Origin of the sequence: Streptomyces sp. NBC_00647, assembly GCF_045207245.1 — a bacterium.
Lineage (GTDB): Bacteria > Actinomycetota > Actinomycetes > Streptomycetales > Streptomycetaceae > Streptomyces.
The window spans coordinates 3,782,059-3,839,729 of record NZ_CP109040.1 but is presented as its reverse complement, the minus strand read 5'-3'; the positions used below and the strand labels follow the sequence as shown (position 1 = coordinate 3,839,729).

At 71.6% G+C, this 57,671-nt stretch carries 46 protein-coding genes and 1 pseudogene (2 of these 47 only partly in view); 31 read left to right on the top strand and 16 right to left on the bottom strand.

Annotation, left to right across the window (positions count from 1 at the left end; all coding sequences use genetic code 11):
• Nucleotides 1–365, top strand: the end of a protein-coding gene (gene holA, locus OG788_RS16845; protein ID WP_406371731.1) for a DNA polymerase III subunit delta. The gene continues 622 nt to the left of window position 1, outside the view; only the last 365 of its 987 coding nucleotides appear in the window; the start codon falls outside the window, past its left edge; the stop codon is at nucleotides 363–365.
• A gap of 560 nt (nucleotides 366–925) precedes the next feature.
• Here holA and rpsT read toward each other — a convergent pair.
• On the bottom strand, nucleotides 926–1,192 hold the full coding sequence (gene rpsT, locus OG788_RS16840; RefSeq protein WP_261702665.1) for a 30S ribosomal protein S20: 267 nt from the start codon (nucleotides 1,190–1,192) through the stop codon (nucleotides 926–928).
• A gap of 289 nt (nucleotides 1,193–1,481) precedes the next feature.
• Between rpsT and lepA the strand changes: the two genes are divergently transcribed.
• Both lepA and OG788_RS16830 read left to right on the top strand, forming a co-directional pair.
• A complete protein-coding gene (lepA, locus tag OG788_RS16835) occupies nucleotides 1,482–3,350 on the top strand; it encodes a translation elongation factor 4 (protein ID WP_351538610.1) in 1,869 nt (622 codons plus the stop codon).
• Between the two features lie 213 nt (nucleotides 3,351–3,563).
• Nucleotides 3,564–5,435 (top strand): AMP-dependent synthetase/ligase, encoded by a 1,872-nt coding sequence (locus OG788_RS16830; protein WP_406371730.1) that lies wholly within the window; start codon nucleotides 3,564–3,566, stop codon nucleotides 5,433–5,435.
• Nucleotides 5,436–5,636: 201 nt separating this feature from the next.
• Here OG788_RS16830 and OG788_RS16825 read toward each other — a convergent pair whose 3' ends face one another.
• Both OG788_RS16825 and OG788_RS16820 read right to left on the bottom strand, forming a co-directional pair.
• A complete protein-coding gene (locus OG788_RS16825) occupies nucleotides 5,637–6,221 on the bottom strand; it encodes a response regulator (RefSeq protein WP_351538604.1) in 585 nt (194 codons plus the stop codon).
• A 12-nt stretch (nucleotides 6,222–6,233) separates the two neighbouring features.
• Entirely contained in the window at nucleotides 6,234–10,358 is a 4,125-nt protein-coding gene (locus OG788_RS16820) for a HAMP domain-containing protein (protein ID WP_406376775.1), read from the bottom strand.
• 181 nt (nucleotides 10,359–10,539) lie between these two features.
• Between OG788_RS16820 and OG788_RS16815 the strand changes: the two genes are divergently transcribed.
• Nucleotides 10,540–12,684 carry a SpoIIE family protein phosphatase gene (locus OG788_RS16815; RefSeq protein ID WP_406371728.1) on the top strand — a complete coding sequence of 715 codons (2,145 nt, stop codon included), beginning with the start codon at nucleotides 10,540–10,542 and terminating at the stop codon, nucleotides 12,682–12,684.
• A 177-nt stretch (nucleotides 12,685–12,861) separates the two neighbouring features.
• Nucleotides 12,862–14,094, top strand: a complete 1,233-nt coding sequence (hemW, locus tag OG788_RS16810; protein WP_406371726.1) for a radical SAM family heme chaperone HemW — start codon at nucleotides 12,862–12,864, stop codon at nucleotides 14,092–14,094.
• 34 nt (nucleotides 14,095–14,128) lie between these two features.
• On the opposite strand, the gene OG788_RS16805 is transcribed toward hemW, so the two are convergent.
• The gene (locus tag OG788_RS16805) at nucleotides 14,129–14,938 is read right to left on the bottom strand and encodes a DUF3097 domain-containing protein (RefSeq protein WP_406371724.1); all 810 of its coding nucleotides are present in this window, start codon (nucleotides 14,936–14,938) and stop codon (nucleotides 14,129–14,131) included.
• 45 nt (nucleotides 14,939–14,983) lie between these two features.
• Entirely contained in the window at nucleotides 14,984–15,811 is an 828-nt protein-coding gene (locus OG788_RS16800; protein ID WP_406371722.1) for an MBL fold metallo-hydrolase, read from the bottom strand.
• 178 nt (nucleotides 15,812–15,989) lie between these two features.
• Here OG788_RS16800 and hrcA point away from each other — a divergent pair, with 178 nt between their 5' ends.
• The 10 genes from hrcA to OG788_RS16750 all read left to right on the top strand — a co-directional run bounded on the left by hrcA (nucleotide 15,990) and on the right by OG788_RS16750 (nucleotide 27,252).
• Entirely contained in the window at nucleotides 15,990–17,006 is a 1,017-nt protein-coding gene (hrcA, locus tag OG788_RS16795; RefSeq protein WP_351538584.1) for a heat-inducible transcriptional repressor HrcA, read from the top strand.
• Nucleotides 17,007–18,140, top strand: coding sequence for a molecular chaperone DnaJ (gene dnaJ, locus OG788_RS16790; protein ID WP_266758621.1), 1,134 nt, complete (start codon nucleotides 17,007–17,009; stop codon nucleotides 18,138–18,140).
• Between the two features lie 112 nt (nucleotides 18,141–18,252).
• Nucleotides 18,253–19,392, top strand: a complete 1,140-nt coding sequence (locus tag OG788_RS16785) for a nitronate monooxygenase (protein WP_406371720.1) — start codon at nucleotides 18,253–18,255, stop codon at nucleotides 19,390–19,392.
• Nucleotides 19,389–20,135 carry a 16S rRNA (uracil(1498)-N(3))-methyltransferase gene (locus OG788_RS16780; protein ID WP_406371718.1) on the top strand — a complete coding sequence of 249 codons (747 nt, stop codon included), beginning with the start codon at nucleotides 19,389–19,391 and terminating at the stop codon, nucleotides 20,133–20,135. Before OG788_RS16785 ends, OG788_RS16780 begins: the two co-directional genes overlap by 4 nt.
• Nucleotides 20,136–20,165: 30 nt before the next feature.
• Entirely contained in the window at nucleotides 20,166–20,558 is a 393-nt protein-coding gene (locus OG788_RS16775; protein ID WP_351538570.1) for a VOC family protein, read from the top strand.
• 113 nt (nucleotides 20,559–20,671) lie between these two features.
• Complete coding sequence (locus tag OG788_RS16770) at nucleotides 20,672–21,241, top strand: hypothetical protein (protein WP_406371716.1); 570 nt, start codon at nucleotides 20,672–20,674, stop codon at nucleotides 21,239–21,241.
• Nucleotides 21,242–21,314: 73 nt separating this feature from the next.
• Complete coding sequence (locus tag OG788_RS16765) at nucleotides 21,315–24,527, top strand: S41 family peptidase (protein WP_406371714.1); 3,213 nt, start codon at nucleotides 21,315–21,317, stop codon at nucleotides 24,525–24,527.
• 314 nt (nucleotides 24,528–24,841) lie between these two features.
• Nucleotides 24,842–25,219: a histidine triad nucleotide-binding protein gene (locus OG788_RS16760; RefSeq protein WP_351538564.1), complete on the top strand. Its 378-nt coding sequence runs from the start codon at nucleotides 24,842–24,844 to the stop codon at nucleotides 25,217–25,219.
• 6 nt (nucleotides 25,220–25,225) lie between these two features.
• The gene (locus OG788_RS16755; protein ID WP_406371712.1) at nucleotides 25,226–26,131 is read left to right on the top strand and encodes a ribonuclease Z; all 906 of its coding nucleotides are present in this window, start codon (nucleotides 25,226–25,228) and stop codon (nucleotides 26,129–26,131) included.
• Nucleotides 26,132–26,259: 128 nt separating this feature from the next.
• Nucleotides 26,260–27,252 (top strand): adenosine deaminase, encoded by a 993-nt coding sequence (locus OG788_RS16750; protein ID WP_406371710.1) that lies wholly within the window; start codon nucleotides 26,260–26,262, stop codon nucleotides 27,250–27,252.
• A 126-nt stretch (nucleotides 27,253–27,378) separates the two neighbouring features.
• Here OG788_RS16750 and OG788_RS16745 read toward each other — a convergent pair whose 3' ends face one another.
• Nucleotides 27,379–28,818 carry an MFS transporter gene (locus tag OG788_RS16745; RefSeq protein WP_406371708.1) on the bottom strand — a complete coding sequence of 480 codons (1,440 nt, stop codon included), beginning with the start codon at nucleotides 28,816–28,818 and terminating at the stop codon, nucleotides 27,379–27,381.
• A gap of 400 nt (nucleotides 28,819–29,218) precedes the next feature.
• Here OG788_RS16745 and OG788_RS16740 point away from each other — a divergent pair, with 400 nt between their 5' ends.
• The 5 genes from OG788_RS16740 (at nucleotide 29,219) to OG788_RS16720 (ending at nucleotide 33,721) form a co-directional block, all read left to right on the top strand.
• Nucleotides 29,219–30,328, top strand: a complete 1,110-nt coding sequence (locus tag OG788_RS16740; protein ID WP_351538551.1) for a PfkB family carbohydrate kinase — start codon at nucleotides 29,219–29,221, stop codon at nucleotides 30,326–30,328.
• Between the two features lie 167 nt (nucleotides 30,329–30,495).
• On the top strand, nucleotides 30,496–31,554 hold the full coding sequence (locus OG788_RS16735; protein WP_266758601.1) for a PhoH family protein: 1,059 nt from the start codon (nucleotides 30,496–30,498) through the stop codon (nucleotides 31,552–31,554).
• A 12-nt stretch (nucleotides 31,555–31,566) separates the two neighbouring features.
• Nucleotides 31,567–32,064, top strand: a complete 498-nt coding sequence (ybeY, locus tag OG788_RS16730; protein ID WP_266758599.1) for an rRNA maturation RNase YbeY — start codon at nucleotides 31,567–31,569, stop codon at nucleotides 32,062–32,064.
• Nucleotides 32,061–33,365 carry a hemolysin family protein gene (locus OG788_RS16725; protein WP_351538546.1) on the top strand — a complete coding sequence of 435 codons (1,305 nt, stop codon included), beginning with the start codon at nucleotides 32,061–32,063 and terminating at the stop codon, nucleotides 33,363–33,365. Before ybeY ends, OG788_RS16725 begins: the two co-directional genes overlap by 4 nt.
• Entirely contained in the window at nucleotides 33,362–33,721 is a 360-nt protein-coding gene (locus OG788_RS16720) for an MmcQ/YjbR family DNA-binding protein (RefSeq protein WP_406371706.1), read from the top strand. The genes OG788_RS16725 and OG788_RS16720 overlap by 4 nt, the downstream gene beginning before the upstream one ends.
• A gap of 3 nt (nucleotides 33,722–33,724) precedes the next feature.
• On the opposite strand, the gene OG788_RS16715 is transcribed toward OG788_RS16720, so the two are convergent.
• Nucleotides 33,725–35,275: an MFS transporter gene (locus OG788_RS16715; protein WP_406371704.1), complete on the bottom strand. Its 1,551-nt coding sequence runs from the start codon at nucleotides 35,273–35,275 to the stop codon at nucleotides 33,725–33,727.
• 143 nt (nucleotides 35,276–35,418) lie between these two features.
• On the opposite strand from OG788_RS16715, the gene OG788_RS16710 reads away from it, so the two are divergent.
• On the top strand, nucleotides 35,419–36,240 hold the full coding sequence (locus tag OG788_RS16710) for a helix-turn-helix transcriptional regulator (protein WP_351538711.1): 822 nt from the start codon (nucleotides 35,419–35,421) through the stop codon (nucleotides 36,238–36,240).
• Between the two features lie 60 nt (nucleotides 36,241–36,300).
• A complete protein-coding gene (locus OG788_RS16705; RefSeq protein WP_351538537.1) occupies nucleotides 36,301–36,654 on the top strand; it encodes a cytidine deaminase in 354 nt (117 codons plus the stop codon).
• Between the two features lie 91 nt (nucleotides 36,655–36,745).
• On the opposite strand, the gene era is transcribed toward OG788_RS16705, so the two are convergent.
• Nucleotides 36,746–37,738 carry a GTPase Era gene (era, locus tag OG788_RS16700; RefSeq protein WP_406371701.1) on the bottom strand — a complete coding sequence of 331 codons (993 nt, stop codon included), beginning with the start codon at nucleotides 37,736–37,738 and terminating at the stop codon, nucleotides 36,746–36,748.
• Between the two features lie 268 nt (nucleotides 37,739–38,006).
• Here era and OG788_RS16695 point away from each other — a divergent pair, with 268 nt between their 5' ends.
• Complete coding sequence (locus OG788_RS16695; RefSeq protein ID WP_406371700.1) at nucleotides 38,007–39,311, top strand: ammonium transporter; 1,305 nt, start codon at nucleotides 38,007–38,009, stop codon at nucleotides 39,309–39,311.
• The gene (locus OG788_RS16690) at nucleotides 39,308–39,646 is read left to right on the top strand and encodes a P-II family nitrogen regulator (protein ID WP_351538528.1); all 339 of its coding nucleotides are present in this window, start codon (nucleotides 39,308–39,310) and stop codon (nucleotides 39,644–39,646) included. Before OG788_RS16695 ends, OG788_RS16690 begins: the two co-directional genes overlap by 4 nt.
• Here the strand turns inward: OG788_RS16690 and OG788_RS16685 are convergent.
• The 4 genes and pseudogenes from OG788_RS16685 to OG788_RS16670 form a co-directional block, all read right to left on the bottom strand.
• A pseudogene (locus OG788_RS16685) lies at nucleotides 39,543–40,565 on the bottom strand (WxL protein peptidoglycan domain-containing protein); the annotation flags it as partial. The gene OG788_RS16690 and the pseudogene OG788_RS16685 sit on opposite strands and share 104 nt — an antisense overlap.
• A 100-nt stretch (nucleotides 40,566–40,665) precedes the next feature.
• Nucleotides 40,666–41,994, bottom strand: a complete 1,329-nt coding sequence (locus OG788_RS16680; protein ID WP_351538525.1) for a beta-xylosidase — start codon at nucleotides 41,992–41,994, stop codon at nucleotides 40,666–40,668.
• Between the two features lie 226 nt (nucleotides 41,995–42,220).
• Nucleotides 42,221–42,697, bottom strand: coding sequence for a hypothetical protein (locus OG788_RS16675; protein ID WP_406371697.1), 477 nt, complete (start codon nucleotides 42,695–42,697; stop codon nucleotides 42,221–42,223).
• Between the two features lie 290 nt (nucleotides 42,698–42,987).
• Nucleotides 42,988–43,830 (bottom strand): helix-turn-helix transcriptional regulator, encoded by an 843-nt coding sequence (locus OG788_RS16670; protein ID WP_406371695.1) that lies wholly within the window; start codon nucleotides 43,828–43,830, stop codon nucleotides 42,988–42,990.
• Nucleotides 43,831–43,949: 119 nt separating this feature from the next.
• Here OG788_RS16670 and OG788_RS16665 point away from each other — a divergent pair, with 119 nt between their 5' ends.
• A complete protein-coding gene (locus OG788_RS16665) occupies nucleotides 43,950–44,828 on the top strand; it encodes an NAD-dependent epimerase/dehydratase family protein (RefSeq protein WP_406371693.1) in 879 nt (292 codons plus the stop codon).
• A gap of 43 nt (nucleotides 44,829–44,871) precedes the next feature.
• Here OG788_RS16665 and OG788_RS16660 read toward each other — a convergent pair whose 3' ends face one another.
• The 4 genes from OG788_RS16660 to OG788_RS16645 all read right to left on the bottom strand — a co-directional run bounded on the left by OG788_RS16660 (nucleotide 44,872) and on the right by OG788_RS16645 (nucleotide 49,022).
• Nucleotides 44,872–46,134 carry an MFS transporter gene (locus OG788_RS16660; RefSeq protein WP_356757114.1) on the bottom strand — a complete coding sequence of 421 codons (1,263 nt, stop codon included), beginning with the start codon at nucleotides 46,132–46,134 and terminating at the stop codon, nucleotides 44,872–44,874.
• Nucleotides 46,131–47,447 (bottom strand): GH1 family beta-glucosidase, encoded by a 1,317-nt coding sequence (locus tag OG788_RS16655; protein ID WP_406371691.1) that lies wholly within the window; start codon nucleotides 47,445–47,447, stop codon nucleotides 46,131–46,133. The genes OG788_RS16660 and OG788_RS16655 overlap by 4 nt, the downstream gene beginning before the upstream one ends.
• Before the next feature lie 147 nt (nucleotides 47,448–47,594).
• Nucleotides 47,595–47,861, bottom strand: a complete 267-nt coding sequence (locus OG788_RS16650) for a protealysin inhibitor emfourin (protein ID WP_351538504.1) — start codon at nucleotides 47,859–47,861, stop codon at nucleotides 47,595–47,597.
• Nucleotides 47,862–47,951: 90 nt separating this feature from the next.
• Complete coding sequence (locus OG788_RS16645; RefSeq protein ID WP_351538501.1) at nucleotides 47,952–49,022, bottom strand: M4 family metallopeptidase; 1,071 nt, start codon at nucleotides 49,020–49,022, stop codon at nucleotides 47,952–47,954.
• A gap of 320 nt (nucleotides 49,023–49,342) precedes the next feature.
• Here OG788_RS16645 and leuA point away from each other — a divergent pair, with 320 nt between their 5' ends.
• The 6 genes from leuA to OG788_RS16615 form a co-directional block, all read left to right on the top strand.
• Nucleotides 49,343–51,094, top strand: coding sequence for a 2-isopropylmalate synthase (gene leuA / locus OG788_RS16640; protein WP_406371688.1), 1,752 nt, complete (start codon nucleotides 49,343–49,345; stop codon nucleotides 51,092–51,094).
• Nucleotides 51,095–51,279: 185 nt separating this feature from the next.
• Nucleotides 51,280–51,975, top strand: a complete 696-nt coding sequence (locus OG788_RS16635; protein ID WP_351538496.1) for a TerB family tellurite resistance protein — start codon at nucleotides 51,280–51,282, stop codon at nucleotides 51,973–51,975.
• A gap of 164 nt (nucleotides 51,976–52,139) precedes the next feature.
• Nucleotides 52,140–54,233: an MMPL family transporter gene (locus tag OG788_RS16630; protein ID WP_406371686.1), complete on the top strand. Its 2,094-nt coding sequence runs from the start codon at nucleotides 52,140–52,142 to the stop codon at nucleotides 54,231–54,233.
• Between the two features lie 149 nt (nucleotides 54,234–54,382).
• The gene (locus OG788_RS16625) at nucleotides 54,383–55,654 is read left to right on the top strand and encodes a sensor histidine kinase (protein ID WP_406376774.1); all 1,272 of its coding nucleotides are present in this window, start codon (nucleotides 54,383–54,385) and stop codon (nucleotides 55,652–55,654) included.
• Complete coding sequence (locus OG788_RS16620) at nucleotides 55,651–56,328, top strand: response regulator transcription factor (RefSeq protein WP_351538490.1); 678 nt, start codon at nucleotides 55,651–55,653, stop codon at nucleotides 56,326–56,328. The genes OG788_RS16625 and OG788_RS16620 overlap by 4 nt, the downstream gene beginning before the upstream one ends.
• Nucleotides 56,329–56,504: 176 nt before the next feature.
• Nucleotides 56,505–57,671, top strand: partial view of an exo-alpha-sialidase gene (locus OG788_RS16615; protein WP_406371684.1) — the 5' portion only. 45 nt of this gene lie beyond the right edge of the window; 1,167 of the gene's 1,212 nt are visible here — the first part of the coding sequence; the start codon lies at nucleotides 56,505–56,507; the stop codon falls past the right edge of the window.

Below are 57,671 nucleotides of genomic sequence, written 5' to 3'. Positions count from 1 at the left end.
CCGATCGGGCCGTGGAGGGGCGTGCCGCGGAGGCCTTGGAGGCGTTGCGCTGGTCGTTGTCGACCGGCGTGGCTCCCGTCCTGATCACCAGCGCGCTCGCGCAAGGGGTGCGGGCGATCGGGAAGCTGTCCTCCGCGCGGGGTGGCAGGCCCGCCGACCTGGCCCGTGAGCTGGGGATGCCGCCGTGGAAGATCGATCGGGTGCGGCAGCAGATGCGGGGATGGACGCCCGACGGGGTCGCCGCGGCCCTCACGGCCGTCGCGCAGGCGGACGCCGGGGTCAAGGGCGGCGGGGACGATCCCGAGTACGCCCTGGAGAAGGCGGTCGTCGCCGTCGCGCGGGCGGCTCGCTCCGGTCGGCGATAGCCGGTCTCCCCTGGTCGGCGCTAACGGGTCTGCCCCCGTCGGCGATAGCCGGTCCGTCCTCGTCGGCGTCAGCCGGTCTGTTCCGGTCGGCGATAGCCGGTCCGTCCTCGTCGGCGTCAGCCGGTCTGTTCCGGTCGGCGATAGCCGGTCCGTCCTCGTCGGCGTCAGCCGGTCTGTTCCGGTCGGCGATAGCCGGTCCGTCCTCGTCGGCGTCAGCCGGTCTGTTCCGGTCGGCGATAGCCGGTCCGTCCTCGTCGGCGTCAGCGGGTCTGTTCCGGTCGGCGATAGCCGGTCTGGTCCGGTTCGGATTTCTGCCTTGTGCCGCCGTCGGACGACAGGGGTACCGCATACCGAAGATCCCGCCATACCGAAGGCCCCGCTCGTTCTCCCGGGGAAGGGAGGCGGCGGGGCCTTCGGTTCAAGCTGGTGGATTCACGCCCGCGTGGCGAACGCAGATCGCGCGTGAATCCGGGGGTGTCGGGTGGGAGCGGAGAGAGAGGGCCCGCTCGGGTCCAGCCGACGGTCAAGTCAGGGGTTGAGTCCGGAAGGACTCAGCCGACTCAGCCCTTGAGGGCGGCGACCTTCGAAGCAAGCGCCGACTTCTTGTTGGCGGCCTGGTTCTTGTGGATGACGCCCTTCGAGACGGCCTTGTCGAGCGCGCGCGACGCAGCGCGCGTGTACTCGGTGGCCTTCTCGACGTCACCCGCGGCAGACGCCTCGCGGGCCTTGCGGATCGCGGTCTTCAGAGAGGACTTGACGGCCTTGTTGCGCAGCCGGGCCTTCTCGTTGGTCTTGATCCGCTTGATCTGGGACTTGATGTTCGCCACGAATGAGCCTTTACAGGTTCAGGCGCGCGAGACAGCACGTCTCACTCGCCGTTTGATTTTCTTGGGTGCGTCTCCTGCTGAGAGGGCACGAGACACAGCTACCCAGGCTACCAGCCCCCGTCCGAGCGGCCCAAACCGGCCGTCGGCCCTCTGTCCGCGGGCCCCGAACCGGTTGCGGATGCCCCGCTCAAGCGGCCCAAACCGGTCGCAGGTCCCCGCGCGTGGGACCATGGAACCTACGTATCGATCCGACCCGAGGCGACAGGCGCCTCAAGAGACAGGACCCTGCGTGCCCGCGACCCCTAACAATGTGCCTGAGCCGAGCCGTACCGCCCCGGCTCTGATCCGCAATTTCTGCATCATCGCGCACATCGACCACGGCAAGTCCACGCTCGCCGACCGCATGCTCCAGCTGACCGGGGTAGTCGATCAGCGGCAGATGCGTGCTCAGTACCTCGACCGTATGGACATCGAGCGCGAGCGTGGCATCACGATCAAGTCCCAGGCGGTCCGTCTGCCCTGGGCGCCGACCGAGGACCCGGGCAAGACCCACATCCTCAACATGATCGACACCCCCGGGCACGTCGACTTCACGTACGAGGTGTCGCGGTCCCTGGCGGCCTGTGAGGGCACGGTCCTGCTCGTCGACGCCGCCCAGGGGATCGAGGCCCAGACCCTCGCCAACCTCTACCTGGCGATGGAGAACGACCTCAAGATCATCCCCGTACTGAACAAGATCGACCTGCCGGCCGCCCAGCCGGAGAAGTTCTCCGAGGAGCTCGCCAACCTCATCGGCTGCGACCCCGAGGACGTTCTCAAGGTCTCCGCCAAGACGGGCCTGGGCGTCGAGGCGCTGCTCGACAAGGTCGTCGCCGAGATCCCCGCCCCGGTCGGCGTCCAGGACGCCCCCGCCCGCGCGATGATCTTCGACTCGGTCTATGACTCCTACCGTGGTGTCGTGACGTACGTACGTGTCATCGACGGACAGCTCAACAAGCGTGAGCGCATCAAGATGATGTCCACCGGCGCCACGCACGAGCTGCTGGAGATCGGCGTCTCGGCCCCCGAGATGAAGGCGGCCGACGGGCTCGGTGTCGGCGAGGTCGGGTATCTGATCACCGGCGTGAAGGACGTCCGCCAGTCCAAGGTCGGTGACACGATCACCACCCTGCACAAGGGCGCCACCGAGGCGCTCGGCGGGTACAAGGACCCCAAGCCCATGGTCTTCTCGGGCCTGTATCCGCTGGACGGGTCCGACTACCCCGAGCTGCGCGACGCCCTGGACAAGCTCCAGCTCAACGACGCCGCGCTGGTGTACGAGCCGGAGACCTCGGCGGCGCTGGGCTTCGGCTTCCGCGTCGGTTTCCTCGGTCTGCTGCACCTCGACGTGATCCGTGAGCGCCTGGAGCGCGAGTTCGGGCTCGACCTGATCGCGACCGCGCCGAACGTGGTCTACCGCGTCGAGATGGAGGACCGCAGCGAGCACATCGTCACCAACCCGAGCGAGTTCCCCGAGGGCAAGATCGACAAGGTGTACGAGCCTGTCGTGCGGGCGACCATCCTCGCGCCCTCGGAGTTCATCGGCTCGATCATGGAGCTGTGCCAGACCCGGCGCGGCACCCTGCTCGGCATGGACTACCTCTCCGAGGACCGGGTCGAGATCCGCTACACCCTGCCGCTCGCGGAGATCGTCTTCGACTTCTTCGACCAGCTGAAGTCCAAGACCCGCGGTTACGCCTCGCTGGACTACGAGCCCACCGGCGAGCAGACCTCCAGCCTGGTCAAGGTCGACATCCTGCTGCACGGCGACAAGGTCGACGCCTTCTCGGCGGTCACGCACAAGGACCAGGCGTACGCGTACGGGGTCCGGCTGGTCGCGAAGCTGCGCGAGCTGATCCCGCGGCAGGCCTTCGAGGTGCCCATCCAGGCGGCCATCGGCTCCCGTGTCATCGCCCGCGAGACCATCCGCGCCATCCGCAAGGACGTCCTCGCCAAGTGCTACGGCGGTGACATCTCCCGTAAGCGGAAGCTGCTGGAGAAGCAGAAGGAGGGCAAGAAGCGGATGAAGATGGTGGGCTCTGTGGAGGTTCCGCAGGAGGCCTTCATCGCCGTGCTGTCCAGCGACGACAGCGGTGGCTCGGCCAAGGGCAAGAAGTAGTCACGCCGAATGCCGTAATTCAGGGCCCGTCGCGCTTCGGCGCGGCGGGCTCTGTGCTTGTCTCCGGAGTATGTCCTGGAGGAAGTGACGACCCGCCGCCTCTTACGCACCGGCCGGACGCGCTCTAGTCTGATCTCTGCTCGGTAGTTACTCGCGAGTTAAACAACAGCCGCAATTGAGCCAGCCGCACTGCCGCGGGCCCCGGAGGATGTCGTGAGCGACACACAGACCCTGATCGAGAACCGTCCGCCGTCCGTCGCCGCCCTCTTCCTGGAGCGCGTGGCGGCCACACCGGACGCCGAGGCATACCGTTACCCGGTACCGGCCTCGGGCGAAGGCCCGGACGACTGGAAGTCGCTGAGCTGGGCGCAGGCCGCCGAGCGGGTCTTCGCCATCGCGGCCGGTCTGATCGAACTCGGCGTACAACCGGAGCAGCGCGTCGCGCTCGCCTCCTCGACGCGGGTCGAGTGGATCCTGGCCGACCTCGGCATCCTCTGCGCGGGCGCGGCCACCACGACCGTGTACCCGCAGACCAACGCGGAGGAGTCGGCGTTCATCCTCTCCGACTCCGCGAGCAAGGTCCTCATCGCGGAGGACGCGGCCCAGCTCGCCAAGGCCCGGGAGAAGCGCGCGGAGCTTCCCGAGCTGACGCGGGTCGTCGTCATCGACCCGGAGGGCGTGGAGACCGATGACTGGGTCCTCACGCTGACCGAGCTGGAGACGCGCGGTGCCGCGTACCTGGAGAAGCACCCCGAGCTGATCAAGGAGCGCGTCGGCGCGATCACCGCCGACCAGCTCGCGACCCTCATCTACACCTCCGGTACCACGGGCCGCCCCAAGGGTGTGCGCCTGCCGCACGACAACTGGTCGTACATGGCGAAGGCGATCGCCGCGACCGGCCTGGTCGGCGCGGACGACGTCCAGTACCTGTGGCTGCCGCTCGCGCACGTCTTCGGCAAGGTCCTCACCTCCGGCCAGATCGAGGTCGGGCACGTCACCGCCGTCGACGGCCGCGTGGACAAGATCATCGAGAACCTGCCGGTGGTGCAGCCGACGTACATGGCCGCCGTGCCGCGCATCTTCGAGAAGGTCTACAACGGGGTCGCGGCCAAGGCGCGGGCCGGCGGCGGCGCCAAGTACAAGATCTTCCAGTGGGCCTCCGAGGTCTCCCGCGAGTACGCGAAGGCCAGCCAGGACAACTTCCGACGTACCGGCTCGGCCTCCGTGCCCTTCGCGCTCGGCGCCAAGCACAAGGTCGCCGACGCGCTCGTCTTCGCCAAGATCCGGGAGGCCTTCGGCGGCAATCTGCGCGCCTGTGTCTCCGGCTCCGCCGCGCTCGCGCCCGACATCGGCTACTTCTTCGCCGGCGCCGGCATCCACATCCTGGAGGGCTACGGGCTCACCGAGTCCTCCGCCGCCTCCTTCGTGAACCCGGGCGAGGCCTACCGCACCGGCACGGTCGGCAAGCCGCTGCCCGGCACCGAGGTGCGCATCGCGGACGACGGCGAGATCCTGCTGCGCGGCCCCGGCATCATGGAGGGCTACCACGGGCTCCCCGAGAAGACCGCCGAGGTGCTCGAGGCGGACGGCTGGTTCCACACCGGCGACATCGGTGAGCTGTCCCCGGACGGCTATCTGCGGATCACCGACCGCAAGAAGGACCTCATCAAGACCTCGGGCGGCAAGTACATCTCGCCCGCCGAGGCCGAGGGCCAGTTCAAGGCCGTCTGCCCGTACGTCTCCAACATCCTCGTGCACGGCGCCGACCGGAACTTCTGCACCGCGCTCATCGCCCTCGACGAGCCGTCCATCCTCGACTGGGCCAAGGACAACGGCCTGGGCGGCAAGTCGTACGCCGAGGTCGTCGCGGCGCCCGCCACGGTCGCCCTCGTCGAGGGCTATGTGAAGGAACTCAACGCGGGCCTCCAGCGCTGGCAGACCATCAAGAAGTTCCGTCTCCTGCCCCGCGACCTGGACGTCGAGCACGGCGAGATCACCCCGAGCCTCAAGCTGAAGCGCCCGGTCGTCGAGCGGGAGTACAAGCACCTGATCGACGAGATGTACGCGGGGACGCGCGAGGCATAACCCTCGGTCCTGGGTTCTACGGGGGCGGGGCGTGCGGGGCTTCACCGTGACGAGCGGTGGGCCGCCACGCGTCCCGCCCCCGACCCGTTCCCGCGAGCGGTGCGGCGCCACGCGTCCCGCCCCCGACCCGTTCCCGCGAGCGGTGCGGCGCCACGCGTCCGGCCCCGGCCCGTTCCTGCACGACTCGCCCCCGGCCCGTTCCTACGCGTCCCGCCCCCGTCGCATCTCTCGCAGCAGTTCCTCCATCTGCCGTATCCGGTCGCGGAGTTCGGGCACGTCCGGGAGGGTGCCGGCCGCCATGTCCGTCTCGATCCTCCTCAAGCGGTCGGCGAGTTCGTCGAACTGCCGCTGTTCGCGGGCGAGCAGGCGTTCCAGTTGCCGGTTCTTGCGGTGCAGGTCGAGGAAGACGGTGACCTTGGCGCGCAGGACCCACGGGTCGAAGGGTTTCGTCAGATAGTCCGCGGCCCCGGTCGCGTACCCGCGGAAGGCGTAGCCCGCGTCGGCGTCCGTGCCCGTCAGGAAGATGATGGGCACGTCCTTGGTCTGGTCGAGCCTCTTGATGTTCGCGGCCGTCTCGAACCCGTCCATGCCCGGCATCCGGATGTCGAGCAGGACGACCGCGAACCGCTGCCGCAGCAGCGCCTTCATCGCCTCCTCGCCCGAACGCGCCCGCACCAGCGGCTCGTTGAGGGATCCCAGGACGGCCTCCAGCGCGATCAGGTTGTCCTCCATGTCGTCGACAAGGAGGATGCTCGCGCGCTCGCCGGTCGTTGCCTCAGCGCTCATGATGACGGTGCCTCACTCGGTCCGCGATGTCTCGGTGCCTCGCCTTCGCGGCGTATTCGCCGGTGCCGCCGGGGTGCCCGCGCCCGATGTGCCGGCGGGTCCCTCCGGCTCCGCGGCGCCCGTCGCGCCCAGGTCGGCCCGGTCCCCCTCGTCCGTGCCCTCGGGGTCGAGGAGGGCGCAGACGACGGTGAGGAGCTGGTCGACGTCCACCGGTTTCGGTACGTAGTCGTTGGCGCCCCGCGCGATGGATTTCTCGCGGTCGCCGGGCATCGCCTTCGCGGTCAGCGCGACGATGGGCAGCCCCGTCCAGCGAGGGGTGCGGCGGATGGCGGAGATCGTCTCGTAGCCGTCCATCTCCGGCATCATGATGTCCATCAGCACGAGCTCCACGTCGGGATTGCGCTCCAGCGTCTCGATGCCCTCGCGGCCGTTCTCGGCGTACAGGACGGGCATGCCCACCCGGCCGAGTACATGGGTGAGCGCGAAGACATTGCGGATGTCGTCGTCGACGATCAACACCCGTCGTCCCGGCAGGACATGACCGGCCCGGCCGGTTTTCCAGGCCTCCAGTTTGGTGGGGGCCGGCCAGACGTCGTCGGTGTCGTGGACGGTGTAGGGCTCGCTGGACAACTGCTCCGGGATCGGCACGAGACGGTCCTCGTGCGTCGGCCCGGTCGCCGCGTGCCCGGGGCTCACCACCGGAACATACAGCGTGAAGGTGGAACCCTCGCCGGGCTTGCTCTCCGCGACGATGCGGCCACCGAGCAGCCCGGCGATCTCCCGGCTGATGGACAGCCCGAGGCCCGTACCTCCGTACTTGCGATTGGTGGTCCCGTCGGCCTGCTGGAACGCCTCGAAGATCACCGGCAGCTTCTCCGCGGCGATCCCGATGCCGGTGTCGGAGACGGCGAAGGCGATCACGTGGTCGCCGTTCTCGCGGGTGGAGGTGGGGTCGGGGTCCTTGACGCGGTCGACGCGCAGTTCGACGCTGCCGCTCGCGGTGAACTTGATCGCGTTGGAGAGCAGGTTGCGCAGGATCTGCTGGAGCCGCTGCTCGTCGGAGTACATCTCGCGCGGCACGGCCTCGCCGACGGCCACCTCGAAGGAGAGCCCCCGGTCGAGGGTGAGCGGGCGGAAGGTGGCGTGGACGTAGTCGAGCAGCTTGATGAGCGGCAGCTTCTTGGGGCGTACGTCCATCCGGCCCGCCTCGATCTTCGAGAGGTCGAGGATGTCGTTGATGAGCTGGAGGAGGTCCGATCCCGATCGGTGGATGGTCGTCGCGAACTGGACCTCCTGATCGGAGAGACGGCCGTCGGGGTTGTCGGAGAGCAGCCGGGCGAGGATCAGCAGGGAGTTGAGCGGGGTGCGCAACTCGTGCGACATGTTGGCCAGGAACTCCGACTTGTACTGCGAACTGGTGGCGAGGAGTGCCGCCTTCTCCTCCAGCTCGGCGTTGGAACGCTGCAGTTCCGCCTGCTGCGACTGGAGTTCGTCCGATCGGTCCTGGAGCTGGATGGCCAGGCGCTGGGACTCGCCGAGCAGGGACTCCGTGCGGGAGTTGGCGATGATCGTGTTGATGGCGACGCCGATGGTGTTCACGAACTGGTCGAAGAAGGCGAGGTGGACGTCGGAGAAGCGGGAGAAGGAGGCGAGTTCGATGACACCGAGGAGCTTGTCCTCGAACAGGATCGGGATGATGACGACACTGGCGGGAGCCGCCTCCCCGAGCCCGCTGTTGATCTTGATGTAGTCCGGCGGGGCCTCCTCGACGAGGATCCGCTTCTTCTCGCGCGCCGCCTGCCGGACCAGGCCGTGCACCGGCATGCCGCCCGTGTCGACGGTCGCGCCCTGTGCCGAGCCGTACCCGGCGATGAAGGCAAGTCCCTTGGCGGGCACCGCCGTACGCAAGGACGCCTCGTCCTCCTCCGGGTCGGCCAGGAAGAAGGCGCCGTACTGCGCGTTCACCAGCGGGGTCAGCTCGCGCAGGATCAGGTCGGCGACCTCCATCAGGTCGCGATGGCCCTGCATCAGCGCGGCGAGGCGGGCGAGGTTCGACTCCAGCCAGTCCTTCGCGCGGGTGGTCTCGCGGAGGTTGGCCACCATCAGGTTGATGTTGTCCTTCAGCTCCGCGACCTCGCCCTGTGTCTCCACGGTGATGGAGCGGGACATGTCGCCCTGGGCCACGGCGGACGCCACCTCGGCGATCGCGCGGACCTGGGTGGTGAGGTTGGACGCGAGTTCGTTCACGTTCGTCGTCAGCCGCTTCCAGGTGCCGTACACGCCCTCGACCCGTGCCTGACCGCCGAGTTGGCCCTCCGAGCCCACCTCGCGGGCCACGCGGGTGACCTCGGAGGAGAACGACGACAGGGTGTCGACCATGGTGTTGATGGTCGTCTTCAGTTCGAGGATCTCGCCGCGGGCGTCGACGTCGATCTTCTTGGAGAGGTCGCCCTGGGCCACCGCCGTGGCGACCTGGGCGATGTTGCGGACCTGCGAGGTCAGGTTGTCCGCCATGTAGTTGACGTTGTCGGTGAGGTCCCGCCAGACCCCGGAGACGCCGAGGACCTGGGCACGGCCGCCGAGCCGGCCGTCGGTGCCGACCTCGCGGGCCACCCGGGTGACCTCGTCGGCGAAGGCGCGCAGCTGCTCCACCATCGTGTTGACGGTGTCCTTCAGCTCCAGGATCTCGCCCCGGGCGTCGACCGTGATCTTCTTCGACAGGTCGCCGTTGGCGACGGCCGTGGTGACCTGGGCGATGTTGCGGACCTGCGAAGTCAGGTTCAGGGCCATGAAGTTGACGTTGTCGGTGAGGTCCTTCCAGACGCCGGACACGCCCCGCACCTGCGCCTGGCCGCCGAGGTTGCCTTCCGTGCCGACTTCGCGGGCGACGCGGGTGACCTCGTCGGCGAAGGCGGAGAGCTGGTCGACCATGGTGTTGATGGTCGACTTCAGTTCGAGGATCTCGCCCTTCGCCTCGACGGTGATCTTCTTGCCGAGATCGCCCTGGGCCACGGCGGTGGAGACGAGGGCGATGTTGCGGACCTGCGAGGTCAGGTTGTCCGCCATGAAGTTGACGTTGTCGGTGAGGTCCTTCCAGACGCCGGACACGCCCCGCACCTGCGCCCGGCCGCCGAGGTTGCCTTCCGTGCCGACTTCGCGGGCGACGCGGGTGACCTCGTCGGCGAAGGCGGAGAGCTGGTCGACCATGGTGTTGATGGTCGACTTCAGTTCGAGGATCTCGCCCTTCGCGTCGACCGTGATCTTCTGGCTGAGGTCGCCGTTGGCGACGGCCGTGGTGACCTGGGCGATGTTGCGGACCTGCGAAGTCAGGTTCGAGGCCATGAAGTTGACGTTGTCGGTGAGGTCCTTCCAGACGCCCGACACGCCTCGCACCTGCGCCCGGCCGCCGAGCTGGCCCTCGGTGCCGACCTCGCGGGCGACGCGGGTGACCTCGTCGGCGAACGCGGAGAGCTGGTCGACCATCGTGTTCACGGTGAGCTTCAGTTCGAGCAGTTCACCGGTCGCCTCGACCGTCACCGTACGGGTCAGGTCGCCGCGCGCCACCGCCGTGGTGACCAGGGCGATGTCCCGCACCTGGGCCGTCAGCCGGGACGCCATCGTGTTGACCGCCTCGGTGACGTCCCGCCAGCTCCCGGACAGGCTCGTCACCTTGGCGCGGCCGCCGAGCCGTCCCTCGATGCCGACCTCGCGGGCGACCCGGGTGACCTCGCCGGTGAACAGCGACAGCTGGTCGACCATCTTGTTGACCGCGCGCCCCAGCCGGCGTAAGTCCCCGCGCAGTTGACGGTTGCCGTCGTGCAGATCGACCCGCTGGGTGAGATCGCCGCCGGCCACCGCGTCGAGGACGCGGGTCGCGTTCGCCGCGGGCGCCACCAGGGCGTCCAGCAACTGGTTCACGTCGTTGACGCGGGTCGTCCACTTGCCCTGGCCGGGACTTGCCGCCAGCCGCTCGTCGAGCCGCCCGTGCCGCACCAGTTCCCTGCGGACCCGCTGCACCTCGGAGTTGAAGTGGGAGCTCCGGTCCATGATCTGGTTGAACAGGGCGCTCAGTTCGGCGACCAGCCCCTGCCCCGCCTCGGGCACTTTGCCGAAGTCGCCGTCCCGTGCCGCGGTCATCGCGGCGAGCAGGGGGCGCAGGTCCGATGCTCGAATCTGTCCGTCTTCGAGCACATGCCTACCACTGATCTCACTCATGACGGCCCACTTCGGTGACTCGGTGCTTATGGGCGCCGCCAGTCTGTCACCCTGTCCGCATCGTCCGAGGTGTATTCGTCCGAACTGCCCAGGGAGCCGCACAGTGGGGGCCATTCCGACGCAACGGGAGTCCATGGCGTGCGCCCCGGACGCGCCCGCGCATCACCGCGCCGGCCAGGACGCCGTCGCCCGTACGTCGTTACCGGGCACTCCGCTCGCCCCTGGAGCCGCCCGCCGGTTCCTTTTCGACACGCTCGTGAGCTGGGCCGAACTGGCCCTGCCCGGCACCGAGATCATCGACGACCGGCTCACCGACGACGCCGCGGTGGTGGTCAGCGAGCTCGTCACCAACGCCGTCGTGCACGCGGGCACCGACGTCGAGCTGCTGTGCCGGCTGGAGAACCCGGCCGACGGCTCGTCCGGCCCGCTGGTCGTGGAGGTCTCCGACCACCACCCCTCCCGCGCCATACGGGACGACAGCGCCGAACGCTCCTACGGAACACCGGAGTACGGGCGCGGTCTGAGTCTCGTCTCCGCGCTCTCCGAGGCCTGGGGGATCACCTATCGCCCGGGCGTCAAGACGGTGTGGGCGCGGCTGCTGACCGACGGGAGCGCCGGTGCCCGGTCCGGGACGGACGCGTTCGCGGACGACCTGCACGGGACGGGTGGATTCTCGGAGGCGGACGACCTGCACGGAGCCGGTGGATTCCCGGGCGCCGACGACCTGCCTCGGGCCTGTGGATTCGCGGACCCCGACGGCCTCCCCGGAAGGGGCGGGTTTCCCGACGCCGACGGTCTCACGGGCGCCGCGGGCGGGGCGGACCCGGACAGGACCGTCGGGTACGCCGAGGGGCGCGCCCCGGGGTTCCGGCCGAGGGCCGGCGCCGGGTTCCACCCCGCGATATCCGCCCCCGGGGCGACGCGGAGTACCGGGCAGGGGCACGACTGGCTCGGCCGGGGGGCCCTCTCCTTTCTGGCCGAGGCCTCCGACCTGCTCGCCGGGCAGCTCGACGAGGACCTGGTCGCCGCACTCGCCGGGCAGCTCCTCGTGCCACGCCTCGCCGACTGGTGCGCCGTGTGGCTGGAGGACGAGGCCACCGACCGGGCGGGCGGTCTCGGCCTCGCCTTCGGACCCCGCCTCGCCCGTGTCTGGCACAGCAGCGAGAACTTCATCGAGGGGCTGCGCCGCTCCCTGGAGCAGGACCCGCCGCGGCTGCCCGACGCGGTGCGGTCCCGGGCCGTCCCGGTGCACTGGCCCGGCGAGGCGCTGGGCGCCCGCGGGGCGAGCGGTGCGGCGCTGGCGTACCGGCTGATCGCGGGCGGCCGGCCGCTGGGCACGCTCGTCATCGGGCGGGCCGGACTGCCCGCCTTCCCCGACGAGGTCACCGGGCTCGTCGAGGACCTCAGCCGCCGTATCGCCCTCGCCATCGGCGCCGCGCGCCAGTACGCGCGCCAGGCCACCATCAGCCGGGTCCTGCAGCGCGGACTGCTGCCGGGCGCGGTCGCCGAGATCCCCGGGGTGCACAGCGCCCTCGTCTACGAGCCGCTCGACAAGGGCGGGCCCAGCGGCGACTTCTACGACGTGTTCCCGGCCGGCGACGGACGCTGGTGCTTCGCCGTCGGCGACGTCCAGGGCAAGGGACCCGAGGCCGCCGTCGTGATCGGTCTGGCCCGGCCCTGGCTGCGGCTGCTGGCCCGCGAGGGCTACGACGTGGCGGACGTCCTCGACCGGCTCAACCAGCTCCTCCTGGACGACGCGACGGAAGCCGCGGACGCGGCGGCCCGCGCGCTCGTGGCCGCGGGCGGACCCGGGCTCGGCACCGACCTCGGCCCGCAGACGCGCTTCCTGTCCATGCTGTACGGCGAGCTGGTCCCCTTCGACGGCGGAGTGCGCTGCACCCTGGCCTCGGCCGGGCATCCACTGCCGCTGCTGCTGGACCCCGCGGGCGACGTGAGGGAAGTGGCCCGGCCGCAGACCCTGCTCGGCGTCTTCGAGGACCCCGAATACACCTCCGAGTCCTTCGAGCTGTACCCCGGTGACACCCTGCTGTGTGTCACCGACGGTGTGACGGAGCGGCGCGACGGCTCCCGCCAGTTCGACGACGACGACGGTCTCGCGCAGGCCCTCGCGGGCTGCGCCGGCCTGAACGCCGAGCTGATCGCCGAACGGATCCGCGGGCTGGTCCACGCATTCGGCACCCGCCCGCCGGAGGACGACATGGCCCTGCTGGTGTTACAGGCGCAGTAGGGCGACGGCCGTACACCGGGGAGGGCGCCGGGCGGGCCTGCGGCGGTGCGGTACGGGGGCAACCGGTGTCTCCGGCCGGGTACGGGACACGCGCCACGGACCGTTCGGGACGGTCGTCCGGGCGGGCCCGGGGCGGGACGGAAACGCGTACCCCGCCCGTACTGGACAATGGAACGCATGCCTTCCGCACTTCCCGACGGTGAGCCCGTCCCCGACGACGGGGCGCTGCCCGCGCACGCCATGGCCGGGGCGGCCGAGCGGCCCCTCGGGTTCTACCTCCACGTGCCGTACTGCGCGACCCGCTGCGGCTACTGCGACTTCAACACCTACACGGCGACCGAGCTGCGGGGCACCGGCGGCGTGCTCGCCTCCCGCGACAACTACGCGGACACCCTGATCGACGAGGTCCGCCTCGCCCGCAAGGTGCTCGGCGACGACCCGCGCCCCGTCCGTACGGTCTTCGTCGGAGGCGGTACGCCCACACTGCTGGCCGCCGACGATCTCGTGCGGATGCTGGGCGCGATCCGGGACGAGTTCGGGCTCGCGGACGACGCGGAGATCACGACGGAGGCGAACCCGGAGTCGGTCGACCCGGAGTACCTCTCGACGCTGCGTGCCGGTGGCTTCAACCGTGTCTCCTTCGGCATGCAGAGTGCCCGGCAGCACGTCCTGAAGGTGCTCGACCGCACGCACACCCCCGGCCGCCCGGAGGCCTGCGTCGCCGAGGCCCGCGCGGCCGGCTTCGCACATGTGAACCTGGATCTGATCTACGGCACGCCGGGGGAGTCGGACGACGACTGGCGGGCATCGCTCGAAGCGGCCCTCGGCGCCGGTCCCGACCACATCTCCGCCTACGCGCTCATCGTCGAGGAGGGCACGCAGCTCGCGCGCCGCATCCGCCGCGGCGAGGTCCCGATGACCGACGACGACGTGCACGCGGACCGCTATCTCATCGCGGACGAGGTGATGTCGGCGGCGGGCTTCGACTGGTACGAGGTGTCGAACTGGGCCACCTCCGAGGCCGGCCGCTGTCTGCACAACGAGCTGTACTGGCGCGGCGCCGACTGGTGGGGCGCGGGCCCCGGAGCGCACAGCCACGTCGGCGGCGTTCGCTGGTGGAACGTGAAGCATCCCGGCGCGTACGCGTCCGCCCTGGCCTCGGGCCGCTCGCCGGGCGCCGGGCGCGAACTCCTCTCCGAGGAGGACCGCCGGGTCGAGCGCATCCTCCTGGAACTGCGGCTGCGCGAGGGCTGCCCGCTCTCCCTGCTCCGCCCCGACGGGCTCGCGGCCTCCCGCCGCGCGCTGTCCGACGGGCTCCTCGAAGCCGGTCCGTACGACGCCGGTCGCGCCGTCCTCACCCTGCGCGGACGGCTGCTCGCGGACGCGGTCGTCCGGGATCTGGTGGACTGAACACTGTTCCCATGTGGTCCGCGGCCATGATCTTTCACTCGGGCGGCGCCGTGACGAAGTCGATCAGCTCCTCCACCCGGCCCAGGAGTTCCGGCTCCAGGTCCTTGTAGGAGCGCACCCGGGACAGGATGTGCTGCCAGGCCGCGCCGGTGTTCTCCGGCCAGCCCAGGGCCCGGCACACGCCCGTCTTCCAGTCCTGGCCGCGCGGTACCCGGGGCCAGCCCGGGATGCCCACGGAGGACGGCTTCACGGCCTCCCAGACGTCGATGTACGGGTGACCCAGCACCAGGGCGTGGTCGCTCGTGACCGCCTCGGCGATCCGGGACTCCTTCGAACCGGGGACCAGGTGGTCGACGAGGACGCCGAGCCGGGCGTCCGGGCCCGGGTCGAACGCGGCGACGATCGCCGGGAGGTCGTCGACGCCCTCCAGGTACTCCACGACGACGCCCTCGATGCGCAGATCGTCGCCCCACACCCGCTCGACCAGTTCGGCGTCGTGGCGGCCCTCGACGTAGATGCGCCCGGCCCGCGCGACCCGGGCCCGGGCACCAGGGACCGCCACCGAGCCGGACGCCGTACGGCTGGGACGTACGGGCGCCCCGGCCGTCGGGCGCACCAGCGTCACCACCCTGCCCTCCAGCAGGAAGCCGCGAGGCTCCAGCGGGAACACCCGGTGCTTGCCGAAGCGGTCCTCCAGGGTCACCGTGCCCGCCTCGCAGCGGATCACCGCACCGCAGAATCCGGTGCCGGGCTCCTCGACCACCAGGCCCGGGTCCGCCGGGACCTCGGGCACGGGCTCGGGCTTCTTCCACGGCGGGGTCAGGTCCGGAGAGTACTGGCGCATTCGGATGACGATAGGAGAAGTGGCGGGCGGGTGGTGTGCTGATCCCTACGACACGCCGAAGCGCGTCGCCAGCTCCTCCCGCTGCGCCCGGACGAACGCCGCGTCCACCGCCGCCCCGTGCCCCGGGACGTACACCGCGTCCTCCCCGCCCAGGTCCACCAGCCGGTCCAGGGCGGCGGGCCAGTGCGACGGTACGGCGTCCGGGCCCGCCTGGGGTTCGCCGGACTCCTCCACCAGATCCCCGCAGAAGACGATCTCGGGCGACGCGAGCGATGCGCGCGACGGGAGCGACGCGCGCGGCGCGGGCCGGGCGGGCGACGCGGGCGATCCCGGTGGCTCCGCCGACGGGGGCGCTCCGGGTGCGCCGGGGATCAGGACCGCCAGGTCGTGGCCCGTGTGCCCCGGGCCGACGTTCGCCAGCAGCACCTGGAGCCCGCCGCCGAGGTCGAGCGTCCACTCGCCGCTCACGGAGTGCCGGGGAGCGACCAGCAGGTCCGCCGCCTCGGCCGCGGCGTCCGGGTCGAGACCGTTGCGCACGGCGTCCGCGCACAGCTCCTCGCGCTCGTACGCGAAGACCGCGTCCAGCCCGACCGCGCCGAAGACCTCGACGTCCGTGAACGCCGCCGCGCCGAAGACGTGATCGAAATGCGGGTGGGTCAGTGCGAGGTGCGTCACTCGGCGCTCCGGCCCGAGGAGCCGTTCGGCCTCGGCGCGCAGCCACCCGCCCTCCGCGAGGCTCGACCCCGCGTCGATCATCAGGGCCGCGCCCTCGCCGACGACGAGCCCGACCGTGCAGTCCCAGTCCGGAAGTCGCCGCCGCCCGACCCGGGCTGCCACCCTTTCCCACCCCAGCTCTTCCCAAGTCAGCCTCATACGGCGACGCTAGCGGTGACCGGGTGCCGCGCACGACATCGCAGGCCCGCCCTTGCCGGGGTCGTGCCTCACCGCCGTACACTGGGCCGGGGAACGTTGGCACTCGCGTGCGCTGAGTGCCAGGCGAAAGCCACGAAGGCCACGAAGACCATCGAGTCGACTTCTGGAGGTGTGCGCGATGCTCAGTGAACGCAGGCTCGAGGTGCTGCGCGCCATCGTCCAGGACTATGTCGGCACCGAGGAACCGGTCGGTTCCAAGGCGCTCACCGAGCGGCACAGGCTCGGCGTGTCGCCGGCGACCGTCCGCAACGACATGGCCGCCCTGGAGGACGAGGGCTACATCGCCCAGCCGCACACCAGCGCCGGGCGCATCCCCACGGACAAGGGGTACCGGCTCTTCGTCGACAAGCTCGCCGGAGTCAAGCCGATGACCGCGCCAGAGCGGCGGGCCATCCAGAACTTCCTGGACGGTGCCGTCGACCTCGACGACGTCGTCGGGCGGACCGTGCGGCTGCTCGCGCAGCTCACCCGCCAGGTCGCCGTCGTGCAGTACCCCTCGCTGACCCGCTCGACCGTGCGCCATGTGGAGCTGCTGTCGCTCGCCCCCGCGCGGGTGATGCTCGTGCTGATCACGGACACCGGCCGGGTCGAGCAGCGCATGATCAACTGTCCGGCGCCGTTCGGCGAGACGTCGCTCGCGGATCTGCGGGCCCGGCTCAACAGCAGGGTCGCCGGGCGCCCCTTCGCGGACGTCCCGCAGCTCGTCCAGGACCTCCCGGACGCCTTCGAGGCGGAGGACCGGGGTACGGTCTCGACAGTGCTCTCCACTCTGCTGGAGACACTCGTCGAGGAGACCGAGGAGCGGCTGATGATCGGCGGTACCGCCAATCTCACCCGTTTCGGACATGACTTCCCTCTCACCATCCGGCCGGTGCTCGAAGCGCTGGAGGAGCAGGTTGTGCTCCTCAAGTTGCTTGGAGAGGCCGGGGATTCGAGCATGACCGTGCGAATCGGGCACGAGAACGCGTACGAGGGACTCAACTCCACGTCCGTGGTCTCGGTCGGCTACGGTTCGGGCGGCGAGGCAGTAGCCAAACTCGGCGTGGTCGGCCCGACCCGCATGGATTACCCGGGAACGATGGGAGCGGTACGAGCGGTGGCACGGTACGTCGGACAGATCCTGGCGGAGTCCTAAGTGGCCACGGACTACTACGCCGTACTCGGCGTGCGCCGCGACGCGTCCCAGGACGAGATCAAGAAGGCGTTCAGGAGGCTCGCTCGCGAGCTGCACCCGGACGTCAATCCCGATCCGAAGACGCAGGAGCGGTTCAAGGAGATCAACGCCGCGTACGAGGTGTTGTCGGACCCGCAGAAGAAGCAGGTCTACGACCTCGGCGGGGACCCGCTGTCCCAGCAGGGCGGTGCCGCCGGCGGCTTCGGCGCGGGCGGCTTCGGGAACTTCTCGGACATCATGGACGCCTTCTTCGGCACGGCGTCGCAGCGCGGACCGCGCTCGCGCACCCGCCGGGGCCAGGACGCCATGATCCGGCTGGAGATCGAGCTGGACGAGGCGGCCTTCGGCACCACGAAGGACATCCAGGTCGACACGGCCGTCGTCTGCGCCACCTGCAACGGCGAGGGCGCCGCGCCCGGCACCGCCGCGCAGACCTGTGACATGTGCCGCGGTCGCGGCGAGGTGTCCCAGGTGACGCGGTCCTTCCTCGGCCAGGTCATGACCTCGCGGCCGTGTCCGCAGTGCCAGGGCTTCGGCACCGTGGTCCCGACCCCGTGCCCCGAGTGCGCGGGCGACGGCCGGGTCCGGTCCCGTCGCACCCTCACGGTCAAGATCCCGGCCGGTGTGGACAACGGCACACGGATCCAGCTCGCGGGCGAGGGCGAGGTCGGCCCCGGCGGCGGCCCCGCCGGTGACCTGTACGTCGAGATCCACGAGCTGCCGCACTCGACCTTCCAGCGGCGGGGCGACGACCTGCACTGCACGGTCACCATCCCGATGACCGCGGCGTCCCTCGGCACCAAGGTGCCGCTGGAGACCCTCGACGGCATGGAGGAGGTCGACATCCGTCCGGGCACCCAGTCCGGTCAGTCGATCCCGCTGCACGGCCGGGGCGTGACCCACTTGCGCGGCGGCGGCCGGGGCGACCTCATCGTGCACGTCGAGGTCACCACGCCGACCAAGCTCGACGCGGAGCAGGAGCGGGTGCTGCGCGAGCTCGCCATACTGCGCGGCGAGGAGCGGCCCACCGGTCAGTTCCAGCCTGGTCAGCAGGGGCTCTTCTCCCGGCTGAAGGACGCCTTCAACGGGCGCTGACCCAGGCGCGGCGCGGGGTGGGAATGCCACCCCGTGCCCGCCCATCCCGGTGGCCTATGCCGGGCGGACGGCCGGATTCGGACTTGTACTGAGGACGTGACAACATGCCGTCATGTCCTCCGCACTGACCGATCTCTTCCCTCACCCGATCGTGCAGGCCCCCATGGCGGGCGGCGTTTCCGTCCCCCAGCTCGCGGCCGCCGTGTCCGAGGCGGGCGGGCTCGGATTCCTCGCCGCCGGGTACAAGACCGCCGACGGCATGTACCAGGAGATCAAGCAGCTGCGCGGGCTGACCGGACGTCCCTTCGGCGTCAATCTGTTCATGCCCCAGCCCGAGTACCCCGGTGCGGGCACCGGCTCCACCGGAGCGGTCGGCGCCGCGCTGCCTTCCGCCGCCGCCGTCGAGGTCTACGCCAACCAGCTCGCGGGTGAGGCCGCCTGGTACGAGACCGAGCTCGGCGATCCGGACAGCGGCCGCGACGACGGCTACGACGCCAAGCTCGCCGTCCTCCTCGACAACCCGGTGGCCGTGGTCTCCTTCCACTTCGGCGTGCCGAGCCAGGACGTGCTGGACTCCCTGCGCCGTGCAGGCACGCTCACCCTGGTCACCGCCACCACGGCCGAGGAAGCCCTCGCCGTGCAGCGGGCCGGTGCCGCCGCCGTCATCGTGCAGGGCATCGAGGCCGGCGGACACCAGGGCACCCACCGCGACAACCCGGAGACGGACGGCACGGGCGTCGGGCTGCTCTCCCTGGTCGCGCAGGTCCGCGAGACCGTGCAGATCCCGATCGTCGCGGCCGGCGGCATCATGCGCGGCAGCCAGATCGCCGCCGTCCTCGCCGCGGGCGCGAACGCGGCCCAGCTCGGCACCGCGTTCCTCGCCACCCCCGAGTCCGGCGCGAACGCCGTGCACAAGGAGGCGCTGACCAACCCCCTCTTCGTCCGCACGGAACTCACGCGCGCGTTCTCCGGGCGACCGGCGCGCGGGCTGGCCAACCGCTTCATGCGCGAGCACGGCCCGTACGCCCCCGCCGCCTACCCCGAGATCCACCACCTGACCTCGCCGCTGCGCAAGGCGGCCGCGAAGGCGGGCGACGCGCAGGGCATGGCGCTGTGGGCGGGTCAGGGCCACCGCATGGCGCGCGACCTGCCCGCCGGGCAGCTGGTGGACGTACTGAACGCCGAAATCGCCGCCGCCAAGACAGCGTTGTCGGCAACCGACGAGACCCCGGAAGAGGGTGCGGCCCGATGACGGCACCGGTGTTCCTGGTCGAGCACTTCGAAGCGGGCGGCGGACGCTACGTCCTCGACGGAGCCGAGGGACGGCACGCCGTCTCCGTGAAACGGCTGCGGCCCGGCGAGGACGTCGTGCTCACCGACGGGGCCGGGCGCTGGGCGGACTGCGTCGTCCTCGACACCGAGGGCAAGGACCGGCTGATCGTGTCGATGGGCTCGGTGGCGGAGGAACCGGCCGAGGAGCCGCGCATCACGGTCGTCCAGGCCCTGCCCAAGGGCGACCGGGGCGAGCTGGCCGTCGAGACCATGACCGAGACCGGCGTCGACGCGATCGTCCCCTGGGCCGCCTCCCGCTGCATCACGCAGTGGAAGGGCGACCGGGGTCTGAAGGCGCTCACCAAGTGGCGCGCCACCGCCCGGGAGGCCGGCAAGCAGTCCCGCCGGGTGCGCTTCCCGGAGGTCGCGGACGCGATGACGACCAAGCAGGTTGCCGCACTTCTGGCCAAAGCCGATCTCGCCGCCGTACTCCACGAGGACACCGAACTGGGCACCGAGCCGTTCGCGACGGCCGGCCTGCCCGGCTCCGGGGAGATCGTCCTGGTGGTCGGCCCCGAGGGCGGAATCTCCCCCGAAGAGGTCGCGCTCTTCACCGAGGCGGGCGCGAAGATGTTCCACCTGGGGCGTACGGTGCTGCGTACGTCGACGGCCGGGACCGTGGCCACGGCACTGCTGCTGGCCCGCACCGGCCGCTGGTCCTGACCCGTCACCCGCACATCCAGCAGGGATTCCATGGAACTCGCCCAGGTACGGCTGCTCGTCTCCGACTTCGCCTCCTGCTACCGCTTCTACTCCGAAGTCCTCGGCCTCAAGCCCCAGTCGGGCGCGGCAAAGGGCCCGTACGAGAAGTTCAGTCCCGTCATCGGATCGGCGGGCATCGCCCTCCAGGACCGCGCGATGATGGCCGAGATCCTGGGTGAGATCGGTGACGTGGTGACCGGGCACCGTTCGCTGGTGGTGCTGCGGGTGGACGACCTCGACACCTACTGCGAGCAGGTCGTCTCGCGCGGCGCGACCCTGCTGCACGGCCCGGCGCCCATGACGGACCGCATGCGCGTCGCCCATCTCAAGGACCCCGAGGGGAACTTGGTGGAACTCCAGGAGTGGCAGCTGCTGCTCGGCTGACGAGCGGCCCGGACCCGCCCGGCCACGGCACGGGGAACTCCTTCGGGTGGTTGTGCGCCCGATGGCCGCATGCGGTCTACCGCGGTACGCCGTGCGGTGGCACGCTGCCGTCCATGGGGGCTTTGAGGCGTATCAGGAGCCGGACGGGACGCAGGCGGGTGCTGATGGCCGTCGGGCTGGGCGCGACCGGCGTGTTCGGAGTGGCCGCGTGCGAGCCCGGGGACGGACTCAGCGCCGCCACCGTGTCCTACACGACCGACCAGACGGCGACCAAGGAACTCGAACGGCGCCACGTGGACGTGCGCTGGCTCAGCTGCACCGCGCACTACGGCGGCGCCAACAAGGTCTACACGCCCGGGAAGTCGCCCTCCCCGACGGAGAACACCGTGGCGTCCGTCGACTGCCAGGGCCAGACCGGCGACGGACGGGACATCGTCGTCAAGGGCAAGGTCACCCGCGCCGTCGACGGCGCCTGCGTACGCGGCGACCTGCGGGCCACCGTCGGCGGGAAGCAGGTGTTCCGCGTGAGCGGCCTGGGCGACTGCAACGCCACCCACGGCCCCACCCCGCCGGTCACCTACAACCCCCCGGACGGACAGCCCCGCCCCACCGTCACGGTCACCGTCACGAAGACCATGTGGTGCAAGGGCGACCCCACCTGCTGGCCCGCGCAGGGCAAGTGACCTGCCATGCTGTACACGGATCAAGTGATCCAAACCCCTGTCGGGGCGCGCGTCCGCTGCGTAGGGTGACCGGGTGACAGAGTCCGCACCCTCCGCGTATCTCCGGTTTCCGCATCTGCACGGCGAGTTGGTCGTCTTCACGGCCGAGGACGACATCTGGGCCGCTCCCCTCGACGGCGGCGGCCGCGCCTGGCGGATCAGCGCCGACAACGTACCGGTGAACCATCCGCGCATCTCCCCGGACGGCACGACCGTCGCCTGGACGTCCACGCGCGACGGCGCCCCCGAGGCCCACGTCGCCTCCCTGGCGGGCGGGCCCGCCAGACGGCTGACGTACTGGGGCAGTCCGAAGACCCAGGTACGCGGCTGGACCCCCGACGGACAGGTGCTCGCCCTCAGCACCCAGGGCCAGGCCAGCCTGCGCCGCACCTGGGCACGGTCCGTCCCGCTCGACGGCGGCCCCGCGACGACCCTGCCGTACGGCCCCGTCGGCGACGTCGCCCACGGCGCGCCCGGTGTCGTCCTGCTGTCCGCCCCGATGGGGCGCGAGGCGGCCTGGTGGAAGCGGTACCGCGGCGGCACGGCGGGCAAGCTGTGGATCGACCGGGACGGCGAGGGCGAGTTCGTCCGGCTGCACGAGGACATCGACGGGAACCTCGAATACCCCCTCTGGGTGGGCGAGAGGATCGCCTTCCTGTCCGACCACGAGGACGTCGGCGCCCTGTACTCCTCCCTCGCCGACGGATCCGACCTGCGACGGCATACGCCGACGGACGGTTTCTACGCCCGCCACGCGGCCACCGACGGCACCCGGGTGGTGTACGCGTCCGCCGGTGAACTGTGGCTCCTCGACGACCTCGACGGTGCCGAGCCGCGCCGGCTGGACATCCGGCTCGGCGGCCAGCGCGTCGACCAGCAGCCCCACCCCGTGAGCGCCTCGCGCTGGTTCTCCGCCGCCGCGCCCGACCACACCGGACGCGGCAGCGCGATCTCCGTGCGCGGCGCCGTCCACTGGATCACCCACCGCTCCGGACCGGCCCGCGCGCTCGCCGGCGAGCAGGGCGTCCGCGCCCGGCTGCCCCGCACCTTCCGTGCCGAGGGCGAGGAACACGTGGTCTGGGTGACGGACGCGGAGGGCGACGACGCCCTCGAATTCGCCCCCGCCACCGGCGTCGCCCCCGGAGCCACCCCGCGACGGCTCGCCGCGGGCGCGCTCGGCAGGGTCCTCGGCCTCGCCATGGCACCCGACGGAAGCCGCGCCGCCGTCGCCTCCCACGACGGGCGCGTGCTGCTCGTCGAGCGCGAGAGCGGCGAGGTCCGCGAGGTGGACCGCAGCGAGGACGGCGAGGTCACCGGACTCGTCTTCTCGCCCGACTCCGCGTGGCTCGCCTGGTCGCACCCCGGACCGCGCCCGCTGCGCCACCTCAAGCTCGCCAACACCACCGACCTGTCGGTGACCGAGGCGACCCCGCTGCGCTTCCGGGACTACGCACCGGCGTTCACCCTCGACGGCAAGCACCTCGCGTTCCTCTCGGCGCGTGCCTTCGACCCCGTCTACGACGAGCACGTCTTCGACCTGGCGTTCGTCGGCGGCTCCCGGCCGTATCTGATCACCCTGGCCGCGACGACACCGTCCCCCTTCGGGCCGCAGCGCCACGGCAGGCCCTTCGAGGCGCCCGACAAGGACGAGACGCCCGACAGCGAGGGCACCCCCAGCACCCGTATCGACCTGGACGGGCTCGCCGACCGGATCGTGCCGTTCCCCGTCGAGGCCGCCCGCTACTCGACGCTGCGCGCCGCCAAGGACGGGCTGCTGTGGCTGCGCCACCCGCTGCGGGGCGTGCTCGGCTCCTCCCGCGCCACCCCGGACGACCCGGACCCGAAGACCGAACTGGAGCGGTACGACCTCGCCCAGCAGCGCATCGAGCACCTCGCCGCGGACGCCGACCACTTCACCGTCACCGGAGACGGCAAGCGCGTCCTGCTGTGGACCGACGGCAAGCTCAAGGTCGTCCCCAGCGACCGGCGCGCCTCGAACGACGACGAGAGCGACACGAACATCACCGTCGACCTGTCGCGGGTGCGCCAGACCGTCGACCCGGCCGCCGAATGGCGCCAGATGTACGACGAGACCGGCCGCCTCATGCGCGACAACTTCTGGCGTCCCGACCTGGGCGGCGTCGACTGGGAAGCGGTCCTCGACCGGTACCGGCCGGTCCTGGAACGGGTCGCCACCCACGACGACCTCGTCGACCTGCTGTGGGAGGTGCAGGGCGAACTCGGCACCTCGCACGCCTACGTCACCCCCCGCGGCGGATGGGGCGGCGGCGACCGGGCGCAGGGGCTCCTCGGAGCTGACATCTCCCGTCACGAGGACGGCAGCTGGCGCATCGACCGGATCCTCCCCTCGGAGACCTCCGACCCGGACGCGCGGGCCCCGCTCGCCGCGCCCGGCGTCGCGGTGCGCGCCGGGGACGCGATCGTCGCGGTCGGCGGACACCCCGTGGACCCGGTGGCCGGGCCCGCGCCGCTGCTCGTCGGCACCGCCGGCAAACCGGTGGAGCTGACCATCTCGCCCTCCGGCGGCGGCGACCCGCGCCACGCGGTCGTCGTACCGCTCGCCGACGAGGAGCCGCTGCGCTACCACGCGTGGGTCGCCGACCGGCGCCGCTACGTCCACGAGCAGTCCGGCGGACGCCTCGGCTATCTCCACGTGCCGGACATGGTCGGCTCCGGCTGGGCGCAGCTCCACCGCGATCTGCGCATCGAGGTGGCCCGCGAAGGCCTCGTCGTGGACGTCCGGGAGAACCGCGGCGGCCATACCTCCCAGCTCGTCGTGGAGAAACTCGCCCGGCGGATCGTCGGCTGGGACCTGCCCCGCGGCCTGCGTCCCTACAGCTACCCGGAGGACGCGCCGCGCGGCCCGGTCGTCGCCGTCGCCAACGAGTTCTCCGGCTCCGACGGCGACATCGTCAACGCGGCGATCAAGGCGCTCGGCATCGGACCCGTGGTCGGCACCCGCACCTGGGGCGGCGTCATCGGCATCGACAGCCGCTACCGTCTCGTCGACGGCACCTCCGTCACCCAGCCCAAGTACGCCTTCTGGCTCGAGGGCTACGAGTGGAACGTCGAGAACCACGGTGTCGATCCCGACGTCGAGGTCGTCCAGGCCCCGCAGGACCACGCGGCCGGCCGCGACACCCAGCTCGACGAGGCGGTCAGGATCGCGCTGGCCGCGCTGGAGGAGAACCCGGCGAAGACCGCGCCCGCGCTGCCGCCGCTGTGACCCGGCGGGGCGGGCGGGCGCCACGAGCCGCCCGCCCCACCGGGCCGCCGGGTCTGTCGTCTGGATCAGGTCGCAGGGAATTCCGGTGGTCGATGAAACGCCGGTGAGCGGGGTCTGGTGCGTTCGGCTGCAAGGCGGAGGAGGGAGTCGACGCGATGGGGGTCTCCCCGCTCGAGCGGAGCCGAGAGTGGGGGAGTCGGCGAGTGACGACTACGCCGCGGATGGGCGTGCCAAACCCCGCGTCTGTGGCCTGAGCCAAACGACAGGCCCTAGCATGCGGAGGTAATGATCGGCTGGCGTGAGGAGGCACACGCATGGCGCAGGAGCCGAGGCGAGCAGAGGGCGGGGAGCCGCAGGACGACTGCCTGTTCTGCAAGATCGTGGCCGGGCACATTCCGGCGACGCTGGTGCGCGAGACCGACACGACCGTGGCGTTCCGTGACATCAACCCGCAGGCGCCGACCCACATCCTGGTCATCCCCAGGGTGCACTACCCGGACGCGGCCTCCCTGGCCGCCGCCGAACCCGCCGTCGCGGCGGACCTCCTGCGCGAGGCCGGCGAGGTCGCGGGCGAGGAGAAACTGGAGAGCTACCGCGTCGTGTTCAACACGGGCAGCGGTGCCGGACAGACCGTCTTCCACGCGCACGCCCATCTCCTGGGCGGCCGCGGCATGCAGTGGCCGCCGGGATAACCGGCCTTGTCCGCACGTGAACTGGTGGTCCTCGGCACCGCCAGCCAGGTTCCGACCCGGCACCGCAACCACAACGGCTACCTGCTGCGCTGGGACGGTGAGGGGCTCCTCTTCGACCCCGGTGAGGGCACGCAGCGCCAGATGCTGCGCGCCGGGGTCGCCGCGCACGATGTGCACCGCATCTTCGTCACGCACTTCCACGGCGACCACTCGCTCGGACTCGGCGGGGTGATCCAGCGCATCAACCTCGACCGCGTACCGCACGAGGTGACCGCGCACTACCCGCTCTCCGGACAGCACTTCTTCGAGCGGCTGCGCTACGCCACCGCCTACCGCGAGACCGCCCGGCTGACCGAGGCGCCGGTCGCGGACGACGGTGTCCTCGCGACGACCCCCGCGTACACCCTGGAGGCCCGCAGGCTCTCCCACCCCGTCGAGTCCTTCGGGTACCGGCTGGTCGAACCGGACGGGCGGCGGATACTGCCCGAGCGGCTCGCCGAGCACGGGATCAAGGGGCCCGACGTCGGGGTGCTGCAACGGGACGGCTCGCTGCGGGGCGTCAGCCTCGACGACGTCAGCGAGGTGCGACGCGGACAGCGGTTCGCGTTCGTCATGGACACCCGGCTGTGCGAAGGCGTGGACGCGCTCGCCGAGGACTGCGACCTGCTCGTCATCGAGTCGACCTTCCTCGACGGCGACCACAGGCTCGCCTCGGACCACGGTCATCTGACGGCGGGCCAGGCGGCCCGGGTGGCCAAGGAAGCGGGCGTACGGCACCTCGTGCTCACCCACTTCAGCCAGCGGTACTCCGATCCCGGGGAGTTCGAACGCGAGGCCCGCGCGGCGGGGTTCGACGGGGAGCTGACGGTGGCGCACGACCTGGTGAGAGTGCCGGTCCCGAAGCGACGGTGACGGCTCGGGCCGCTCCAGGTCCGCCCGGTGCCGCTCGCGTTCCGGGGCAGCCCGGTGGCGCTCCGACGTCCCGGTGTCGGGAAGGTGCCGGTTTCGGTGTGCCCGGGAAGCGACCGTACGATGCTTCGATGTCCCTCCCCAAGGCTGAACTGCACCTCCACATCGAAGGCACCCTCGAACCCGAGCTGGCCTTCGCGCTCGCCGCGCGCAACGGCGTCACCCTGCCGTACGCGGACACCGAGGAACTGCGCAAGGCGTATCTCTTCGACGACCTCCAGACGTTCCTGAACCTGTACTACGAGCTCATGGCCGTGCTGCGGACGGAAGCGGACTTCGCCGACCTGGCCGACGCCTACCTCGCCCGGGCCGCGGCCCAGGGTGTGCGGCACGCGGAGATCTTCTTCGACCCGCAGGCGCACATCGCCCGGGGCGTGCCGATGGGGACGGTCGTCGAGGGGCTGTGGCGGGTGCTCGGCCGCAGCGAGGAGACCCACGGTGTCTCCACCCAGCTGATCATGTGCTTCCTGCGCGACGAGTCCGCCGAGTCCGCCATGGACACCCTGGAGGCCGCGAAGCCCTACCTCGACCGGATCGTCGGCATCGGCCTCGACTCCGCCGAGGTCGGCCACCCGCCGGTCAAGTTCCGCGCGGTCTACGAGGCCGCCGCCGAGCTCGGTCTGCGGCGCGTCGCGCACGCCGGTGAGGAGGGGCCGCCCTCGTACATCACCGAGGCCCTCGACCTCCTGGGCGTCGAGCGCATCGACCACGGGCTGCGCTGCATGGAGGACCCCGAGCTCGTCGAGCGACTGGTCCGGGAGCGGGTGCCGCTGACGCTCTGCCCGCTGTCGAACGTACGGCTGCGCGCCGTGGACGTCCTGGCGGAGCACCCGCTGCCCGCCATGCTGGACGCCGGGCTCCTGTGCACGGTCAACTCCGACGACCCCGCCTACTTCGGCGGATACGCCGGCGACAACTTCCACGCGGTGCGCGAGGCCCTGGGTCTCGGCGAGGAGCGGTTGCGGGAGCTGGCGCGCAACTCGTTCGAAGCATCCTTCCTGGAGCACGACGAGGAGCGCCGGGCGCGCTACCTCGCCGAGGTCGAGGCGTACGCGTTCCCGTAGCCGGGAGAGCGTCCGCCGGTCCGCCCGCCGGTCCGCCCGCCGATCCCTGCGCCGTCCGTCCGCCGGACCGGACGGCCGGCCAGACATACGGATCGACGGGCAGACGGGCAGACGGACGTCAGACGGTCACGGGCCCGGCGCGGACACGGTGGCCGCCGTGTGCCGGGGGCCCGCCGTGGCGTACGCGTCCCGCTGGGCGGGCACGGCCTCCAGCGGGAAGGTCGTGACGGGGACCTTCGCGAAAGGGCTGTCCAGGGCGGGGGCCGGTGCCACGGAGATCTCCACGACGGGGACGTCCGTGAACGGGCTGCCCGCGACGGCGATGTCGGTGATCGGGCTGTCCGCGACGGCGATGTCCGTGAACGGGCTGCCCGCGGCCGGGACCGGTGCCACGGGGTGGTTCGCGACCGGCATCTCCGGGACGGGGATCTCGACGATCTGAGTGCCGCGGCGCGGACGCAGGGCCACGAGCGTCATCGGGACGCCGACCAGCAGCAGGCCGGCCGCCAGGACCGTGCCCATCGCCGGGTAGCCGGCCCGCGCGGACAGCAGGCTGCCGGTGAGCGGGCCGCACGCGGTGCCGAGCGAGGAGGCGGAACCGACGAGGACCGCCCACCGGCCGCGCGGGTCCATGGACGCGGCGAGACCGATCACGTACGTGAGCACGACCGGGTACAGGGTGTTCCAGGCGATCTCGCCCGCCGCGAAGGACGTCAGATCGGTGGCCGCCGAGCTGAGCGCGATACAGCCGGCGATCAGCGCCGTGCCCAGGCCGATCGGCAGCCCCGTGCCGAGCCGCGGGCCGAGGGCGCCCGCGCCGACGACCCCGAGCAGTCCGGCGCCGAGTGCCACCGCGAAGACCGCGCCGACGGTGACCTCGGTGAGGCCCGCCTGCGTCAGACCTATCCGGCCGCTCACGCCCCACAGGGCGTTCTGCGCGAGGGACCAGAAGAGCATCGCGGCGGCGAGGAGCAGACCGGAACGGCGGTGCGGGAGCGGACTGGCGGCACGTCGGGTGTGGGCCGCCGGCGCCTGCGCGGGAAGGCGTCCCGCCAGAGGCAGCGACAGCAGGGACGCGCAGGCGATCGCGGCGAGCGGGACACCGTGCGCCGGGCCCAGACGCGGGATCGTCAGATACAGCGCTCCCGCGAGGGCGGAGACGCCGAGCAGACCGAGAGTGGTGACCCGGTGCGGATCGCGCCGGCCGGCGATCCCGGTCGCGGCGACCGTGGTGGCCGTACCGGAACCGAAGCCGCCGACGATCGCGCCGGCTACCACGAGGGGGACGGCCGACGAGAGCGCGGCGGTGCCGTAGCCGACGGCCGCGAGGAGCAGACCGGCGCGGGCGAGCCGGCGCGGACCGAAACGGTCGACGCGGGAGGCGAGCAGGAAGCCGGCCGAGGCCGAACTCAGCAGCAGGACACTGCCGACGGCGCCGGCCTGGGTGGCCGAGAGCGGGAGGCCCGCGTCCAGGCGGCCGACGGTGGTGGGGAGCAGATACGCGGCGAGGTACCCGGCCGTGAAAAGGGCGACGAGGGGCCAGGGCGTGGTGGTGCGGGCGGACACGGGCGTTCCCAGGGCATGCGAGAGCGGCTCAAGAAGGGGGGAGGGGGCGGCTGTCGACGGACAGGAACGCGCGGGGCAATTTGTATCAAGTGGGTGGCTCCGCGAAGAAGGCCGAAAGATGTGATCTGGGGCACTCTTCGTTTTGGGGTGAGGGGCCCGGGGTAAGAGCGCCGATCCTTCAGGCGCCGAGCGGGGCCGGATGCCGGTGCCGTGCCGCGCGGGCGAGGGCGTTTCGGCAGGTGAGGGACCGGTGCGGGTACCTGGAGGCGGGTCGGACGCGGGCCCTGAGGGGACGACACCCACCCGCACCACGCGCGACGGCCGCCCCGGCGTGACCCACGGCCCGCCCGGGCGGGGTGGTGCACACTGGCCAGATCCGCACCACCCCAGGGAGCGCACCGTGATCGCGTCCAACGGCGAGGGACCGTACCGCCAGGCCCATGTCGACCCGCTCGCCGGGCTGCGCACGGCGAGCGACCCGCCCTGGGACGTCTACCTCACGGGCACCGTCTTCCTGGACATCATCTTCACCGGGCTCGACTCCGCCCCCGTGCGGGGCACCGAATCCTGGGCGCGCGGCATGGGTTCGAGCCCCGGCGGCGTCGCGAACATGGCGACCGCTCTCGCCCGGCTGGGGTTGAAGACCTCCCTGGCCGCCGCGTTCGGGGACGACCACTACGGGGAGTACTGCTGGGACGCCCTGGAGCAGGGCGAGGGCATCGATCTGGCGCCGTCGCGGACCGTGCCCGGCTGGCACTCGCCGGTCACCGTGTCGATGGCGTACGAGGGCGAGCGGACCATGGTCAGCCACGGGCACGAGCCGCCCCCCGAGGAACCCGCCCCGGACTGCCCGCCGCGCGCGCGTGCCGCCGTCGCCTCGCTGACCCCCGGAGTCCGCGCGCCCTGGATCGCGCAGGCCGCGAGCCGCGGCACCCGGATCTTCGCGGACGTCGGCTGGGACGACACCGGCCGCTGGGACCTGGCGGGCCTCGCCGATCTCGCGCACTGCGAGGCGTTCCTGCCGAACGCCGAGGAGGCCATGCGGTACACCGGCGCCGACTGCCCGCGCGCGGCGGCGCACGCGCTGGCCGAGCACGTACCGCTGGCGGTCGTCACCCTCGGTGCCGAGGGCGCCTACGCCGTGGACGGCCGCTCCGGGGAGAGCGCCGAGGTCCCGGCGATCGCCGTCGAGGCGCTGGACCCCACGGGCGCGGGAGACGTCTTCGTCGCCGGATTCGTCATGGGAACCCTGGCCGACTGGCCGCTCTCCGACCGGCTCGCCTTCGCCGGGCTGACCGCCGCGCTCTCCGTCCAGGAGTTCGGCGGATCACTGTCGGCGCCCGGCTGGTCGGAGATCGCCGCCTGGTGGCGCCGGGTCCAGTCCGTCGACGACCAGGATCCGGCGGCCCTGCGCCGGTACGCCTTCCTGGAGGGCCTGCTCCCCGAGGTCACCCGCCCCTGGCCGCTGCGGCGGGCGGTGCCGACGATCGGCTTCGGCCGCTCGGCGTGAGGCACCGGATCGCCGGGTCGGCCGGGGCGTCGTGAGGTCACGACGTCGTGACCTCAGGAAAAGCCCTACGGCTCTGTCAGTGCCGCGACGTACGCTGGGAACCGCAAGGCTGCCCGTGTGGCAAGCGTGCCGACCGAGGAGGATACGCAGGCCTACAGAGCCGGCCCATGACTCAGACACCAACAGCTCACGGCCCCGTCCAGGGGCAGGCGCGCGCGCACTTCACCGTCCCGGCCAAGCACCCCATGGTGACTGTTCTGGGTTCCGGAGACGCCCTGCTGCGCGTGATCGAGAAGGCCTTCCCGGCGGCCGACATCCACGTCCGGGGAAACGAGATCAGTGCGGTCGGCGACGCCGGTGAAGTCGCTCTCGTCCAGCGCCTGTTCGACGAGATGATGCTGGTGCTCCGCACGGGGCAGCCCATGACGGAGGACGCAGTGGAACGCTCGATCGCCATGCTCAGGGCGAGCGAGAACGGGGAGGGCGACGGCCAGGAGACTCCGGCCGAAGTGCTCACGCAGAACATCCTGTCCTCGCGAGGCCGCACCATCCGCCCCAAGACGCTCAACCAGAAGCGCTACGTCGACGCCATAGACAAGCACACCATCGTGTTCGGCATCGGCCCCGCCGGTACGGGCAAGACGTACCTCGCCATGGCGAAGGCCGTCCAGGCGCTCCAGTCCAAGCAGGTCAACCGGATCATCCTGACCCGCCCGGCGGTCGAGGCCGGCGAGCGTCTCGGATTCCTGCCCGGCACGCTCTACGAGAAGATCGACCCCTATCTGCGCCCGCTCTACGACGCGCTGCACGACATGCTCGACCCGGACTCGATCCCGCGCCTGATGGCCGCGGGCACGATCGAGGTCGCGCCACTCGCGTACATGCGCGGCCGCACCCTGAACGACGCCTTCATCATTCTGGACGAGGCCCAGAACACGAGCGCCGAGCAGATGAAGATGTTCCTCACCCGGCTCGGCTTCGACTCGAAGATCGTGATCACGGGTGACGTGACGCAGGTCGACCTCCCGAGCGGTACGAAGTCGGGTCTGCGGCAGGTCCAGGACATCCTGGAGGGTCTCGACGACGTCCACTTCTCGCGGCTCACGTCCCAGGATGTCGTACGGCACAAGCTGGTCGGCCGTATCGTCGACGCGTACGAGAAGTACGACAGCGAGAACGGCACCGAGAACGGCTCCCACAAGAGCCGGGGCCACAAGGGGAAGTAGACCAGCACCGCCATGTCGATCGACGTCAACAACGAATCCGGAACCGAGGTCGACGAGCAGGCGATCCTCGACATCGCCCGCTACGCGCTCGCGCGGATGCGCATCCACCCGCTCTCCGAGCTCTCGGTGATCGTCGTGGACACCGACGCCATGGAGCAGTTGCACATCCAGTGGATGGACCTGCCGGGGCCGACGGATGTCATGTCCTTCCCGATGGACGAGCTGCGTCCGCCGTCGAAGGACGACGACGAGCCGCCGCAGGGGCTGCTCGGCGACATCGTGCTCTGCCCCGAGGTCGCCGAGCGCCAGGGCAAGGACGCCCCGACGGAGCACTCCATGGACGAGGAGCTCCAACTGCTCACCGTCCACGGCGTGCTGCACCTGCTCGGCTACGACCACGAGGAAGCCGACGAGAAGGCCGAGATGTTCGGTCTGCAGGCCGCCATCGTGGACGGCTGGCGTGCGGAGAAAGGCATGACGGGTCCGTCTCCGGCCCCGACCGTGTCATGAGCCCTCAGCTGGTCCTCGGTGCCATCGCCCTGGTCGTCGTCGCCTGGCTCGCCGCCTGCGCGGAGGCGGGCCTCGCGCGCGTCTCCAGTTTCCGCGCCGAGGAGGCCGTGCGCAGCGGGCGGCGCGGCAGCGCCAAGCTCGCGCAGGTCGCCGCGGACCCGACGCGCTACCTGAACGTGGCGCTGCTCGTCCGCGTCGCCTGCGAGATGGCGGCCGCCGCGCTCGTCGTCTACGCCTGCCTGAAGGAGTTCGACAAGACCTGGCAGGCCCTCGCCGTCGCCATCGGCGTCATGGTCCTCGTGTCGTACGTCGCGGTCGGTGTCTCGCCGCGCACCATCGGCCGCCAGCACCCCCTGAACACCGCGACGGCGGCGGCGTACGTCCTGCTGCCGCTGGCCCGGATCATGGGCCCGATCCCCCCGCTGCTGATCCTCATCGGCAACGCCCTCACGCCGGGCAAGGGATTCAGGCGCGGCCCGTTCGCCTCCGAGGCGGAGCTGCGGGCGCTGGTCGACCTCGCCGAGAAGGAGTCCCTCATCGAGGACGAGGAGCGCCGCATGGTGCACTCCGTCTTCGAGCTCGGCGACACCCTGGTGCGCGAGGTCATGGTGCCCCGCACGGACCTCGTCGTCATCGAGCGCTACAAGACGATCCGGCAGGCCCTCACCCTGGCCCTGCGTTCGGGTTTCTCGCGCATCCCGGTCACCGGGGAGAGCGAGGACGACATCGTCGGGATCGTGTATCTGAAGGACCTGGTCCGCAAGACGCACATCAGCCGCGAGGCCGAGTCCGAGCTGGTGTCCACGGCCATGCGCCCGGCCACGTTCGTGCCCGACACCAAGAACGCGGGCGATCTGCTGCGCGAGATGCAGCAGGAGCGCAATCACGTCGCCGTCGTCATCGACGAGTACGGCGGCACGGCCGGCATCGTCACCATCGAGGACATCCTCGAGGAGATCGTCGGCGAGATCACCGACGAGTACGACCGCGAACTGCCGCCCGTCCAGAAGCTCGGCGACGACCGCTTCCGGGTGACCGCCCGCCTCGACATCGGCGACCTCGGCGAGCAGTACGGCTTCGAGGCCTACGACGACGAGGACGTGGAGACCGTCGGCGGACTGCTCGCCAAGGCACTGGGGCGGGTGCCCATCGCCGGTGCCTCCGCGGTGGTCGAACTGCCCGACGGGCGTGAACTGCGGCTGACGGCGGAGGCCGCGGCCGGCCGCCGGAACAAGATCGTCACGGTCCTCGTCGAGCCGGTCGGCCCGGCGGGGCCGTCCGAGGAGGAGAAGCCGGCGTGACCCCGCGGCAGCTGCGCGCGTTCTGCCTGTCCTTCAACGCGGCCGTCGAGGACTTCCCCTTCAACCCCGAGACCTCGGTCTTCAAGGTGCTGGGCAAGCTCTTCGCGCTGACGAACCTGGACGCGAGCCCGCTCAAGGTCAATCTCAAGTGCGACCCGCAGGACGCGATCCGGCTGCGTGACCAGTACCCGGGGCTGATCGTCCCGGGCTACCACATGAACAAACGGCACTGGAACACGGTGACCGTGGACGGCGAGCTCCCGGACCGTCTGGTCCGGGAGCTCGCCGAGGATTCGTACGATCTCGTCGTCGCCGGTCTGCCGCGGGCCGAGCGCCTGCGCCTCGACCGTCCCTGACCCTCAGCGGGTCCGCGTCGCGCCGCGTCGCCCGAGTCCCGCCGCGACCAGTACCGCCGCCGCCAGCACGACCGCCGCGTCCAGGGCGAGGACCGTGTGGACGCCGGCCAGCAGGTCGTCCGACGTGGTGGCGAGGACACCGAGGAGCGGGATGCCGACCGTGATGCCCACCTGCTGGGTGGAGGTCACCAGGCCGGTGGCCAGGCCCTGTTCCTCGTCGGGGACGCCCGAGGTGACGGTCAGGCCGTACGAGATGATCGCGCCCAGGTGGCACATGCTGGCCAGCGACACCGCGACGGTGGCGATCCAGACGGACCAGACGTGCGTGCCCAGCGTCAGCATCGTCGCCACGAACAGGCCCTGCCCGGCCAGCGAGCCGACCAGCGTACGGCGGGCCCCGAAGCGGCCGATGACCTTCGGGGCGTACACCCCGGCGACGGCCGACAGCACGCCCTGCACGCCGAACACCAGGCCGGTCTCGAAGGCGGAGAGCGCGAGGGTCTCCTGGAGGTACAGGGTCAGCACGAACACGACCGTCGACATCATCGAGAAGGTGACCAGGCCGCCCAGGTTGCCCCACGCCACCGTGCGGCGGCGCAGCATCGGGAGGCTGACCAGCGGGGCGGCGGCGCGGGACTCGACGCGGACGAAGGCGCCGAGCAGCAGCACGCCCACGACGAGAGCCGTGAGGACGTCCGCGCCGCCGAAACCGCGGTCCGCCGCCGTCGACAGGGCGTAGATCAGGGCCAGCAGGGCGCCGGTGACGGTGACCGCGCCCGGGATGTCCAGACGCGGGCGGTCGGGGGTCCGGGACTCGGGCAGCAGGCCCGGGGCCAGCGGCAGCACGATCAGCGCGAACACCGACAGCAGACCCATCGTGGAACGCCAGCCGAGCACGTCCGTCAGGACGCCGCCCGCCACCATGCCGACCGTGAAGCCGAGCGACAGGAGGGTGCCCGAGATGCCGAGCGCGCGGTCGCGCGCGGGGCCCTCCGGGAAGGTCGTGGTCAGCAGCGACATGCCGGCCGGGACGATCGCCGCCGCGCCCAGGCCCTGCAGGGCGCGTCCGGCCAGGAACGACGTCGGGTCCCAGGCGAAGGTCGCGAGCAGCGAGGCCGTCCCGAACAGGGCCAGTCCGGCGAGGAAGAGCCTGCGGCGGCCGTACAGATCGCCGATGCGCCCGAAGAGGAGCAGGAATCCCCCGGAGGGCAGCGCGAAGGCGGTGACCGCCCACTGGAGTGCCGAGCGGCTCATGCCGAGGTCGGCGCCGAGCACGGGCAGCGCCACGTTCAGGACGGAGAAGTCCAGCGCGACCATGAACTGGGCCGCGCACAGCACGAAGAGGACGAGCCTGTCGCGCCGCGACAGCCGGCTGCCGACGGGCGGGTGGTCCTTCCCGGGAGCGGGAGGAGCGGAGGAACTACGGGCCCGGCGGCCGTTCGTGGCGCCTGTGCCGATGTCTGTGCCGATGTCTGGTTCGATGCCTGCTCCGGTGCCCGGATCGGTGTCGCCGGGGGTGCGGTCGGTGGACGTGGTCGTTGTCTCGGTCGCCATGGCAACAGCCTGCGGCGGCCGGAATATCCGTGGGGAGCCGGAACTTATGCTGGTGGTCGCACCACCAGCATCCGGAGGGGGACGCGTACGTGACCGAGGACGTGCTCAAGACCCATCGGCGCCCGGAACTGCGGGAGTTCCTGATGAGCCGCAGGGCGCGGGTGTCGCCGGCCGAGGCCGGTCTCCCGGACGGTGGTGCCCGCCGGCGCACCCCGGGGCTGCGTCGTGAGGAGGTCGCCGTCCTCGCGGGCGTCGGGGCCTCCTGGTACCAGTGGCTGGAGCAGGGGCGGGACATCTCCGTGTCGCCGCAGGTCCTCGACTCGGTCGCCCGCGTGCTGCGGCTCAGCAACACCGAGCGGCGCCATCTGTACACGCTGGCCGGACTGAACCCGCCCGCCCCCGAAGTCGCCCCGGGGGACCGGGACATGTGCGACGGACTGCGGCGGCTGATCGACACGTGGATGCCGTATCCGGCGCACATCATGGACCCGTACTACAACTGCGTCATGTACAACGACGCCGCCCAGGTCGTCCTCGGCATGCGTCCCGAGAACACCCAGAACTGCATCGTCGACTTCTTCACCGACCCGCTCTACCGCGGCCGTTCGCGGACCTGGGAGCGCAACGCGCGTACCGTCGTCGCCCAGTTCCGCGCATCGTGCGCCGCCGCGCCGGAGGACGAGGGATTCCGTGAAGTGCTGGCCCAACTCACCGAGGCCAGCGACGAGTTCGCGGAACTGTGGGAGCGGCGGGACATCGAGGACGCCGGTCAGATCCGTAAGGAGCTCGACCATCCGCTGGTGGGGCTGCTCGCCGTCGAGTCCACGGCGATGAAGGTACCGGTCCGGCCCGATCTCACGATCGTGCTGCACACGCCGCTGCCGGAGGCGAACACGGCGTCGAAGCTGGAGTGGCTGGCCTCGCCGGAGGGCCGGCGCGGGTCGATGTATCCGGTGGCCGGCTGACCCGCCACGTCCGGTGACCCTTCGGCGGGAGCGCGCGTCGGCACTTCGTATGCTCTGCTCATGACCGACAGCAGCGCGCTCGACCCCGAGGACCGCAAGATCGTCACCCTGGCCCGTTCCACGCGGGCCCGCAACGGTGTGCCCGAGGGGGCCGCCGTACGGGACGAGACGGGACGTACGTACGTCGCCGGGACCGTGGAGCTGACGTCCTTGCGGCTGAGCGCCCTGCAGACCGCCGTGGCGATGGCCGTGGCGTCCGGTGCGAAGTCCCTGGAGGCTGCGGCCGTGGTGTCCGAGGCGGAAGCCGTCGCGGACGCGGACCGCGCGGCGGTACGGGATCTCGGCGGGCCCGGGACTCCGGTGCTGCTGGCCGGGCTCGACGGCGTCGTACGGCAGACGGTGACGGCGGGCTGAGAAGGCTTCCCCCGCCCGGCGGCCCCACCGGCCCGCGGCCGCGACACCCGGCGCGGGCGGTGCGGCCGGGGCCGACGGAGGCGGAGGTCTCTCAGAAGCCGAGCTTGCGCAGCTGCCGGGGGTCCCGCTGCCAGTCCTTGGCGACCTTCACATGGAGGTCGAGGAAGACGGGCGTGCCCAGCAGCGCCTCGATCTGCTTGCGGGACTTGATGCCGACGTCCTTCAGCCGCTTGCCCTTGGGGCCGATGATGATGCCCTTCTGGCTGGGGCGCTCGATGTAGACGAAGGCGTGGATGTCGAGGAGCGGCTTGTCGGCGGGGCGGTCCTCGCGCGGCAGCATCTCCTCCACCACGACGGCGATGGAGTGCGGAAGCTCGTCACGGACGCCCTCCAGGGCGGCCTCGCGGATCAGCTCCGCGATCATGACCTGCTCCGGCTCGTCCGTCAGGTCGCCCTCGGGATAGAGGGCGGGCCCCTCCGGCAGCAGCGGGACGATCAGATCGGCCAGCAGACCCACCTGAGAGTCGCCCACCGCCGACACCGGAACGATCTCGGCCCACTCGAAGCCCAGCTCGCGGCCGAGCTGGTCGATCGCGATGAGCTGCTCGGCGAGCGTCTTGCTGTCGACGAGGTCGGTCTTCGTGACGATCGCGATCTTCGGCGTCTTCTTGATGGACGCCAGTTCCTTCGCGATGAAACGGTCACCCGGGCCGAGCTTCTCGTTCGCGGGCAGGCAGAAGCCGATCACGTCGACCTCGGCCCAGGTGGTGCGGACGATGTCGTTGAGCCGCTCGCCCAGCAGGGTGCGCGGTTTGTGCAGGCCAGGGGTGTCGACGAGGATCAGCTGCGCGTCGGGCCGGTGCACGATGCCGCGCACGGTGTGCCGGGTGGTCTGCGGCTGGTTCGCGGTGATCGCCACCTTCTGGCCGACCAGAGCGTTCGTGAGGGTGGACTTGCCCGCGTTGGGGCGGCCCACGAAACAGGCGAAGCCGGCGCGGTGGTTCCCCACTGCCTCGAGGGCGTGCGGGGCGCCCCCGTCCTGGGACGGCTCGGATGACTGGTTGCGAACGCTCATGGCGCCCATTCTCCCTGATCGTCGGGCGCCCGCCGTACCAAGCTGTTCGATACCCGGGAAGCGGGCATTCCGATACCTGCGTGCCGGGCATCCGGGGACGCGCGCACCGGACCTTTCGGCACCGCGCACCGGACCTTCCGGCACCGCGCACCGGGCGTCCCGCTTGTGAGGATTCAGAAATCACGGCGCAATGAAACACATCGGAAACGTCGGTGAACGCAACCGGAAATGCGAGCCCGTGACGCTCTGACGACGCCCCCACCCCGTTGGAGAGACCGTGACTCTGGCCGCCCGGATCGACACCGGCGACACAGCCTGGCTGCTCGCCGCCACCGCGCTCGTCCTCCTGATGACCCCTGGCCTCGCCCTGTTCTACGGCGGCATGGTCCGGGCGAAGAGCGTCCTCAACATGCTGATGATGAGCTTCGTGTCGATCGCCCTCGTCACGGTGGTGTGGCTGACCGCCGGATACTCCCTCGCGTTCGGCGAGGACGCGTTCGGCGGGCTCATCGGCGGGCTGCGGCACGCGGGGATGGCCGGGCTCGGGCCCGACAGCGTGCAGGGCACCGTCCCCACCCTGCTCTTCGCCACCTTCCAGCTCACCTTCGCGATCATCACCGCCGCGCTGATCAGCGGGGCGATCGCCGACCGGGCGAAGTTCGGGGCGTGGCTCGTCTTCGTGCCCGCCTGGGCACTGCTCGTATACGTTCCCGTCGCGCACTGGGTGTGGGGCCCGGGCGGCTGGATCCGCGAAGGTCTCGGCGCCCTCGACTTCGCGGGCGGTATGCCGGTCGAGATCACCTCGGGTGCCTCCGGGCTCGCGCTGTGCCTGGTCCTCGGGCCGCGGCTCGGCTTCAAGAAGGACGCCATGCGGCCGCACAACCTGCCCATGGTGATGCTCGGCGCCGGTCTCCTCTGGTTCGGCTGGTTCGGCTTCAACGCCGGGTCCGCCCTCGGCGCCAACGGTCTGGCCGCCGCGGCCTTCCTCAACACCCTCGCCGCCGGCTGCACGGGCCTGCTCGGCTGGCTCCTCGTCGAGCAGCGGCGCGACGGCCACCCGACCACCCTGGGCGCCGCCTCGGGCGCGGTCGCCGGTCTGGTGGCCATCACCCCGTCCTGCGGGGTGGTGTCCCTGCTGGGCGCCCTCGCCGTCGGGCTCGCCGCCGGTGCCGTCTGCTCGTACGCGGTGAGCTGGAAGTTCCGGCTGAACTACGACGACTCGCTGGACGTCGTCGGCGTCCACCTGGTCGGCGGTGTCATCGGCACGCTGCTCATCGGGGTCTTCGCCGTCCACGAGATGACCGGCGGGGCCGAGGGGCTGCTGTACGGCGGCGGACTGGGCCAGCTCGGCAGGCAGCTGGTCGGTGTACTGGCCGTCGGGGCGTACGCCTTCGCCGTCACGTACGGACTCGGCAAGCTGATCGACCGGCTCATGGGCCTGCGCGCGGACGAGGAGCACGAGCAGACCGGCCTGGACCTTACGGTGCACGCCGAGAGCGCCTACGATCACGGGGTCCTGGGCCACGGCGCCCCGGTTCCGTCGTCCCTCTCCACCGCGCAGAAGGTCAAGCCCCAGGCATGAAGCTCATCACCGCGATCGTCAAGCCCCACCGACTCGACGAGGTCAAGAACGCCCTGCAGGAGCTCGGCGTGCACGGGCTGACCGTCACCGAGGCCAGTGGCTACGGGCGCCAGCGCGGACACACCGAGGTGTACCGCGGCGCCGAGTACCGGGTCGACCTGGTCCCCAAGGTGCGGATCGAGGTCGTCGTCGAGGACGCCGACGCCGACGCGGTCATCGACGCGGTGGTGAAGGCCGCGCAGACCGGGAAGATCGGGGACGGAAAGGTGTGGTCCGTCCCCGTGGAGACAGTCGTACGGGTACGGACGGGCGAACGCGGGCCCGACGCACTCTGATCGTCACCAGCGCCGCGGTGAACGCGGCCCCCACCACCACTGCCACCAGCCACGGCAGCGCGAGGAACGACACGTGCGCCGACTCCCGGGTCCCGGGGGCGCTGGCCGTCAACGTCACGTCGCCCCAGTCGAGTTGAGGCGCCCCGTGCCAGGGTGCGGTGAGCCGGACCCGCTGGCCCGGGAGCAGTTCCGAGGGGATGTCCGTGAGCCCGCGGGAGAGCAGGGTCCGCCCGAAGAGGCCCTCCGCCTTCAGGCGCACCTTCGGGTTCAGCGTGACGTTGCCCGTGTTGTGGAGGGTGTAGGAGACGGTGGCCGTGGCGGTGCCCGTGCCGGGGACCAGCGGCTGGTGGTGGGTGAGCCGGACCTTCTCCACGGCCAGCGCGGGAACCGTCGGCCCGCCGACCCGGAGATAGACACGGGCGGCGACGGCTCGTTGCACCCCGACCGCGAGGGAGCTCCCGCCCGTCTCGATCCGTTCGTCGAGTGCCACCAGCGCGCCCGGGTGGTCGCCGGGTTCGGCCTTCGCCGGGACCCGGAGCGTGAACGGCACGGTGACCCTGCCGTGCGCCGGCACGGTGACCCGGGAGCGGGCGGGCCGGGCCCACGCCCCCACCCCGCGCTGCCTCTCCTTCAGCGTGCGCACGGCGAACCCGCCGTCGCGGGCGGTGTTGTAGGCGTCGGCCGCGTACAGCCGGAACGTCAGGGCACGGCCGGTCTTGTTGGCGACCGTGACCTTGTCGCGGAGAGTCTGGCCGGGGTCGGCGGAGAGGTAGAAGTACGGCCGCGCGGCGATGCGCGAGGAGACCGGGTAGACCGACCAGCTGCCGTTGTCGGCCGCGTACGAGGGTGTCGCCAGGAAGGCCGAGAAGGCCAGGACGGCAGCGAACGTGCTCAGGAGGAGGACATACGGCTTGCGCATGGGTGCGGACCCCCGCGGACGGCTCGGTCGGGACGAGGTGGACGGGCGGGTGCGCGCCCGGCCACCGGGGTGCGGATGGACCGGTCGAGTGGCGGACCGGTCAGCTGAGCGTCAGCGTGAGCACGCCGGAGTAGGAGCCGGGAGGCGTGAACTCCGGTACGTTCAGCGAGAGTCCGGCGTCGACGGTGAACTCACCACCGGTGAGTGTCCCGTTGGGGGTGGACGCCAGGGTCGCTCCCGAGGTGCCCACCGTGCCGGACGAGCCGGCCTGGCAGGTGCTCGGGCTGCCGGCCTTGGTGGCGCAGGCCGGGGTCCAGCTCAGGGCACCGGCATCGATCTTCGCGCCGGGGCCGGTGAAGTCGGTGACCTTGCCGGTCAGGGACCAGCCCGCGGGGCCGCCGCGGAAGTCCTTGACCGTCACCGTCCGCAGGGCGCCCGTGGAGGCACCGCCCTTGCCGAAGTCGACCGCCGACAGCGCGACGGCGTCCCCGGCCTGGGTCATCGACAGCGTTCCCGCCTTCACCGTGGTGGTGAGCTTCTGACTGCCGTCAGGGACGGGTGTGTCGTCGATGACGACATACGCGGCGGGACCGGCGCCGGTGTCCGGGTCCCAGCTTCCTCCCTCGTACGCGACCACGCCGGTCGTCGTCTTGTCGTTGACGACGAGCGAGCCGCTGAAGGAGCCCTGGGCGTTCGCGGTCACGGTCGCCGTGTCGGCGGTCTGGGTGGCCCCGGACCGTCCGGCGAGGGTGACGGTGGCGCCCGGGGTGAAGTCGCTGCCGGTGACGGTCACGCTGTCACCGGGCTTCCCGGAGGCCGAACCGAGCTGGATGGCCCGGGTGTTGGTCTGTCCGCCGCCCGTCGCGGTGACCGTCTCCGACACCGGGGCGGGCGGGGTGATGACCGTGCACGGGGTGTCCAGCTCCATGATGTAGCTGGTGTGGATGTTGTAGTCGCTCGGCGACAAGGTGATCGCGCCGGGCGCGGTGACGGTGAACGTGCCCGTCATGCTGAACGACGGGAAGGCGCCCTTGCCGGGCACCGGGTCGTTCTTCTTGGGACCGGCGACGGTGACGCTTCCGGTCTGCGCCCCGCCGAGCGCGACCTTGCCGGTGGGCGTCATGATGTCCGCCGGAAGCGCGAGGTCGACGGGGTTGCTGGCGGCGGGCTTGACCACCGTGTAGGTCACGGTGACCGTGTCGCCGACCTTGGGGCTTGCGTTGTCCACCGTGATCTTCGCGGTGGTGGTGCCGTCGATCGGCGGGATGCCCGCGATCGCCGGCGGGATGCAGTGCGTGGCGAAGTCCACGTTCGTGGAAGCGGCTCCGGCCGGGGCGGCCAGCGCACCTCCCGCGGTGACCGCGAGGGCGGTCGCCCCGAGCAGTGCCGCCCAGCGGCGTCTTCGGGTTGTCGGACCCGTGGTTGACATGGTTGTTGCCCCCTCCTGAGGGATGCGGGCGCAGCGGCTCGTCCGCGCCGACAGGGGGCCATTGATGTGCGGGTTGTGTGAGAAGTCAATGGAGTCCCGGAGCAGTGACTGATGGCCCATCAGTTTCTGTCATGGTCATCAACCGGGATGGCCGACAGGCGAGTTGCGGGGGACCCGGTGCCGCTGCGCGCGGGCGGCACCGGCCCTCACGTCATGTCGCGGTCGGTCAGTCGAAGACGAACGGGCCCGGGGACTGCGGCGCGTCGGCCGTGCAGGTGATGGTGATGCCGAAGACCACCATGTTCAGCGAGCCGCCGTAGGTCTCCAGGCTGTCGCCGGGGGCGACGGTGCCGTCCAGGGGGCCCACCGAGACCCCGCCGCCCGCGGCGATGGCGGGGTTCCTCGTGCCGCTGAAGGCGGTGGTCCCGCCGCTCGCGTTCACCAGGGTCAGGGTGGAGGTGACCGAGTCCTCGGAGATGGGGAGCGGGGAGGTGATGGCGGTGGAGCTGAGGGTGATGGTCGCGGCCGTGCCGTCCTGGGTGGCCGTGAGGGTGGCCTCGCCGCTGCCACCGAGGGTGCAGGTCGCGTTGATGGTGGCCGTCTGGGGAGTGACGGCCGCGGCGGCCGGCGCGAAGGCCAGACCGGTCGCGGCGAGGGTGCCGGCGGCTAACGCCACGACGGTTCCGAGTCGCTTGCCTCTCATCGAAATCCCTTCCCTTGTGGGGAATTGCCATGTGGGGATGGTCGGGACGGTGCCGTCCGCCCTGGTCCGGGCACACGGGCTCCTCACCTCTGTGCCCGGTGAGGGTGCGGGGAGACGTGTACGCGGACCGTCCGCGCGTGGGGTGCGGGACGCCGTGCGGAGGCGTAACCGACGGTCCGTCGGAATGTGCGGTTCCATTGAGGCGCGGGTGGCTCACGATTGCAAGGGAAGCGGACCCTTTCCTTCAACGGTCATGAAAAGTGGCCGAAGTTGGACCCGCGCCCGGGATGTCACCGCCGCCCGGAGGCCGGAGCCAGGTTCTGCAGGCCCACCACACGCAGCAGCTGGAGGCGCTCGTACGACTCGGTGCCGGGGCGCGCCGTGTGCACGATGAGGAGCTGGTGGTCGCCGGAGCTGAGCAGGAACTCGCAGTCGAGCTCCAGCAGACCGACCGTCGGGTGCAGGAACCGCTTCGTCGCGGACCGCCGCACCGCGACCTCGTGGGACTCCCACAGATCCGCGAACTCCTCGCTCGTGGAGCGGAGTTCGGCCACCAGGGCGGCGGGCGCCGGATCGGCGGGGCGGGCCGCCGTGACCGCGCGCAGGTTGGCGACATGGGAGCGGGCGTGCTGGGGGCGGTCCTCGGGCGGGAAGAGGGCGCGGGCCCGCGGGTCGGTGAAGAACCGCCGGACGACATTGCGGCCCGGCTCCGCCTCGCCCGTCAGGGCCGACGCCAGCGCGTTCTGCGCGAGTACCTCGCCGTAGTCGGTCATGACCTGGGCCGGCGCGTCGTGCAGCCGGTCGAGGATCAGCAGCAGTCCGGGGCGGACGTGCGAGGAGGCGCCCGCGGCGCGCGGCGGCTCCTCGCCGACCAGGTGGAAGAGGTGGTCCCGCTCGTCGCCGGTGAGCCGCAGCGCCCGTGCCAGCGCGCCCAGCATCTGACGGGAGGGGCGCGGTCCACGCGACTGTTCGAGCCGGGTGTAGTAGTCCACGGACATGCCCGCGAGCGCCGCCACCTCCTCGCGGCGCAGGCCAGGGGTGCGGCGCCGGGAACCGGCCGTGAGCCCCACGTCGGAGGGCTCCAGACGGGCGCGGCCGCGGCGCAGGAAGTCGGCGAGTTCGGCTCGGTTCACCCCTCCAGCGTGACGCAGGCCGCCGGTCTGATCCAGGCACTGCCGATCCCTGGATCAGGAGGTCTCTCCCGCCCCGCCCGGGACCGGGGGACGGTGGAGGCCGACGAGAGGAACAGATCATGCTGACATTGGTGACCGGAACCACCGGCGAGGTCGGACGACGCTTCGTACCCCGTCTCCTGCAGCAGGCGCCCACCGGCGACCAGGTCCGGGTGCTGGTCCGCGACGAGTCCCGGGCCACGGCCCTCGCCGGTCTCACCGGCCCCACCGGCCTCGGGGTCGAGATCGCCGTCGGAGACCTGCGCGACGCCGAGACGCTCGGCAAGGCCCTCGCGGGTGTCGACGCGGTCGTGAACATCGCGGCCGCCTTCCGCGGGGTCCCCGACGAGGAGGCCCGGGCGGTCAACCGCGACGCGGCGCTGGAGCTGGGCCGCGCCGCCGTCTCCTCGGGCGTCCGCCGGTTCGTGCAGGTCAGCACCAACCTGGTGTACGGGACCGGCCGGGGCCGCCCGCTGACCGAGGACGACCCGAGCATGCCCGGCGGCGAGATGTGGGGCGCCTACCCGGCGTCCAAGCAGGAGGCGGAGCGCGGCCTGCTCGCCCTGGAGGGCGGCATGGACGTCCGGATCGGCCGCCTCGCCTTCGTCTACGGGGAGGGCGACCCGCATCTCGCCGCGTCGATGCGGTGGGCGGCGCACTGGGCCGCCGGCCAACGGCTCCAGATGGTCCACCACGCGGATGTCGCCCAGGGGCTGAGCCGTCTGCTGTACGCCCCCGGTACGGGCGGCGGCCGGATCTACAACATCGCCGACGACGCCCCCGTCACCACCGTCGACCTCCACCTGATCAACGGCGTCGAGGTGCCGCCCGCCCTGTACGAGCGCACCGACCCCGACCCCTGGAACGGGATCGTCTCCACCGACCGCATCCGCCACGAGCTGGGCTTCCGCCCGGCGTACCCGTCTCTGTGGACGGCCAGGGACGCCGGGGCCCTGTGACGGACGGGGCCGGGCGGCCGCCCGGGGGGACCGACCGGCCCGCTCAGTCCACGCCCTTGATCCGCCTCACCAGCACCGCCCCCGCGAGGCCGATCACCGCCGCGACCAGATACAGCACCCGGTAGCCGCCCAGGTACGTCACGATCGGTGCCGCCAGCACCGGCGCCGCGACCTGGGGGAGGGCGTTGGCGATGTTGATGACGCCGAGGTCCTTGCCGCGGTCGAGGGCCTTCGGCAGGACGTCGGTCATGAGGGCGAAGTCGACGGAGGTGAAGACGCCGAAGCCGACGCCGAGGACGGCCGCGGCGGTGATCGCGCCGGGCCAGGTCTGCCATCCGGCCAGCGCCGCCGTGGCCACCGCCATCAGGACGCCGGACCAGATCACGAACGGTTTGCGGCGGCCCAGCCGGTCCGACCACACCCCGCCCACCACGACGGTGGCCAGCAGCGTGACGCCGTTCACCGCCGTGAGGATCAGGACACCCTGCTCGGGGTCGTCGTGGTGCAGCCGGTCCCGCAGGTAGTAGAGCAGGTACAGCAGCACGAGGGCGTTGCTGAGGTTGATGAGGAAACGGGTCAGCCAGGCCCACGCCAGGTCGGGGTGCTCGCGCGGGCTCAGCCGGAACGAGGCGAGGAAGGCACGCCAGGACCAGGGCGGGCGGGCCGACTCCGGCAACCGCAGGTCCTCGTAGCGGAGCACGTAGGGCAGGACGCCCACCAGGGTGAACACCGCGCACGCCGCGTACCCGCCGCCGGTGCCCCCGGCCACCGTCGCGAGTCCCGTGCCGCCGACCACGCCGAGGATCTGCGCGGCGCCCAGCCAGCCGCCCACGCTGCCGCGTTGGAGCCGCGGCACCCGGTCGGGGACGGCCGCCGTCACCGCGGCGAACGCGGCGTTCAGGGTCAGCTGGACCAGGCACCAGCCCGCCGCCATCGTCCACACGCCGCCCGCACCCGCGAGGAGCAGCAGGGACAGGGCGCCGCCGGCCGCTCCGGCCACGATCCACGGCGTACGGCGGCCCCGGCGCGCGGTCGTCCGGTCGGAGAGCGCGCCGAAGAGCGGGTTGGCGACCAGGGAGACGACCGCGCCCGCGCCCGTGACCCAGGCCAGCATCGCCTCCTTGGACAGGCCGGTGCCGGGCGCGAAGTCCTCCGCCTGGGAGGCGAGGAGGATCTGCAGCGGGCCGTACCAGCCCACCCAGATCGCTCCGTTGGCGAGCGACAGCGCCGAGGTCCAGCCCCGGCCGACCCGCTCGACGGGCTCGGCGAGGGCCGCCGCGGGTATGACCGGGTCGGCGGCGGTCATCTCTGCGCCCGCAGGGCGTCCCGCAGCCAGCCGTACGAGGCCTTGGGGGTCCGTTCCAGCGTTTCGTAGTCGACGTGGACGAGGCCGAAGCGGCGCGCGTACCCCTCCGCCCACTCGAAGTTGTCCATCAGCGACCAGACGAAGTAGCCGCGCACGTCGACGCCCTGCTCCGACGCCCGGTGCAGAGCCCGGACATGACCGTCCAGGAAGGCGATCCGCTCCTGGTCGTCGATACCGTCGTACGAGCAGCCGTTCTCGGTGATGACGACGGGCGGGAGCCGGTCGCCGTAGCGCTCGTGGAAGCCGACCAGCAGTTCGGTGAGCGCCTCGGGCACCACCGGCCAGCCGAAGTCGGTGACCGGGTAGCCCTCCAGTTCCTTGACGGTGAAGGGCAGTTCGGCGGGCAGGGTGAGTCCGCTGAACTCGATCTCCGCGCCCTCGGGGGCGCCCACCCTGGTCGGCTGGTAGTAGTTGATCCCGTACCAGTCGACCGGCTCGCCGATGATCTTCAGGTCCGACTCGACGTCGCCGGGCATCAACTCACCGATGCCTTCGGGGTACCGGCCGAGCAGGACGGGGTCGGCGAAGAGCCGGTTGAGCAGGAGGTCGTAGAAGTCGGCCGCCTCCACGTCCTCGGTGCGGTCCGAGGCCGCCCAGGTCGGGCCGTGCGAGTTGGCGATCCCGATGTCGCCGGCACCGGCCGCGCGCAGGGCCCGTACGGCGAGACCGTGGGCGAGGAGCTGGTGGTGGGCCACCGGCAGCGCGTCGAACAGGAGCTGCTTGCCGGGAGCGTGCGCGCCGAGCGCGTGGCCCAGCAGGGTGTGTTCGGCGGGTTCGTTGAGAGTGATCCACTTCTTCACGCGGTCGCCGAGGCGTGCGGCGACGACCGCGGCGTACTCGGCGAACCGCTCGGCGGTGTCCCGGTCCGTCCAGTCCAGCTCCGCGGGCAGGTCCCAGTGGAAGAGGGTCGGCACGGGCCGTATGTCCGCCGCGCAGAGGGAGTCGACCAGGCGGTCGTAGAAGTCGAGGCCGCCGGGGGAGTTCACCCGGGGCCAGGAGACGGAGAAGCGGTACGCGTCCACGCCGAGGCCGGCGAGGAGTGCCACGTCCTCCGGGTAGCGGTGGAAGTGGTCGCAGGCCACCGCCGCCGTGGAGCCGTCCTTGACGTGCCCGGGCTCGGCGGTGAAGGCGTCCCACACCGAGGGGGCGCGTTCGTCCGCGGCCCCCTCGATCTGGTGGGCCGAGGTGGACACGCCCCAGAGGAAGCCGGGCGGGAACTGCGGGAGGGGGGTCGTCGCCATGCGCGCGATCATCTGTACCGGCGGTAACGGAAGTCAACGGTTCGGCGTGAACTCGCGGCTTCCCGTGACTGCCTTTCCCTGCGCCGGTGTTCTAGGGCGCCCTCCCGGCGCCCGTCTCGGATCGATCCAGCCTTCGGCGCCCTGCGTCAGCGCCTTCCTTCAGGCGCCTTCCTTCAGCACCCGTGAGATCAGCTCGCGCTGGTCCTCCGTCAGTCTCGGGTCGGCGGCGTGGACCGTCCTCCCGTCCACCGTGATCCGGTAGCTGAAGCCGTCCGGGACGCCGGCCGGGGGCGTGCCCCGGCCGGCGGCGAACGCCCGCTCGGCCAGGGCGTGCCAATCGGCGGCGTCGGGCCGTCCCGAGGTGTCCACCTCGGCTTGACGCTCGATGCCCGCGAACCCGCCCGTGCGCCTCACCTGAATACGCATGGGTCCTGCCTAGTACGAGTCGGGCACCGGGGCCATGCGCCCGGGGCCATGTGGCCAGGAGTGGACGTGCTCGAGGTCATGTGCCCGGGGTCATGCGGCGGGGACCCCGACCTGCTCCCAGGCCTTCGTCACGGCCAGCAGTTCCTCGCCCTCGTTGAACCGGGACCGCGCCGCGGCGAGCGTGAGCCGCGCGAAGTCCGAGAAGAGGGCCTGCTGGGGCAGCTCCCCGCCGGTCAGGACGTCGTACCAGATCTGCCCGGCCCGTTCCCACGCGTGGCCGCCGAGGGCCTGGGCGACGAGATAGAAGGCGTGGTTGGGGATGCCGGAGTTGATGTGGACGCCGCCGTTGTCCCGGCCGGTGCGGACATAGCCGTCCATCGTCCCTGGCTGCGGGTCCTTGCCGAGGACGTCGTCGTCGTACGCCGTGCCCGGCTCCTTCATGGAGCGCAGGGCGGTGCCGGTGACCCGCGAGGCGAGCAGCCCGGCGCCGATCAGCCAGTCGGCCTCGGCGGCGGTCTGGCCGAGTGTGTACTGCTTGATCAGCGAGCCGAAGACGTCCGACATGGACTCGTTCAGGGCACCCGGCTGGCCGAAGTAGGTGAGGTTCGCCGTGTACTGCGTGACGCCGTGGGTCAGCTCGTGGCCGATGACGTCGACCGGGATGGTGAAGTCGAGGAAGATCTCGCCGTCACCGTCGCCGAACACCATCTGCTCGCCGTTCCAGAAGGCGTTGTTGTAGTTCGCGTCGAAGTGCACGGTGGCGTCGAGCGGCAGGCCCTCGCCGTTGATCGAGGCGCGCTGGTAGGCGTTCAGGTAGAGATCGAAGGTGGCCCCGAGGCCGGCGTAGGCGCGGTTGACCGTGGCGTCCTTGCCCGGCTTGTCGCCCTCTCCGCGGACCTTCTTGCCGGGGAGGTCCTGGCGGTGGCGGGCGTCGTAGATCGTGCGGTGCGGTTTCTGCTCGGCGGCCCCCGCGGGCGCGGCCACGGCGGGCGCGCCGATGACGGTGGTCAGGCGCCGGTGGGTGCGCTCGTACGCGTCGCGCTCCAGGGTCTGGCGCGCGGGACCGGAGAGCGCCGGGTCCTCGTGCCGGGCGAGCTTGTCGAGGACGTGGGGCGGCACGATGGTGCAGTGAACGGGCTCGAAGCCCCCGTTGGTCTTCATGCCCGGCACCCTTGCACTGAGTGATGTCGATGTCACTACGTGCAACCATGATTGGTGAAATGCGGAGATAAGGAGGCCGGGATTCCGCCTGGAAGTGGTATGGCGCACTTTTTGTCCTTTTCGGGGGGTGCGATCCCGCATACTGATACAGCCCTCCGTACGGAGCGCGGCTCGGCTAGGCTGCGGAGCATCATGCGTTTCGGGCTGCTTCTCCTTAGCTGCCGCGGCGAGGGCCTGTAGTCGAGGCCGACCCCCTCCCCGCGGAGTCTGGCGTTGCGCCGTCGGCCGTCCTTTCGGACATCCTGAGGAGCCCACGCATCATGGCGAACAGCCACAGCAGCGAGCAGACCCGTGCCAACCGTCAGCGGCCCACGTCGATGCCGGTCCACAAGTACGGCCGGTACGACCAGGTCGACATCGCCGACCGCGACTGGCCGAACAACCGGATCACCGTCGCCCCCCGCTGGCTCTCCACCGACCTGCGCGACGGCAACCAGGCCCTGATCGACCCCATGTCGCCCGCGCGCAAGCGTGAGATGTTCGACCTGCTGGTGAAGATGGGCTACAAGGAGATCGAGGTCGGCTTCCCTGCGTCGGGCCAGACGGACTTCGACTTCGTCCGTTCGATCATCGAGGACGAGACCGCGATCCCGGACGACGTCACGATCTCCGTACTGACCCAGGCCCGCGAGGACCTGATCGAGCGGACCGTCGAGTCGCTGAAGGGCGCCAAGCGCGCCAACGTGCACCTGTACAACGCGACCGCCCCGGTCTTCCGGCGCGTCGTCTTCCGCGGCTCCAAGGACGACATCAAGCAGATCGCCGTCGACGGCACGCGCCTGGTCGTCGAGTACGCGGAGAAGCTGCTGGGCCCCGAGACCGAGTTCGGCTACCAGTACAGCCCCGAGATCTTCACCGACACCGAGCTGGACTTCGCCCTGGAGGTCTGCGAGGCGGTCATGGACGTCTGGCAGCCCGGCCCGGGCCGCGAGATCATCCTCAACCTGCCCGCCACGGTGGAGCGTTCGACCCCCTCCACGCACGCGGACCGCTTCGAGTGGATGGGCCGCCACCTGTCCCGCCGCGAGTACGTCTGCCTGTCGATCCACCCCCACAACGACCGCGGTACGGCCGTCGCCGCCGCCGAGCTGGCACTGATGGCCGGCGCCGACCGTGTCGAGGGCTGTCTGTTCGGCCAGGGCGAGCGCACCGGCAACGTCGACCTGGTCACCCTGGGCATGAACCTGTTCTCGCAGGGCGTCGACCCGCAGATCGACTTCTCCGACATCGACGAGATCCGTCGTACGTGGGAGTACTGCAACCAGATGGAGGTCCACGCGCGCCACCCGTACGTGGGCGACCTGGTCTACACGTCCTTCTCCGGCTCCCACCAGGACGCCATCAAGAAGGGCTTCGACGCCATGGAGGCCGAGGCGGCCGCGAAGGGCGTCACCGTCGACGACATCGAGTGGGCCGTCCCGTACCTGCCCATCGACCCGAAGGACGTCGGCCGTTCCTACGAGGCCGTCATCCGCGTCAACTCGCAGTCGGGCAAGGGCGGTATCGCGTACGTCCTGAAGAACGACCACAAGCTGGACCTGCCGCGCCGGATGCAGATCGAGTTCTCGAAGATCATCCAGGCGAAGACGGACGCCGAGGGCGGCGAGGTCACGCCGAAGGACATCTGGGCGGCCTTCCAGGACGAGTTCCTGCCCAACCCCGGGAACCCGTGGGGCCGTATCCAGGTCAGGACCGGCCAGTCCACCACGGACAAGGACGGCGTCGACACGCTGACCGTCGAGGCCACGGTCGACGGCACGGACACGGTCCTGAGCGGCACCGGCAACGGCCCGATCTCCGCCTTCTTCGACGCCCTGCAGTCCATCGGCGTCGACGTACGCCTGCTGGACTACCAGGAGCACACGATGAGCGAGGGTGCCTCCGCGCAGGCCGCCTCGTACATCGAGTGCGCGATCGGCGACAAGGTTCTGTGGGGAATCGGCATCGACGCGAATACGACACGCGCCTCGCTGAAGGCCGTCGTCTCCGCCGTCAACCGATCGGCCCGCTGACCTCGTTCACCTGGTTCTTTCCGGCCCCGTCCGCCTTCCGAGGCGGGCGGGGCCCGGTCGTATACCGGCCAATCCATGTGCAGGTCACGAGCAGGTCTCGTCCTGGGTACTGACTCAGCCTCAACAATGTGGCTAACATCACGCCAGCACGGCGATGTTGCCGTGGCATTACGGAGGTGTGCGACGTGCTGCCAGGATGGGGACGAAACGGTCGTGCAGTTCAGGTTCCCCGCATCCTGGGCACCCGTACGGCATGGAACACGGTCGGCGACGGTGAGTTCTTCTGCCCCGGCTGCGGAGGCGACCGCAATTACCAACGGCTGACCGGCCGCCGCCGCTTCACCCTTCTGGGCGTTCCCGTGATTCCGCGCGGCGAGACCGGGCCCGTCGTCGAATGCGCCGCCTGCCGACGCCACTACGGCGCCGACGTCCTGGACCACCCCACCACCACCCGCTTCTCCGCGATGCTCCGCGACGCCGTCCACACCGTCGCCCTCGCGGTCCTCGCGGCGGGCGGAGGCTGCGCCCGCTCGTCCCTGGAGACCGCCGCCGCGGCCGTCCGCTCGGCCGGCTTCGACGACTGCACGGAGGACCAGCTCGGCGCCCTCGTCGAGGCCCTCGCCGCCGACACGGGCCGCTTCTTCGGCGAGCCCTGCGGAGCGAGCCTGGCCATAGAGCTCCACGAGGCCCTGGACCCGCTGGCCCCGCACCTCGCCCCGACGGGCCGCGAGGCGATCCTCCTCCAGGGTGCCCGCATCGCCCTCGCCGACGGGCCGTACACCCCCGCCGAACGGGACGTCCTGGCCACCGTCGGCGCGGCCCTGACGATCTGCTCGGACGACGTGACCCGTCTCCTGGCGACGGCACGGACACCGTCGTAGGCCCGCTCCACCCCGTCCCGCTGTTACTCCCCCGGGAGTAGTCCGGCCTCCGGGCCACCCCTCGCAGTACCCGCGAACTCGCCCTTCCGCGCGACGAATGCCGCCCCTCGCGCCGGGAGTCTGGTGTCTGTCCAGACATTCCGCGAGAAGGGGAGGACCCCGCCATGGGGCCCGAGAAGGCCGGAAAGACGAGGAGGGGCCCAGGGCGGCGGACCGCCGTGCCCTGGTTGCTGCTCGGGCTGTGGGTGGCCGTGCTGGCGGCCGTCGGGCCGTTCGCGGCGAAGCTCGCGGACGTGCAGCACGACCGGGCCGTGGACTATCTGCCGGCGAGCGCCGACTCCACCCAGGTCGCGAAGATCGAGGACCGCCTGCCCGGCGGCGAGGCCACCGAACTGGTCCTCGTCTACCACCGCGACGGAGGGCTCCGCGCCGCCGACCGGGCCACGGCGGCCCGCCAGGTCGCCGACGTGGTCCGGGCCAACCCGCTCACCGGCACCCCCGAGGCCGTGCCCTCCCGGGACGGCAGCACGCTGATGTACGCCGTCGCCAGCACCGCTCCCGGCACCGACGAGAAGAAGCGCGACGCGTTCGTGAACGACGTACGCGACGTCGCCCGGGGAACGGACGGGATGAGCGTCGACGTCGGCGGGCCCGGCGCCCTGGCCACTGACGCCGGCGAGGTGTACAACTCGCTCGGCGGGCCGCTGCTCTACACCACCGTGGGTGTGGTCGCCGTCCTGCTGATCCTCATCTACCGCAGCCCGCTGCTGTGGCTCGTGCCGCTCGCCGTCGCCGGCGTCGCCGACTATCTGTCGATGGGCGTCGCCTACGGACTCCACCAGGCGTTCGGCACCAGCGTCTCCGGCCAGAGCTCGGGCGTGATGACGATCCTCGTCTTCGGCGCCGGAACCGACTACGCGCTGCTGATCATCTCCCGCTACCGGGAGGAACTACGGCGTGTGGAACGGCCCTACGACGCCATGAAGGTGGCCCTGCGCGGCTGCGGGCCCGCCGTGCTCGCCTCCTCCGGCACCGTCGCCGCCGGACTGCTCTGCCTGCTCGCCGCCGACCTCAACAGCAGCCGGGGCATGGGCCCGACGGGCACCGTCGGGGTCCTCTGCGCCCTGCTCGCCATGCTGACCCTGCTGCCCGCCGTGCTCGTCCTGCTCGGGCGCCGGGTGTTCTGGCCGCTGGTCCCCGCCTACGACGCCGAGCCCAAGGCGCGGCGGGGCCTGTTCGTCGCGATGGGGTCCTCCGCCGGACGCCGGCCGCTCGTCGTCCTCGCGAGCGGAGCCGTCCTGCTCGGGGCACTCGCCCTCGGCACCCTGAACCTGCCGGGCCCCCTCAAGCAGCAGGACTCCTTCGTCCACCGGCCCGACTCGGTCGCCGCGATGGAGACACTCGCCCGCGCCTACCCGGGCAAGGGCACCCAGCCGATCACCGTGATCACCCCCACCGGCCGGGCGGACGCGACGCTGGCCGCCGTACGCGGCCACGCCGGCGTCGCGAGCGCCGAGCCCGGACGGAGCGGCGGCAACTGGACGGAGATCTCCGTCATCGCGCGCGGCGCGCCCCAGTCGGCGGCCGAGACCGCCACGATCAAGGCGTTGCGGGAGGACCTCGGCGGATCGTACGTCGGTGGCCCGAGCGCCCAGCAGATCGACCTCCAGGACACCAACGCCCGCGACCGGCTCGTCGTCGTGCCCATCGTTCTCGCCTCCGTCCTGCTGATCCTCGTCGCCCTGCTGCGCAGCCTGGTCGCCCCGCTGCTGCTCGTCGGCGCCGTGGTCGCGGTGTGGGGCGCGGCGCTCGGCATCGGGGGCCTGGTCTTCGGACCGCTGTTCGGGTTCGAGGGGACCGATCCCGGTCTCGGCCTGCTGTCCTTCGTGTTCCTGGTCGCCCTCGGCGTCGACTACGGGATCTTCCTCATGCACCGGATGCGGGAGGAATCCCTCTCCGGCGCCGAACCGGCCGCCGCCGCGCTCACCGCGCTGCGCACCACGGGAGGCGTGATCGCCTCGGCCGGCCTCGTCCTCGCGGCCACCTTCGCGGTGCTCACCAACATGGGGCTCCTCCAGCTCGTCGAGCTCGGCTTCGTCATCTCGGTCGGGGTGCTGCTCGACACCTTCCTCGTCCGTACGTACCTGGTGACCAGCGCGAGCGTGGCGCTGGGACGGAAGGTGTGGTGGCCGGGCGGCCTCTCGCGCAAGCCGGACACCGAGGAGGCGGGGCGGCGAGAGCCCGTCGCCGTCGGCTGAGCCGCCCCGGCTCACCCCGGGCACCGAGCCGGCCGGCACGGCACCCCGGACGCCGAGCCGGGCCGGCCCTCGCACAACGGACACAGGGCGCCCCTCCTCTCCCGGAGGGGCGCCCCCTCACGGAGGATGAAGCGGTGGACGTCAAACGCATGCTGCACCTCACCGGCTTCGGGCACCGGGGGAGCGTCGACCCGGCACGGATCCTGCGCCAGGACGCGCTGCTCGCCGTCGCGCTGCTGCTCGCCGACGTGACCGTGGCGCTGACCGTGCACGCGGACGGCCGGCGTCCGGACGCGGTCGGCTGGACCCTGCTGACCGCCGCGCACCTCCCGCTGGTCTGGCGGCGGCGCGCCCCGCTCGCCGCCTTCCTCGCCCTGGTCGCCTGCGTCGGCCCGTACCACGCGCTGGACTTCAACCACGACGCGCCGCTGCTCGTCTCGATGACCGCGCTCTTCACCGTCGCCGTCACGGGGCGCCCGCTGCGCTCCCTCGTCATCGGCAGCGGTGTCATCGGCGTCATGCTCGCGGTCAAGTTCGGGCAGGGCGCCGCCGAGGGCGCCCAGGCGCTGCGCGTCACCGGCTGGATCGTCGCGTTCATCGTCCTCGGCGTGTACGTCCGCGTGCACGGGCAGTACTTCGCCGAGGTCGTCGAACGTGCCGAGCGCGCCGAACGCACCCGTGAGGAGGAGGCCCGCCGCCGGGTCGCCGAGGAACGCCTGCGCATCGCACGTGACCTGCACGATCTGCTCGCCCACAGCATCACCCTGATCGGCGTGCAGACCTCCGTCGCCGCGCACGTCCTGGCCGCCGACCCCGGCCGCCTCGACCGGACGGCCGTCGCCAAGGCCCTCGACGACATCTCCGAGACCTGCCGGACCGCGCGCGGTGAACTGCGGACCACGCTGGAGGTGCTGCGCGCCTCCGAGCACGGCGCGGGCGACGGGCGGGGCCCGTTGCCCGGCCTCGACGGCGTGCCCGACCTGGTGGCGGCGGCGCGTTCGGCGGGCGCGAAGGTGGAGACGCCGACCGGGGTAAGGGCGGACGACGTGCCCTCCGCGGTGGGCGCCGCCGCCTACCGCATCGTCCAGGAGGCGCTGACCAACGCGGTACGGCACGCGGGCCCCGGCGTGACGGTCCGGGTGGACCTGCGCACGGACGGCTGGGCCCTGCGCGTGACGGTCACCGACGACGGCATCGGCGACGCGGGCGGCCCGCCCGGCTTCGGCCTGATGGGCATGGGGGAACGCGCTCGTAGTGTGGGCGGCACGGTGGAGGCCGGGACACGGGAAGAGGGAGGGTTCCAGGTGCTGGCGGTGCTGCCCCTGCGGACCGTGCCCGAACAGCGGCCGGCCCTGCTCGATTCCGCGCCGGGACCCGGTTCCGCGGCCGCGGCCGAAGCCGGAAGGAGCGAGGCCCGATGACCATCCGTGTGCTCCTGGCCGATGACCAGAACCTCGTGCGGGCCGCGTTCGCCATGCTCGTGGAGTCGGCACGGGACATGGAGGTGGTCGGGCAGGCGGCCACCGGGCGCGAGGCCGTCGAACTGGCCCGCAGCGAACGGGCCGACCTGATCGTGATGGACATCCGCATGCCCGACCTGGACGGCATCGAGGCGACCCGGCTCATCGCCGCCGACGAGAGCCTGGCCGGGGTCAGGGTGCTCGTCCTCACCACGTACGACACCGACGAGCACATCGTGGACGCCCTGCGCGCGGGCGCCTCCGGCTTCCTGGTGAAGGACACCCGGCCCGCCGAACTCCTCGACGCGATCCGCACGGTGGCCGCCGGGGACGCGCTGCTCTCACCGGGCCCGACGGCCCGCCTGGTCGCCCGTTTCCTGCGCGCCCCCTCGGTTCCCGCGCTCGTGGTGGGCGGCCCCGAGGGCCTCTCCGAGCGCGAGCGCGAGGTGCTCACCCTGGTCGCGCGCGGACTCAACAACACCGAGATCGCGACGGCGCTCGGGCTCAGTCCGCTCACGGCCAAGACCCACGTCAGCCGCATCATGGGGAAGCTGGGCGCCCGCGACCGGACCCAGCTGGTCATCGTGGCGTACGAGTCGGGCCTGGTGACCCCGGGAGACGCGGGCCAGGCCTGATCCGGCGGCGCGCGGAACGAGCCCCGGTGTTGGCCGCACCGGTCCGGCCCGACGCCAGAGCAGGCTGACGTCCCGTCAACACGCCGTGGAAGCACGGGTATTGCTGTGGCACGCGGGGCACATTAGGTTCTCCAGGACATCCCACGTCCTATGTCCGACGTAGTCCAGGGAGTGCCATGACCAGCTTGAGCCGCATGGCCGCGTTCGCAGCAGCAGCCGGACTCCTCACCGCCCTCGCCGCCACCGGCGGCACCGCCTCCGCCGCGCCCCCGGCCGGCCGGGGCTGCACCTCCTCCGTCCCGTACACCGCCGGCCAGGAGGGCTACGACACGTACCGCATCCCCGCGACCGTCACGACCCGGGCCGGCACGCTGCTCGCCTTCGCCGAGGGGCGGCACAGCGGCGCGGGCGACACCGGGAACATCGATGTCGTCCTCAGACGTTCGTCCGACGGCGGCTGCACCTGGGGCCCGCTCCGGGTCGTCGCGTCCGGCGGCGGCGACACCCGTGGCAACCCGGCGCCGGTGGTGGACCCCCGGACCGGCCGGATCGTCCTCCTCACCTCCTACAACAGCGGTGCCGTGACCGAGGCGCAGATCATGCGGGGCGAGGCCACCGTGGAACAGAGCCGGCGCGTCTTCGTCCAGACCAGCCACGACGACGGGCGGCACTTCTCCGCCCCGCGGGACATCACGGATCGGGCGAAGCTGCCGAGCTGGCGCTGGTACGCCACCGGCCCCGGTCACGCGATCGCCCTGCGCCACGGACCGCACGCCGGGCGCCTGGTCGTGCCCGCCAACCACTCCGCCGCCCCGCCCGCCGGGTCCGCCGACACCGGTCAGGAGTCCAAGTACTACGGGGCGCACGCGCTCTACAGCGACGACGGCGGGCTCCGCTGGCGGCTCGGCTTCATCGACGACTCGTACGACGGGACCGTCAACGCCAACGAGAGCACGGTGGCCGAACTCCCCGACGGGAGGCTCTACTTCAGCTCGCGCGACCAGAACGGCACCAGTCCCGGCAACCGCCTCGACTCCTACTCCAGTGACGGTGCCGAGACCCTGGACCGCCCCTTCGCCGTCCAGCCCACCCTGAACGACGTCCCCGTCGTCCAGGGCAGCGTCCTCCAGCTGACCGGCCCCTCCGCCCCGCTCCTGTTCTCCGGCCCCTCCGTCCCCACCGCCCGCCAGTCGATGGCCGTCTGGCGCAGTACGACGGGCGGCGCGGCCTTCGTGAGGGCGACCACTCTGTCCACACAGCGAGCGGCGTACTCGGACCTCGTCCAGCTCGGCGCCTCCCGGATCGGCATCCTCTACGAGACCGGCGTCGCGGGACCGTACGAG

Bases quoted from the DNA above. Each gene is read 5' to 3' on its own strand.
- OG788_RS16750 (WP_406371710.1), top strand. From the start codon at position 26,260: ATGTCCCTCCCCAAGGCTGAACTGCACCTCCACATCGAAGGCACCCTC.
- OG788_RS16715 (WP_406371704.1), bottom strand. From the start codon at position 35,275: ATGGCGACCGAGACAACGACCACGTCCACCGACCGCACCCCCGGCGAC.
- OG788_RS16675 (WP_406371697.1), bottom strand. From the start codon at position 42,697: ATGAGAGGCAAGCGACTCGGAACCGTCGTGGCGTTAGCCGCCGGCACC.
- ybeY (WP_266758599.1), top strand. From the start codon at position 31,567: ATGTCGATCGACGTCAACAACGAATCCGGAACCGAGGTCGACGAGCAG.
- OG788_RS16725 (WP_351538546.1), top strand. From the start codon at position 32,061: ATGAGCCCTCAGCTGGTCCTCGGTGCCATCGCCCTGGTCGTCGTCGCC.
- OG788_RS16705 (WP_351538537.1), top strand. From the start codon at position 36,301: ATGACCGACAGCAGCGCGCTCGACCCCGAGGACCGCAAGATCGTCACC.
- OG788_RS16770 (WP_406371716.1), top strand. From the start codon at position 20,672: ATGGGGGCTTTGAGGCGTATCAGGAGCCGGACGGGACGCAGGCGGGTG.
- OG788_RS16780 (WP_406371718.1), top strand. From the start codon at position 19,389: ATGACGGCACCGGTGTTCCTGGTCGAGCACTTCGAAGCGGGCGGCGGA.
- leuA (WP_406371688.1), top strand. From the start codon at position 49,343: ATGGCGAACAGCCACAGCAGCGAGCAGACCCGTGCCAACCGTCAGCGG.
- OG788_RS16660 (WP_356757114.1), bottom strand. From the start codon at position 46,134: ATGACCGCCGCCGACCCGGTCATACCCGCGGCGGCCCTCGCCGAGCCC.
- OG788_RS16630 (WP_406371686.1), top strand. From the start codon at position 52,140: ATGGGGCCCGAGAAGGCCGGAAAGACGAGGAGGGGCCCAGGGCGGCGG.
- OG788_RS16680 (WP_351538525.1), bottom strand. From the start codon at position 41,994: ATGTCAACCACGGGTCCGACAACCCGAAGACGCCGCTGGGCGGCACTG.
- OG788_RS16735 (WP_266758601.1), top strand. From the start codon at position 30,496: ATGACTCAGACACCAACAGCTCACGGCCCCGTCCAGGGGCAGGCGCGC.
- OG788_RS16620 (WP_351538490.1), top strand. From the start codon at position 55,651: ATGACCATCCGTGTGCTCCTGGCCGATGACCAGAACCTCGTGCGGGCC.
- OG788_RS16775 (WP_351538570.1), top strand. From the start codon at position 20,166: ATGGAACTCGCCCAGGTACGGCTGCTCGTCTCCGACTTCGCCTCCTGC.
- OG788_RS16820 (WP_406376775.1), bottom strand. From the start codon at position 10,358: ATGACCGCGGCACGGGACGGCGACTTCGGCAAAGTGCCCGAGGCGGGG.
- hemW (WP_406371726.1), top strand. From the start codon at position 12,862: ATGCCTTCCGCACTTCCCGACGGTGAGCCCGTCCCCGACGACGGGGCG.
- OG788_RS16710 (WP_351538711.1), top strand. From the start codon at position 35,419: ATGAGCCGCAGGGCGCGGGTGTCGCCGGCCGAGGCCGGTCTCCCGGAC.
- OG788_RS16825 (WP_351538604.1), bottom strand. From the start codon at position 6,221: ATGAGCGCTGAGGCAACGACCGGCGAGCGCGCGAGCATCCTCCTTGTC.
- OG788_RS16805 (WP_406371724.1), bottom strand. From the start codon at position 14,938: ATGCGCCAGTACTCTCCGGACCTGACCCCGCCGTGGAAGAAGCCCGAG.
- OG788_RS16655 (WP_406371691.1), bottom strand. From the start codon at position 47,447: ATGATCGCGCGCATGGCGACGACCCCCCTCCCGCAGTTCCCGCCCGGC.
- OG788_RS16645 (WP_351538501.1), bottom strand. From the start codon at position 49,022: ATGAAGACCAACGGGGGCTTCGAGCCCGTTCACTGCACCATCGTGCCG.
- OG788_RS16800 (WP_406371722.1), bottom strand. From the start codon at position 15,811: ATGAGGCTGACTTGGGAAGAGCTGGGGTGGGAAAGGGTGGCAGCCCGG.
- OG788_RS16760 (WP_351538564.1), top strand. From the start codon at position 24,842: ATGGCGCAGGAGCCGAGGCGAGCAGAGGGCGGGGAGCCGCAGGACGAC.
- era (WP_406371701.1), bottom strand. From the start codon at position 37,738: ATGGGCGCCATGAGCGTTCGCAACCAGTCATCCGAGCCGTCCCAGGAC.
- OG788_RS16665 (WP_406371693.1), top strand. From the start codon at position 43,950: ATGCTGACATTGGTGACCGGAACCACCGGCGAGGTCGGACGACGCTTC.
- hrcA (WP_351538584.1), top strand. From the start codon at position 15,990: ATGCTCAGTGAACGCAGGCTCGAGGTGCTGCGCGCCATCGTCCAGGAC.
- OG788_RS16785 (WP_406371720.1), top strand. From the start codon at position 18,253: ATGTCCTCCGCACTGACCGATCTCTTCCCTCACCCGATCGTGCAGGCC.
- OG788_RS16690 (WP_351538528.1), top strand. From the start codon at position 39,308: ATGAAGCTCATCACCGCGATCGTCAAGCCCCACCGACTCGACGAGGTC.
- OG788_RS16650 (WP_351538504.1), bottom strand. From the start codon at position 47,861: ATGCGTATTCAGGTGAGGCGCACGGGCGGGTTCGCGGGCATCGAGCGT.
- OG788_RS16625 (WP_406376774.1), top strand. From the start codon at position 54,383: ATGCTGCACCTCACCGGCTTCGGGCACCGGGGGAGCGTCGACCCGGCA.